The sequence below is a fragment of the Massilia aquatica genome (assembly GCF_011682045.1).
Taxonomy (GTDB): domain Bacteria; phylum Pseudomonadota; class Gammaproteobacteria; order Burkholderiales; family Burkholderiaceae_D; genus Telluria_A; species Telluria_A aquatica.
Genome location: NZ_VVIW01000016.1, coordinates 112,974 through 167,505, shown reverse-complemented (window position 1 = coordinate 167,505; position 54,532 = coordinate 112,974). Strand labels below are relative to the sequence as shown.

The 54,532-nt window shown below is 63.1% G+C and carries 52 protein-coding genes and 2 tRNA genes (1 of these 54 running past the window's edge); 27 read left to right on the top strand and 27 right to left on the bottom strand.

Annotated features, from left to right (window positions below; all coding sequences use genetic code 11):
- Nucleotides 1–114: 114 nt before the first annotated feature.
- The 3 genes from F1609_RS23545 to F1609_RS23535 form a co-directional block, all read right to left on the bottom strand.
- The gene (locus tag F1609_RS23545; RefSeq protein WP_167079086.1) at nucleotides 115–1,485 is read right to left on the bottom strand and encodes a lipase family alpha/beta hydrolase; all 1,371 of its coding nucleotides are present in this window, start codon (nucleotides 1,483–1,485) and stop codon (nucleotides 115–117) included.
- On the bottom strand, nucleotides 1,486–4,233 hold the full coding sequence (locus F1609_RS23540; protein WP_167079085.1) for a type VI secretion system Vgr family protein: 2,748 nt from the start codon (nucleotides 4,231–4,233) through the stop codon (nucleotides 1,486–1,488).
- A gap of 315 nt (nucleotides 4,234–4,548) precedes the next feature.
- On the bottom strand, nucleotides 4,549–5,433 hold the full coding sequence (locus tag F1609_RS23535) for a LysR family transcriptional regulator (RefSeq protein ID WP_167079084.1): 885 nt from the start codon (nucleotides 5,431–5,433) through the stop codon (nucleotides 4,549–4,551).
- 104 nt (nucleotides 5,434–5,537) lie between these two features.
- Here F1609_RS23535 and F1609_RS23530 point away from each other — a divergent pair, with 104 nt between their 5' ends.
- Entirely contained in the window at nucleotides 5,538–6,137 is a 600-nt protein-coding gene (locus F1609_RS23530) for a short chain dehydrogenase (protein WP_167079083.1), read from the top strand.
- Nucleotides 6,138–6,209: 72 nt separating this feature from the next.
- On the top strand, nucleotides 6,210–6,815 hold the full coding sequence (locus tag F1609_RS23525; protein ID WP_167079082.1) for a hypothetical protein: 606 nt from the start codon (nucleotides 6,210–6,212) through the stop codon (nucleotides 6,813–6,815).
- Between the two features lie 67 nt (nucleotides 6,816–6,882).
- On the opposite strand, the gene F1609_RS23520 is transcribed toward F1609_RS23525, so the two are convergent.
- Nucleotides 6,883–7,638: a CPBP family intramembrane glutamic endopeptidase gene (locus F1609_RS23520; protein WP_167079081.1), complete on the bottom strand. Its 756-nt coding sequence runs from the start codon at nucleotides 7,636–7,638 to the stop codon at nucleotides 6,883–6,885.
- Between the two features lie 91 nt (nucleotides 7,639–7,729).
- On the bottom strand, nucleotides 7,730–8,350 hold the full coding sequence (locus F1609_RS23515) for an MSMEG_1061 family FMN-dependent PPOX-type flavoprotein (protein WP_370661662.1): 621 nt from the start codon (nucleotides 8,348–8,350) through the stop codon (nucleotides 7,730–7,732).
- A gap of 326 nt (nucleotides 8,351–8,676) precedes the next feature.
- Between F1609_RS23515 and F1609_RS23505 the strand changes: the two genes are divergently transcribed.
- Complete coding sequence (locus F1609_RS23505) at nucleotides 8,677–9,462, top strand: AraC family transcriptional regulator (protein ID WP_167079080.1); 786 nt, start codon at nucleotides 8,677–8,679, stop codon at nucleotides 9,460–9,462.
- Nucleotides 9,463–9,468: 6 nt separating this feature from the next.
- On the opposite strand, the gene F1609_RS23500 is transcribed toward F1609_RS23505, so the two are convergent.
- From F1609_RS23500 to F1609_RS23460, 9 genes are all read right to left on the bottom strand, one after another.
- A complete protein-coding gene (locus tag F1609_RS23500) occupies nucleotides 9,469–9,891 on the bottom strand; it encodes a helix-turn-helix domain-containing protein (RefSeq protein ID WP_167079079.1) in 423 nt (140 codons plus the stop codon).
- Nucleotides 9,892–10,054: 163 nt separating this feature from the next.
- Entirely contained in the window at nucleotides 10,055–10,687 is a 633-nt protein-coding gene (locus F1609_RS23495; RefSeq protein ID WP_167079078.1) for a response regulator, read from the bottom strand.
- Nucleotides 10,684–13,734, bottom strand: a complete 3,051-nt coding sequence (locus F1609_RS23490; RefSeq protein ID WP_167079077.1) for a sensor histidine kinase — start codon at nucleotides 13,732–13,734, stop codon at nucleotides 10,684–10,686. The genes F1609_RS23495 and F1609_RS23490 overlap by 4 nt, the downstream gene beginning before the upstream one ends.
- A gap of 82 nt (nucleotides 13,735–13,816) precedes the next feature.
- Entirely contained in the window at nucleotides 13,817–14,374 is a 558-nt protein-coding gene (locus F1609_RS23485; RefSeq protein WP_167079076.1) for a TMEM175 family protein, read from the bottom strand.
- The gene (locus F1609_RS23480) at nucleotides 14,371–15,063 is read right to left on the bottom strand and encodes a YoaK family protein (RefSeq protein WP_167079075.1); all 693 of its coding nucleotides are present in this window, start codon (nucleotides 15,061–15,063) and stop codon (nucleotides 14,371–14,373) included. The genes F1609_RS23485 and F1609_RS23480 overlap by 4 nt, the downstream gene beginning before the upstream one ends.
- Nucleotides 15,060–16,022, bottom strand: coding sequence for an alpha/beta fold hydrolase (locus F1609_RS23475; protein WP_167079074.1), 963 nt, complete (start codon nucleotides 16,020–16,022; stop codon nucleotides 15,060–15,062). Before F1609_RS23475 ends, F1609_RS23480 begins: the two co-directional genes overlap by 4 nt.
- A 65-nt stretch (nucleotides 16,023–16,087) precedes the next feature.
- A complete protein-coding gene (locus F1609_RS23470) occupies nucleotides 16,088–16,771 on the bottom strand; it encodes a hydrolase (RefSeq protein WP_167079073.1) in 684 nt (227 codons plus the stop codon).
- A gap of 34 nt (nucleotides 16,772–16,805) precedes the next feature.
- Entirely contained in the window at nucleotides 16,806–18,653 is a 1,848-nt protein-coding gene (locus F1609_RS23465; protein WP_167079072.1) for an amidohydrolase, read from the bottom strand.
- A complete protein-coding gene (locus F1609_RS23460; protein ID WP_167079071.1) occupies nucleotides 18,650–18,898 on the bottom strand; it encodes a DUF1427 family protein in 249 nt (82 codons plus the stop codon). The genes F1609_RS23465 and F1609_RS23460 overlap by 4 nt, the downstream gene beginning before the upstream one ends.
- Nucleotides 18,899–19,091: 193 nt before the next feature.
- On the opposite strand from F1609_RS23460, the gene F1609_RS23455 reads away from it, so the two are divergent.
- From F1609_RS23455 to F1609_RS23415, 9 genes are all read left to right on the top strand, one after another.
- Nucleotides 19,092–20,795 (top strand): DUF8614 domain-containing protein, encoded by a 1,704-nt coding sequence (locus tag F1609_RS23455; RefSeq protein ID WP_167079070.1) that lies wholly within the window; start codon nucleotides 19,092–19,094, stop codon nucleotides 20,793–20,795.
- Nucleotides 20,796–20,819: 24 nt separating this feature from the next.
- Nucleotides 20,820–21,464 (top strand): hypothetical protein, encoded by a 645-nt coding sequence (locus F1609_RS23450; protein WP_167079069.1) that lies wholly within the window; start codon nucleotides 20,820–20,822, stop codon nucleotides 21,462–21,464.
- A 219-nt stretch (nucleotides 21,465–21,683) separates the two neighbouring features.
- Nucleotides 21,684–23,402, top strand: coding sequence for a methyl-accepting chemotaxis protein (locus F1609_RS23445; RefSeq protein ID WP_167079068.1), 1,719 nt, complete (start codon nucleotides 21,684–21,686; stop codon nucleotides 23,400–23,402).
- A 132-nt stretch (nucleotides 23,403–23,534) separates the two neighbouring features.
- Nucleotides 23,535–24,236 carry a hypothetical protein gene (locus F1609_RS23440; protein WP_229422014.1) on the top strand — a complete coding sequence of 234 codons (702 nt, stop codon included), beginning with the start codon at nucleotides 23,535–23,537 and terminating at the stop codon, nucleotides 24,234–24,236.
- The gene (locus F1609_RS23435) at nucleotides 24,229–24,876 is read left to right on the top strand and encodes a hypothetical protein (RefSeq protein WP_167079067.1); all 648 of its coding nucleotides are present in this window, start codon (nucleotides 24,229–24,231) and stop codon (nucleotides 24,874–24,876) included. The genes F1609_RS23440 and F1609_RS23435 overlap by 8 nt, the downstream gene beginning before the upstream one ends.
- A gap of 257 nt (nucleotides 24,877–25,133) precedes the next feature.
- Entirely contained in the window at nucleotides 25,134–26,135 is a 1,002-nt protein-coding gene (locus tag F1609_RS34755; protein WP_167079066.1) for a BON domain-containing protein, read from the top strand.
- 163 nt (nucleotides 26,136–26,298) lie between these two features.
- A complete protein-coding gene (locus tag F1609_RS23425) occupies nucleotides 26,299–27,138 on the top strand; it encodes an HDOD domain-containing protein (protein WP_167079065.1) in 840 nt (279 codons plus the stop codon).
- Nucleotides 27,139–27,230: 92 nt separating this feature from the next.
- Complete coding sequence (locus F1609_RS23420) at nucleotides 27,231–28,655, top strand: NfeD family protein (protein WP_167079064.1); 1,425 nt, start codon at nucleotides 27,231–27,233, stop codon at nucleotides 28,653–28,655.
- 2 nt (nucleotides 28,656–28,657) lie between these two features.
- Nucleotides 28,658–29,446: a slipin family protein gene (locus tag F1609_RS23415; RefSeq protein ID WP_167079063.1), complete on the top strand. Its 789-nt coding sequence runs from the start codon at nucleotides 28,658–28,660 to the stop codon at nucleotides 29,444–29,446.
- 44 nt (nucleotides 29,447–29,490) lie between these two features.
- On the opposite strand, the gene F1609_RS23410 is transcribed toward F1609_RS23415, so the two are convergent.
- Together F1609_RS23410 and F1609_RS23405 are read right to left on the bottom strand one after the other, a co-directional pair.
- Complete coding sequence (locus F1609_RS23410; RefSeq protein WP_167079062.1) at nucleotides 29,491–30,240, bottom strand: YdcF family protein; 750 nt, start codon at nucleotides 30,238–30,240, stop codon at nucleotides 29,491–29,493.
- A gap of 13 nt (nucleotides 30,241–30,253) precedes the next feature.
- Complete coding sequence (locus tag F1609_RS23405) at nucleotides 30,254–30,685, bottom strand: hypothetical protein (protein ID WP_167079061.1); 432 nt, start codon at nucleotides 30,683–30,685, stop codon at nucleotides 30,254–30,256.
- Between the two features lie 120 nt (nucleotides 30,686–30,805).
- On the opposite strand from F1609_RS23405, the gene ypfJ reads away from it, so the two are divergent.
- On the top strand, nucleotides 30,806–31,693 hold the full coding sequence (gene ypfJ, locus F1609_RS23400) for a KPN_02809 family neutral zinc metallopeptidase (protein ID WP_167079060.1): 888 nt from the start codon (nucleotides 30,806–30,808) through the stop codon (nucleotides 31,691–31,693).
- A 6-nt stretch (nucleotides 31,694–31,699) separates the two neighbouring features.
- On the opposite strand, the gene F1609_RS23395 is transcribed toward ypfJ, so the two are convergent.
- Nucleotides 31,700–33,991, bottom strand: coding sequence for a DUF1631 family protein (locus F1609_RS23395; protein WP_167079059.1), 2,292 nt, complete (start codon nucleotides 33,989–33,991; stop codon nucleotides 31,700–31,702).
- A gap of 221 nt (nucleotides 33,992–34,212) precedes the next feature.
- Here F1609_RS23395 and F1609_RS23390 point away from each other — a divergent pair, with 221 nt between their 5' ends.
- Nucleotides 34,213–34,527, top strand: coding sequence for a hypothetical protein (locus F1609_RS23390; RefSeq protein ID WP_167079058.1), 315 nt, complete (start codon nucleotides 34,213–34,215; stop codon nucleotides 34,525–34,527).
- 54 nt (nucleotides 34,528–34,581) lie between these two features.
- Here the strand turns inward: F1609_RS23390 and F1609_RS23385 are convergent, their stop codons facing one another.
- The gene (locus F1609_RS23385; RefSeq protein WP_167079057.1) at nucleotides 34,582–35,469 is read right to left on the bottom strand and encodes a LysR family transcriptional regulator; all 888 of its coding nucleotides are present in this window, start codon (nucleotides 35,467–35,469) and stop codon (nucleotides 34,582–34,584) included.
- A 103-nt stretch (nucleotides 35,470–35,572) separates the two neighbouring features.
- Between F1609_RS23385 and F1609_RS23380 the strand changes: the two genes are divergently transcribed.
- Complete coding sequence (locus F1609_RS23380) at nucleotides 35,573–36,436, top strand: MBL fold metallo-hydrolase (RefSeq protein WP_167079056.1); 864 nt, start codon at nucleotides 35,573–35,575, stop codon at nucleotides 36,434–36,436.
- Nucleotides 36,437–36,676: 240 nt separating this feature from the next.
- Nucleotides 36,677–38,170, top strand: a complete 1,494-nt coding sequence (locus F1609_RS23375) for an alanine/glycine:cation symporter family protein (RefSeq protein WP_167079055.1) — start codon at nucleotides 36,677–36,679, stop codon at nucleotides 38,168–38,170.
- 85 nt (nucleotides 38,171–38,255) lie between these two features.
- On the opposite strand, the gene F1609_RS23370 is transcribed toward F1609_RS23375, so the two are convergent.
- The 6 genes from F1609_RS23370 to F1609_RS23345 form a co-directional block, all read right to left on the bottom strand.
- A complete protein-coding gene (locus F1609_RS23370; protein WP_167079054.1) occupies nucleotides 38,256–38,459 on the bottom strand; it encodes a hypothetical protein in 204 nt (67 codons plus the stop codon).
- A 33-nt stretch (nucleotides 38,460–38,492) separates the two neighbouring features.
- Nucleotides 38,493–38,568, bottom strand: a tRNA-Lys gene (locus tag F1609_RS23365).
- Between the two features lie 82 nt (nucleotides 38,569–38,650).
- Nucleotides 38,651–38,726: transfer RNA gene (locus F1609_RS23360), tRNA-Lys, on the bottom strand.
- Nucleotides 38,727–38,814: 88 nt separating this feature from the next.
- Entirely contained in the window at nucleotides 38,815–40,581 is a 1,767-nt protein-coding gene (gene tfpB / locus F1609_RS23355) for a type IV pilus assembly ATPase TfpB (protein ID WP_167079095.1), read from the bottom strand.
- Between the two features lie 72 nt (nucleotides 40,582–40,653).
- A complete protein-coding gene (locus F1609_RS23350; protein ID WP_167079053.1) occupies nucleotides 40,654–41,436 on the bottom strand; it encodes a spermine/spermidine synthase domain-containing protein in 783 nt (260 codons plus the stop codon).
- 201 nt (nucleotides 41,437–41,637) lie between these two features.
- Entirely contained in the window at nucleotides 41,638–42,171 is a 534-nt protein-coding gene (locus F1609_RS23345; protein WP_167079052.1) for a YMGG-like glycine zipper-containing protein, read from the bottom strand.
- A gap of 411 nt (nucleotides 42,172–42,582) precedes the next feature.
- On the opposite strand from F1609_RS23345, the gene F1609_RS23340 reads away from it, so the two are divergent.
- The 6 genes from F1609_RS23340 (at nucleotide 42,583) to F1609_RS23315 (ending at nucleotide 48,536) form a co-directional block, all read left to right on the top strand.
- The gene (locus F1609_RS23340) at nucleotides 42,583–42,981 is read left to right on the top strand and encodes a barstar family protein (protein ID WP_167079051.1); all 399 of its coding nucleotides are present in this window, start codon (nucleotides 42,583–42,585) and stop codon (nucleotides 42,979–42,981) included.
- Between the two features lie 113 nt (nucleotides 42,982–43,094).
- On the top strand, nucleotides 43,095–43,712 hold the full coding sequence (gene purN, locus F1609_RS23335; protein ID WP_167079050.1) for a phosphoribosylglycinamide formyltransferase: 618 nt from the start codon (nucleotides 43,095–43,097) through the stop codon (nucleotides 43,710–43,712).
- 12 nt (nucleotides 43,713–43,724) lie between these two features.
- A complete protein-coding gene (locus F1609_RS23330; protein ID WP_167079049.1) occupies nucleotides 43,725–45,041 on the top strand; it encodes an RsmB/NOP family class I SAM-dependent RNA methyltransferase in 1,317 nt (438 codons plus the stop codon).
- Nucleotides 45,042–45,059: 18 nt separating this feature from the next.
- A complete protein-coding gene (locus F1609_RS23325; protein ID WP_167079048.1) occupies nucleotides 45,060–46,415 on the top strand; it encodes a mechanosensitive ion channel family protein in 1,356 nt (451 codons plus the stop codon).
- Nucleotides 46,416–46,616: 201 nt separating this feature from the next.
- Complete coding sequence (locus tag F1609_RS23320) at nucleotides 46,617–47,828, top strand: DesA family fatty acid desaturase (RefSeq protein WP_167079047.1); 1,212 nt, start codon at nucleotides 46,617–46,619, stop codon at nucleotides 47,826–47,828.
- A 195-nt stretch (nucleotides 47,829–48,023) separates the two neighbouring features.
- Nucleotides 48,024–48,536: a low molecular weight protein-tyrosine-phosphatase gene (locus F1609_RS23315; protein WP_167079046.1), complete on the top strand. Its 513-nt coding sequence runs from the start codon at nucleotides 48,024–48,026 to the stop codon at nucleotides 48,534–48,536.
- 60 nt (nucleotides 48,537–48,596) lie between these two features.
- Here F1609_RS23315 and rpmG read toward each other — a convergent pair whose 3' ends face one another.
- The 3 genes from rpmG to radC all read right to left on the bottom strand — a co-directional run bounded on the left by rpmG (nucleotide 48,597) and on the right by radC (nucleotide 49,847).
- Nucleotides 48,597–48,767: a 50S ribosomal protein L33 gene (gene rpmG / locus F1609_RS23310; RefSeq protein WP_197422130.1), complete on the bottom strand. Its 171-nt coding sequence runs from the start codon at nucleotides 48,765–48,767 to the stop codon at nucleotides 48,597–48,599.
- A gap of 10 nt (nucleotides 48,768–48,777) precedes the next feature.
- Complete coding sequence (gene rpmB / locus F1609_RS23305) at nucleotides 48,778–49,014, bottom strand: 50S ribosomal protein L28 (protein ID WP_054264245.1); 237 nt, start codon at nucleotides 49,012–49,014, stop codon at nucleotides 48,778–48,780.
- A gap of 158 nt (nucleotides 49,015–49,172) precedes the next feature.
- Nucleotides 49,173–49,847, bottom strand: coding sequence for a RadC family protein (gene radC, locus F1609_RS23300; protein ID WP_167079045.1), 675 nt, complete (start codon nucleotides 49,845–49,847; stop codon nucleotides 49,173–49,175).
- Between the two features lie 187 nt (nucleotides 49,848–50,034).
- On the opposite strand from radC, the gene F1609_RS23295 reads away from it, so the two are divergent.
- The 5 genes from F1609_RS23295 to F1609_RS23275 form a co-directional block, all read left to right on the top strand.
- Nucleotides 50,035–51,426 carry an SH3 domain-containing protein gene (locus F1609_RS23295; RefSeq protein WP_167079044.1) on the top strand — a complete coding sequence of 464 codons (1,392 nt, stop codon included), beginning with the start codon at nucleotides 50,035–50,037 and terminating at the stop codon, nucleotides 51,424–51,426.
- A gap of 103 nt (nucleotides 51,427–51,529) precedes the next feature.
- Nucleotides 51,530–51,985 (top strand): FKBP-type peptidyl-prolyl cis-trans isomerase, encoded by a 456-nt coding sequence (locus tag F1609_RS23290; RefSeq protein WP_167079043.1) that lies wholly within the window; start codon nucleotides 51,530–51,532, stop codon nucleotides 51,983–51,985.
- A 61-nt stretch (nucleotides 51,986–52,046) separates the two neighbouring features.
- Nucleotides 52,047–52,994: a 4-hydroxy-3-methylbut-2-enyl diphosphate reductase gene (ispH, locus tag F1609_RS23285; RefSeq protein WP_187363111.1), complete on the top strand. Its 948-nt coding sequence runs from the start codon at nucleotides 52,047–52,049 to the stop codon at nucleotides 52,992–52,994.
- A 278-nt stretch (nucleotides 52,995–53,272) separates the two neighbouring features.
- Complete coding sequence (locus tag F1609_RS23280; RefSeq protein WP_167079042.1) at nucleotides 53,273–54,202, top strand: branched-chain amino acid ABC transporter permease; 930 nt, start codon at nucleotides 53,273–53,275, stop codon at nucleotides 54,200–54,202.
- Between the two features lie 18 nt (nucleotides 54,203–54,220).
- Nucleotides 54,221–54,532, top strand: the beginning of a protein-coding gene (locus tag F1609_RS23275) for an ABC transporter permease subunit (protein WP_166879820.1). Its footprint extends 897 nt past the window's final position; only the first 312 of its 1,209 coding nucleotides appear in the window; the start codon lies at nucleotides 54,221–54,223; its stop codon lies off the right edge, out of view.

Sequence of the window (54,532 nt, the reverse complement as noted above, 5' to 3'; positions counted from 1 at the left end):
TGCGTCAGGACCAGTTTCACTGCCTCTTCCCGAAGCTCCGGGGTGTATGTTTTTGAGCGTGTCATAAAATTTCTCCAGTTGGTGAAGTTTACCAAACCAGAGTGTCCGAAAAAGTCAGGTTACCTCAGACATCTGCTTCGCATCCGCGCCATAAAACGCATACGAATTCGGATGATAGTAAGTGTCCAGTAATTTTGTGTGAAACTTTTCTGCCTGTGCGATCGCTCGTATAATTGCACCCCTAGCTCCGCCATCCTGATCATCAGCATATTTTCTCGCTGGATCCGCCAAAGCGGGGTCAATCATCCTGAACCAGGAACTAAAATCCCGATAAGTGTCGTAAATATTGGGGCGTTGTAAGTTTGCTATATTCTCAATCGCTCCGTTAGGACTTTTTACTGCTGCGACAAGCCATGGGCTGGGGTAAAGATGATTGGGAAGAAGTTCAAGTGCACCAGCTGCCGTAGCCATCGTAGCCGTGGTTCGCGCTGGGGTATCGCCCGCAATATCAGCGAATTTTCCCATCGCGTAATTGTCCCCAAAGCCTTTCCCAGGAGCTGATCTTTCTGTCCCACACGCAATGCGGCGATATGCGAGGGGCGCTCCCAAAGCCGGCATGACGCCGTGAATGATGCCGACTATCTTTTCCGGTATTTGCTTCGCACATGCACGTGCCACTAATCCGCCCATCGAATGCGTGACCAGAATGACTTGTTTGCAATAGAATTTTCGTTCGGTCCAGAAAGCGATAACTTCAATAATTCTTTTTTTCAAGCGCTCTGCGGATAGTTCGTTGGATTGAATCCAGTTGTAGCCGCAAGCGTATACCGGATATTGGTATTGAGCGTACTTTTCCAGTTCTGGCTCAGTCAATGCTGGCATGTCGCCGGCATCCCAGCGCGTTCGATCGTACTCCATTACTGATTCCCAAAAATCGTTTGGTATGCGTTTTTTTGTGAAAAACGCCTGGGTAAACGTCTTGTTCAAGTTCTCATGGAGTTGGCATAGCAGGTCGCCATAGCTGGACCAATGCACTTCTCCCCACCATCTCTTACGCATCTGATCGGCCTGTGCCCCCTTTTTATCATCAGGCATTTTAATCATCCCCCTATCGTCAACCTCCAGCGTGTCACCATCGAGAATCTGCTGGCGCACGACTGGATCACGTTTTTCCCAGATACCAGCCTCTTCCAATCCATCCGACATGCCATTCGGCGGGCGCCATGCCGGCTGCCCCGGTTCGAGATGCTCATTTTTCCGACGGCTCGGGTCGGTGGTAGCGCGGAGATTACTCCCCATAATGCCGGGGACCAGAATCACCGGAATCACCTTGGTCGGAGGAACCGGGATGGCGCCACGCGTTTTCATCTCTTGCGGCGTCAACACGCTTTTCCCGACCAGCTTACCGTCGGCACGTACTTCGGGATCAGGCAAGCGTCTCGTGGCCTCGGTCATGGAATCACCCTTCAAAGTGTTGTTGATCATTCAAACAAGGTCGTCGTGAGCATCGATCGTGATTTCAACCTCACTTATTCCGACCGATCTCATCAATACTGTCCGCCCTTCGGCATCAGTTTTCCCTTCGATAACCTGGCCGTCTGCCAGGACGGCGCGATAACCCCGGTTCGTCACGGGACGTCCGCTCTGCGGGTCGAATAAGACGATGCGCTCGTCAGTCTTCATTTCACTCACCGGGAACTTCAGATCGGGAACGCTGCCTCCGCCTCCAACGACGTGCGCGAATGTCGCCGACTTGATCGTGAAATCACCTCTGCACTGTTCCACGATCTGGTCATCGCCGATATCAACCTGGGCTCCTGCGGCCATGAAACGTATTTTTGGCGCCTGCAGGATAATTTCGTCGGCAGCACTAAGCACAATGCGCTTGGCTGAGGTTATTTCCATATCGTCCCGATGCGTTTGCAACTCCATCTTTCCGGATGCGGCGACCAATTTCATACCCAGGCTGTGGGCAAAAATACTTACCTTTTCCGCAGCCCTTGCCAGGAAACTCTTACCAGTTGTTTGCTGGATGTTGCCTCCACTGACGAGGTCGATCTCAGTTTGCGCGCCCAGCAGTACGTTCTCGGCACTTGCGACGGCCACGCCTGCTGGCGCGCTGATTGCCACGATGGGGCACTGCCCACCGCTACCGTCCGGGTCTACGTTGCTTGCAGCATCCCACGCCTTGAGGCGTTTGATCATGAGATCGAGCTTGGCTGGCGGCGTTGCGCCCGCGAGATGGGTCTCGGACAATTCCGATAACTGGAGCTGTACACTTTTCAATACTTCGGCCAGGCCGAGTAGAGAGTCGCGCTGGAGCAGCTTACCTTCCGCGCCACGCTGCGAGTCGGCACTGATAAACACCCCACTGGCGCCGCGAATCGCCACCGCCTGGTCTGAGCGCAGTTCAGCACCTTCACCACGCACTTTGCCTTGCCCATTACGGCGTGGATGGGTTAGCCATCCCAGGTTGAGCTGGCTGTGAGCATGTTCGCATGCCAGCTGACTACTGATCTGCCCCGTCGTGTCGTCCAGACGCAACTGGTTATAACGCATGCCTTTGACTTCTTTGCTTTTTATCCCGGCAATAAATCTGTTTCCTGGCAGGTAGCCCATGTGGCTGAATTCTGGTGGAATTGCTTTCCCGTAAACGCGGCCGACGATCACCGGTTTGTCGGGATCGCCGCCCAGGAAGTCGATCAGCACTTCGTCGCCCACACGAGGCAGATGAATGCTACCCCAACGATCACTGGCCCAGGAGCTGGCAACGCGAACCCAAGCCGAATCGGAGTCGCTGTTTGATGCACCGGGCCCGGTGCGATGATCTCGTTCGCGGGTACCAGGAAAACGCAGTTTTACTCGCCCCATGGCGTCGCAATAAACCTCCTCTCCCGCAGGGCCGACGACAATTGCGCTCTGCAAAGCAACGCGCGGCAAATGGGCGCGCGGATCATAGTGCGGAACAATTGGCGTGCCGCGCCGCACGCACGAAAAACGATTGGTGTATCGCATGTCGCGTCCGGCGCTTAGTGCTTGCAGATCGTTTGCGATCACAGCGGGAAGCCAACCATTGGCGGCGAATAGTCTGCGCACCTCGTCATCCACGGTTTTGGGCAAATTGTTTTCGGCATCGACCGTCAGCTCTGTTATGACGAACTCGCGTTCGCTTTCGGCGTGCGAGTCGATTTCCGGATGGCCGTCCAGTCTGATCCACTGTCCTACACACAAGTCGCGCACGCCACCTTCGCCGTGAAAGCACTTGGCCTCGTACTCGTGGCGCTGCATGCGCAGCTCACCGAGCCGGCGATAGTCAGCCAGGTCATCGCCAGCATGCGGCGGATCGATGATGTAGTCCTCCAGGCTGAACGCAAACTGACTGCCGGTGTCGCCCTGTTGCATATTGGTTGGCGTATCCGTGAACGTCATGCTGTCATGTCGGTAGTTCCAGCTTTGGCGCGTGACACTGCCCGATTTAAGCGTCCGCACGGCGCTCCAGTTGAAAATGGTGTCAGCTGTTTGCGTAGCGAGGTCGCGAAGATAGTGAACGACACCGGCAGCGTTCTGCTCAAGGTGTTTTGATGTGTCGAACAGGACTAGGGCATGCGCGGGAGTAACGTTGCTCCCATGTTCGCTTGATTTTCCGGGACGGATAAACCATGAGATGCCACGCCGGCGCCATAGCCGGCATAGGAAAGCGGCGTCCGATTCGTTATGCTGCATGGTAAATTCGCGTGCGGGATAATTGTTCGCAATACCTGAGGTATCGATATCGAACGATTTTGCGAGAATCGGATTGATCGTCCGCCACTCGTTAAGCAATTCAACGGATATATCGAGTTCGCTTTTATTGCGAAATACACGCGTATTGATCCGATGATTCATCAGCGCCAATGCGTCACGCGCCACCAAATGATAGGTCGCCAGTCCGCCGTCGCTGCGCCCGGCCGCTGCCTGGGAAACGATGCCGCATACCGACCGCATTTGCCCCCGGTCCGTGACGAACTGGAGCTCGATAGGCAGCGCAATGAATTCCTTGAGCGGCAATGCGGGGCTAGTCGACACGCAAAAGATGCGGTACTCGATGCCGCCGCATAAGCTTTCCTGACCAGTTACGTGTTTGACAAGCAAGACGTCATCAAAGACGCCTTGGTTGGATGAAAGCCGGAGGCGAATAGGACGATTTTCTTCACTCAGACCCGATAACGTGGATGCTAACTGATCAAATATCATTGGTTTCACTTTCTGAAATGAAAGTTCTGCAAGGCAATAAATGCAATATTGAAATTATAATATTATTGCGCAGTTGATATTTAATCATACATTAAAATTGCCCGAATACTGCCTTACATTTCACTCCGCAGCGATCAGCGTCGATAGTCGAGCGAGCCCGCACGCAGTGGGAGTTCGGCAGGTATCTTGGGCCGTTCGCTTTGTCAGGTTAATTGATGGCAGTTTGCGACGTTCATTCAAGACGCCTCGGGTGGCCGCGCAAATCCGCGCCGAGCGCCCAGGCCTCCCGTTAAGATTTACCCGCAGTACTGCGCACTACTGCGGGCCGAAGTGCTCCAGCAAAAAATCGATGAACGTCGTCAGTTTTGGCGTGGCCTGGCGGTCGCGCGGATACAGCACGTGCATGGTGCGGGCCGGTGGAATGTGCGTCTCGAGCAGCGACACCAGCCGGCCCGCCGCCACTTCCTGCGCCAGCATCACCTGCGCCTGCATCACGATCCCGAAGCCCGCCAATGCCGCCTGTTTGAGCGCCTGCCCATTGTTCGAGCGGAAGCGGCTGGCCCGCGCCGGCGCGCCGCCGTCGTCGTGGTCCAGGCGCCAGCGCACCATTTTTTTCCAGTGCATGAAGTCCAGGCATTCGTGCCGCGCCAGGTCGGCCGGCACGCGCGGCGTGCCATGCCGCGCCAGGTAGTCGGGCGAAGCGCAGATCAGCATGCGGTAGGGGCGTAGCCGGCGCGCGATCATGCCCGAATCATCGAGTTCGCCGATGCGGATCACGGCGTCGTAGCCATCGTCCACCACGTCGACCAGGCGGTCGTTCAGTTCCAGGTCGAGGCTCACGTCGGGATACCGCGCCAGGTAGCCTGGCAGCAGCGGCGAGAGCGACTCGCTCCCAAACGTCACCGGGGCGCTGATGCGCAGCCGTCCGCGCGGGGCCAGGCGCATCGCTTCGGCGCCCGATTCGGCCTCGCGCACCTGCGCCAGGATGCTGCGGCACTGCTCCACATACTGTTCGCCGATCTCGGTCAGGCTCTGGCGCCGCGTGGTCCGGGCGATCAGGCGCGCGCCCAAGCGCTCTTCCAGGAAGCGAATGTGCTTGCCGACCATGACCGCCGACATGTCGAAACGCGCGGCCGCCGCCGTGAAGCTGCCATCGTCCACCACCGCTGTAAATATCTCCATGCTGCGCAGCTTGTCCATTGATTGCGAATTATCAGTGAGTAATATCCGTCATCTTAGTCCATTTATCTTCATTGCTAACAGCGCGATACTGTTATCTCCCAATCCTTTTACATGGAGTCACGATGAAAATCGTCGTCATCGGTGCCAGCGGCACCATCGGCAAAGCAGTTGCTTCCCATTTGGCCGCGCGCCACGAGATCGTGAGCGTGGGCGCCAACAGCGGCGACGTACGCGCCGACATCCGCGACATCGCGCAGGTGCGGCGCCTGTTCGGGCAAGTCGGCAAGGTCGATGCGGTCGTGGTGGCGGCCGGCGCGGTGCATTTCGGCGCGCTCGCTGAGTTGGGGCCGGAGCAGTTCCAGGTTGGTATCGCCAGCAAGTTGATGGGGCAGGTGAATGTGGCGCAGGTGGCGGTGGAGTGGTTGAACGACGGCGGATCGATCACCCTGATCAGCGGCATCGTGGCCGAGCAGCCGATCCGCTTTGGCGCCTCGGCCAGCATGGTCAACAGCGCAGTGGAAGGATTCGTGCGCGGCGCGGCCATCGAGCTGCCGCGCGGATTGCGCATCAACGCCATCAGCCCGACGGTGCTGGAAGAATCGCTCGATGCGTACGGGCCGTATTTTTATGGCTTCGAGGCGGCGCCGGCCAGCCGCGTGGCGCTGGCCTACAGTCGCAGCGTGGAAGGTGCGCAGACGGGGCAGGTATATCGGGTGTGGTAGCGCCGCCAGGCTTGCTGGCGGTGCTCGCAAGGCCGATAATGAGGCGTCATCCTGTCCGCCGAAAGACACCGCATGCTCCCTGATTTCTATGCTTGCAGCAGCTGTGATCAACGCTTCAGTTTTACATTCAGGGAGGCGTACTATTACATGGGCGCGACGCGGCTTGGCAAGCAGGTCGCCGATGCCGATCTCCTGTGGATCAACGTGCGCCCTGCCTGGTGCAAGGATTGCGACTGCCTTTGCCTGGTGGAGGACATTGCCCCTCTAAAAATATTTGAAACAGCGTATGGCCTTGCGAGAACTGGCCGCCCGGTCGAGTATCCGGGCATTGCGGAGCACATGGATACGCCGGAGGCGCTACGCGAAGTGGGGGAGCAGTTGCGCTGGCGCATGGCCCGCCGCCTCCCCGCCAGGGCGCTCTGCTGCGGGGGATCGCGTTATCAGTGGATGAATGTGGCGCAGCCTGTTTTCAAACACGCCGAGTGCGATTTTGGATTCATCGAGGAGCGCATTCACATTGGCGGTCACAATGGGTGTGGCCCGGGTATCGTCGCGCGGGCGAATATTCCGCTGTACGATACAGAAGGCGAATTGCTCGGACAGCTGACGTGGAGAAAGCGGGATGAGGGCATGTGGGACATCGAGCCTTTGCAGTACCCACAAGCTGCTGACGATTGATGCTGGAAGAAGACCGGCTCGCGCCGTACCGGGATCCTATTCGCACCGGCGCGTCATCATACCGGTATCAAGCTGGCGCAGCGTGCCCGCGGAGGGCGCGCATCAGGTACAGGCCATACAGGCACATGGGCAGCACCGCGAACAGCGCGGCGTAAGGCAGCACCGAGTTCTGCTTGTCCGGGCTGGCCGAGAGCATCGACGACATCAGCGAAAAGTCCCACAGACCGTGCACCAGCACCATCGGCCAGATGGAGCGCGTGCGCAGGCGGATCGCGGCGTAGGCCAGGCCCTGTAAAAAGGCCGACGCCGACTGTACCAGCGCCGCGCCGGCGTCGCCGCTGGCGATGCCGTTGGCCGCGTGCACCGCGCCAAACACGGCCGACGACATGAATACCGCCGGCCAGATGGCGAAGCGGTCGAGAAAACCCTGCAACAGGACCGCACGGAACATCAGTTCTTCCGACAGCGCCACCAGCGCCGTGTTACAAGCGACGACAACCAGCACGCCGCGCGCCGGCCAGCCGTCGGCCCAGGCCACCAGCAGCATCAGGACTGCGTACAACAGAGGCAACCAGACCAGCCGGGCCGACTTCATCGGCGCCGGCGCCAACAGGCCGACGGCGCGGCGATTGTGCGAGGCCAGGGCGACAACGGCGGCAAATGCCGCAGCGAGCAGCCAGCCCACGCCGATGCCGCCCCCGGCCGCATCGGCCAGCGAATGCTGGCGAATGCCCGACTGCAGCCACTGGCCGCCAAAGGTCAGGACCAGCCACACGGCCAGCGCCGCCAATGCCAGCGGCGCGCTAAGATGCAATCGTTTCATACGGATTCTGCCTGCCAGTTATTTCTGATCGACGCGTGCTGTCACGCTGGGCCGCATTATCTCAGATGGCATTCGCAGCCGACACAGGCGCTTAATACAGATCGTTGCGCACCGCATGCTCGTAGTGGGCATTGGCCTGGGCGATATCGGCCTGGCCGATCATCGCCATCGACGCCATCATCTGGCCCACCGACGGCAGCGCGTCGGGCGCCAGGCGCGACTCGTCACGCCACAGGCGCGCGCGGTTGATCGCTTTACCGCAGTGCATCAGCACTTCGTCAATCGCCACCACGATGGCCGCCTTCGGCGCCTTGCCGCCCTCGGCCAGCCGTGCCAGCAGCGCGGCCTCGGTGCTCACGCGCGCGCGTCCGTTGATGCGCATGAATACTTCCAGCCCCGGGAACAGGAACAGCATCGCGGCGCGTTCGTCGTCGGCCAGATTGCGCATCGATTCGATGCGGTTGTTGCCCGGCCAGTCGGCAAAGGCCACGGTGCGCGCATCGAGCACCTGCACGAAGCCGGGTGGCCCGCCGCGTGGCGAGACGTCGAGTCCTTGCGCGCGCCCGCTCGCAAACGAGAAGAAGGTCGCCGCCTTCAGATAGTCTTCGTGCATCGGCACCAGGTGCTCGAGAACTGCCTTCTGGATGCGCTCCGCCGGCGCCGCATACAGCGCGTCCAGGTCCGGCTGCGTGGCCGCCGGCTGTCCGCGCACCAGGGTGCGCAGGGGCGCGTGCCTGATTTCGAGAACCTCGAACAGGCCGAGCGCGCGCAGCGCCGGCAGGTCCGCTTCGATATCGGCCAGCACGGCGGCGCGCGCATCGTCCGCCAGCGCCGGATCGGCAAAGGCGCGCGCATTGGCGAGGAAGGCCGCCACCGTGCCCTTGCGGATCGCCAGGCCGGCAAAGCTGGCTTCATTTGTATCGTCGGGAAGAATATCGTGTGCGCGCATGTGCGTCTCCGGAAGGGTAAAAACGCAGGATAAGCAAAGCGGCCTGTCCGCTGTACACTGTATCGGCCAACATTTTGCTCGAATCCGCCATGTCCGACCTGACCCTCGATCCCGCCCGCATCAATACCTCGGAAGGACCGGTCGTGATCGTCGCCGCGGGCAGCGAGGAGCGCGAGCGCTCTTCTACCGGCCACCGGCACGCGCGCGGCCAGCTGATGGGATCGATGCGCGGTTTGTTGTCGGTGGGCGTGGAAGACGGCCAGTGGATCGTGCCGGCGATTCATGCGGTCTGGCTGCCGCCGCACCATTTTCATGCGGTGCGCTCGCACGGGCCGTTTTCGGGCTGGAGCGTGTATGTGGCCGAACCGGCATGCGCCGACCTGCCGCAGCGACCCTGCACGCTGCGTACCTCAGGCCTGCTGCGCGAAGCGGTGCTGCGCGCGGCCACCTGGGGGCTCGATCCGCTCGACGCGCAGCGCGAGCGTGTGGCGCAACTGATCCTCGACGAGATCCGGTACGCGCCGCCGGCGCCGTTCGGACTGCCGCTGCCGCGCGATCCGCGTTTGCAACGCGTGGCGCGTGCCTTGATCGACGATCCGGCCGACCAGCGCGACCTGGAAAGCTGGGCGCGTGCGGCCGCCATGAGTTCGCGCACGCTCACGCGCCGCTTCAGCGCCGAAACCGGGTTTGGCTTCGTCGCCTGGCGCCAGCGCGCACGCCTGATGCGGGCGCTCGAAATGCTCGCCGCCGACAAGCCGGTGACCATGGTGGCGATGGACCTGGGCTATGCCAGCGCGAGCGCCTTCATCAAGCTGTTCGCGCGCGAGTTCGGCGCCACGCCGGCGGCCTACCGGCGCGCGCTGCCGGCGAGTTAAGGTGGTTCAGCGCTGGCTGCGGCGCCAGGCCTGCGGCCCCATCCCGATCAGCATCTGGAAGGCGCGCGAAAAATGCGACTGGTCGCAAAAGCCATGCGCGTGCGCGATGTGCGTGAGCGGCTCGTCGCCGGCCAGCATGGCCTCGCAGGCCGCCGCCACGCGCCGGCGCAGCACGTACACGCGGGCCGGCACGCCGACCGCGTTCTTGAAGGCGCGCGAAAAATGGCTGACGCTCAGTCCCACCGTGGCCGCCAGATGGGTGGTGCGCAGGGTGGCGCACAGGTTGGCGTCGATATGCGCGGTCAGCTGGCGCACCTGCCAGGCGGCGAGGGCGCCCTTGCCGTCATCCGTGGACGGCAGCGGCGGCGCCTGGCGGCAGTAGCGCGCCGGCGCGGCCTTCGGCAGAGGGGAAATCAGGGTCGCTTGCATGGTTCGCTCCAGGGTGGCTGACGATCTTGCGTCAGCGACGATGATGCGTGAAGCCAGCTTGCGCGAACAGGGCCGCCCGGGTGACTGCCTACCCCCCCAAAAGTGTTGGTGCTAGCCCGAAGCAAATGTCTTTCGTCCAGGCCAGCGAACGCCCGTTGGCCTCCTACAAGCCGATAAACCCGCGTTCGATCGCAATCGTCACCGCGTGCGTGCGGTTGTTCGCCCCCAGCTTGTCCATGATATTGCGCAGGTGCCCCTTGACCGTATCTTCCGACAGCGTCAGCTCGCCCGCCACCTGCTTGTTGCTGTGTCCCCGCGCGATCAGTTGCAGCACCTGCACCTCGCGCGGGGTCAGGCGTTCCTGGCCCAGATGGTTGGCCAGTTCGGCCGCGATCTCCGCCGGAAAATAGCGCTTGCCGGCCGCCAGCGCGCGGATCGCCTCGGTCAGTTCCTTGCGCAGGGCGCTCTTGAGCAGGTAGGCCTGCGCGCCCGAGCGGATCGCTTGCAGCGCGCGCGCGTCGCCCCGGTAGGTGGTCAGCACCGCGATGCGCGCCTGCGCGAATTCGGCGCGGATCGCCTGGATCGCTTCGATCCCGTTCATGTCCGGCATCTGGATGTCGATCAAGGCCACATCGGGTTGGAGCGCGCGGTACTGCGCCACCGCCTCGCGCCCGTCGCCCGCTTCGCCGGCCAGGCACATGTCGGGCTGGCTGGCGATGACGGCGGCGATCCCTTCGCGCATCATCGGATGGTCGTCGCACACCAGCACCCGGATGGGTGGCGTTTCAGGATTCATTGTTCTCCCCTTTTATCGTTTTTGGTGCGCAGCCATGCGAACAGGCGGCGCGGCGCGCGCCGGTAGGCCAGCTGCGCCCTGATGCCGAGCCGGATTTCGCTGCCGCGCGCCGGGTCGCTGTCGATCACCAGTTGCGCGCCGATGCGCGCCACCCGTTCGTGCATGCCGCGCAAGCCCCAGTGGTCCGGGCGTCCCTGCGGCGTCCTGTAGCTGGCGTCGATGCCCAGTCCATCGTCGCCGACCGTCATGCGGAACAGGCGCGCGCCGTAATCGATATCGACCGCTACGTGCAGCGCATGCGCGTGGCGGAAGGCGTTGACGATCGCCTCGTGCCCGACCTGGTACACCTCGTCGCGCACCAGCGGGCGTAATTGCGCCGGCGTGCCGCGCACGGTCAGCGCAAAGCGCGCGCCGCCTTTTTGTTCGAGTTCGGTCCCCAGCTTGTGCAAGGCGTCGTGCAGTTCGCTCAGGTCGACCGCGCCGATGCGCAGGTCGCGCACCCGGTCGCGCCCTTCGATCAGCACCTGGTCGGCGCGGTCGAGCGCTTCTTCCAGGCTGTGGCGCGCCGGGCTGCCGGCCGGGATGGTGTAGACGATCGCCTGGAAGCGTAAAATCAATCCATGCACGCCTTGCAGCAAGGTGTCGTGCAGGTCGCGCGCGATGCGTTCGCGTTCGCTGTGGCGCTCCTCGATGCGTTCGCACAGGCGCGCGCTAGCGCGCCGCATATTGAACCGGTACAGCATCCACAAGGCGCCGAAGCCGAGCGCGCCTGCCAGCAGCAAGAACAGCGGCTGGCGGTACAGCGCCGGCGCAATGCGGAATTCGAACACGGCTTCGCGCGTGCTGGGCAGCCCATCCTGGTTGTGCGCCACCACGCGGAAGCGGTATGTGCCCGCACCGAGGCCGGTGTAGACGGCCTGGCGCTGGCGTCCCGCATCCTGCCAGCCCGCGTCGTAACCATCGAGCCGGTAGCGGAAGTTCAGGCGCTCGGGCGCGGACAGGCTCAGGGCCGTGTAGTCGATCGCGATGCGCTGGGTGCCGGCGGCCAGGGTGGTGGGCGCGCCGCTGGCCGCATGCACGCCGTCCACATGGACCGACTCGATCAGCACCCTGGGCCCGGCCTGTACAGGGTGGGGCCGGTCCGGATCGATCCAGGCCACGCCGCTGCTGGTCGAGAACCACAGCCGCCCGTCGCGGCTGCGTACCGCCGTCGGCAGCGGCAGTACCTGGTACGGGTCGTTGGCCAGCCCGCCCATCAAGTCGTACGAGCGGTAGCCGATGCGGTAGCTCGCATCGGCATACGCGCGCGCCATTTCGGCGGCGGTCAGCTGGAAGATGCCCGAGCGCGAATGCACCCACAGGTCGTCGCCGCGCCCATCCCTGGCCGGCACCACGATGATGGCGTAGATGTTGGCGAACAGGCCATTGTCGGGCAAGCGCAATGCCTGGTAGCGCTGGCCGTCGATGTAGCCGATGCCGCGCTGGCCGCCGACCCAGGTGCGCTGGCCGTGATGGGTGATGGCGGTGACGTGGCCGAGGGTCATGCCGTCCGCCTCGCCCCAGCGCTTTTCACTGGCTTTTTCACCATCGCCGTCGCGGGTGACCAGCAGGTTGTCGCGGTAGCCGAACCACAGGCGCCCGCTGGCGTCGGCCGAGGCGGACACCGGCATGCGCTGGTTGGCCGAGGGCGAGGGCGGCGGCGTGGCGATCCACACGCCGTCGTGCAGGCGGAACAGGCCAAGCCGGTTGAACGAGACCCACAGGTCGCCACCGGCGTCGCGCGCCATCGCCCGTACCGACGATTCGGCCAGCGCGGCCGGCGGCAGGCCGGCAAATTTTTCAAGGCGCGCACCGCGCGAGCGCCAGATGCCGGACGGGCCGCCCATCCAGATGGCGCCATCAAGATCGCGCATGGCGCACGACACCGGCGCCGGCATGTCCAGCACGTCCATGGCGCCATCCATCAGGCGCATGGCGGGCCGGTTGCTGGGACCGGCCCACAGGCTGCCGTCGTTGCCGGCGGCCAGCGCGAAGTTGAGCGAGCCGGCCGGAAAACCGGCGGGCATGAGTGCGCGCTCGCGGAAGCGGTCCAGGCCCCCGTTGCTGCCGACCCAGAGGTTGCCTTCGGCGTCTTCGAGCATCTTCCAGATGAAGTCCGAACTCAAGCCATCGCGCGCCGAAAAGGTGGTGCGCGTGTTGACGGCGTTAATGCTGGCCGGGTTGGCGACGTACTGCACGCCGCTGCCGGTGGTGCTGATCCACAGGCTGCCGCTGCGGTCGAACAGCAGGCCGATGGCCGGCGTCTCGATGGTAAGTGATCCGGTGCTCAGGTGGCCATCGAGCAGCAGCACGCGATGGATCTTGCCGCTGTAGCGCTCCGCGAGCCAGATGGCGCCGTCGCGCGCCTGCGCGATCTGGCCGGCCCAGTCCACCGCCAGGCCGCTGTCGACGAAACGGCGTTCGCCCCTGGGCAGATACAGGAGGCGGTTTTCGTTGGCGGCCCACAGCGTGCCGCCGCCGTCGACGAACACCGCGCGGGCTTTTTTACCGGGGAAGCCCCAGCCGGAGCCGATCCGTTCCCAGTGTGTGCCGTCGTACCGCGCCAAGCCGTCGTCGGCGGCGACCCAGATCGCCCTGGCGCTGTCGCGCGCGAGGCTGTAGATGGCGCCTTCGGGCAGGTTGGGACCGGGCAGGTGTTCGCGCATGCCGCCCGGGCCGATCACGCGCACGCCGCCGAAGCGCAGGCCGACCCACAGTTCGTCGTCCACCGCCAGCAGCGAGGCGACGATATTGAGTGTGTTCAGGCCGGGCGCTTCGTAGCGCACGAAACGCACGCCGTCGAAGCGGAACAGCGATTCATTGGTGCCGAGCCACAGGTAGCCGTCGCGCGTCTGGGCCATGGCGCCGACCTGGCTCGGGCCGCCGTCGGCCGCAACCCAGCGCCGGTGCTCCAGATGGTCGAGCGAGCGCACCTGCGCCTGCGCGGCGGCGCCCAGGGCGCTCGCCAGCACCAGGGCGGCCAGGCGGAACATGGGGTGCGATGTCATACGGTGTTGGTCCTGTGCGCCGGGCGGGCAGCTCGGCGAGTCGCTGTTCATGGCGCGCGATGATACCACCGGCGCCATCGGCTCAAGCTGGCGCGCGCGGGCGCAGCCAGAGCAGGGCGACGATCACGTGTACGGCGGAGCCGGCCGGCGCGTACCACAGCGCGAGCGGGATCGCCAGCGCGTACAGCAGCATCGACGCCAGGTTCTTGCGCTCCATCCAGCTCGGGCGCGCCGGGCCGCTGTGCATGGCGCCGCGCCGGCGCAGCACTTCGTCGAGCACCACGAAGCCGATGGAGCACATCAGCAGCACCACGCCGTACATGGCTACCGGGACCGAATCGAACGGGTGCTCGCCGGCCCACGCGGTCACGAACGGGATCAGCGAAATCCAGAACAGCAGGTGCAGGTTGGCCCACATGGCCACGCCGTCGACCTTGTGCACCTTGTCGAACAGGTAGTGGTGGTTAATCCAGTAGATGCCCACGTAGATAAAACTGAGCAGGTAGCGCAGCATCACCGGCAGCACCGGCGCCAGGTCGTGCGGCGCCGGTCCGTGCGGGGTTTTCAGCTCCAGCACCATGATGGTGATGATGATGGCGATGACGCCATCGCTGAACGCTTCCAGGCGCACCTTGTTCATGCGCCTCCCTCGCCTGGCTGCGGCTCGGGCAGCGCCATTTCGGCGCACAAAATGGCGATCGGGACGATCAGGGCGATGAAGCCGAAGGCCATGAAGGCAAAGGCGGCGGCGATGGCGCCGATGGCAAAAGCGAGCAGGGGCCAGAAGAATTTGCCGCAGCGCGCGCTGGTGGCGGCGTCGCCGGCGCCGCGCAGCACGTCGATGCTGTCGATGACAACCTGGGTCACGTTCCCGGTCATCATCGAGGTGGGCGCCAGTTGGGCCAGCAGCAGGCGGCTGCTGGCGCTGTGCGCGCCCATGGCGGCGGTGCCCAGGAGGCCCGCCGCCATGGCCAGGGCAGAGGCGGTGTCGCCGATGGGCGCGGCGGCCATCCCGGCCAGCATGAAGCCGGCCAGCAGGACCACTTGCAGCAGCAGGGCCAGTTTCAGGGCCGGCCACTGGCGCTTGTCGCAGGCCAGAATCAGCAGGCGCGCCATGGCGATGCCCGCGATGAAGGCGGGGAAGGCCAGGAACTTGAGCAGGATCGAGGCCTTGGAGGCATCGGCCAGCGCAACCCCGATCAGCACGAAGTTACCGGTGACATGGGCGGTGAACAATCCGAACAGGGCGACGAAGCCCAGGGTGTCCACATAGCCCGCCAGGAAGCCCATGTCGATGCTGCGGAGGCGGTTGCGCTGGTCGGGGGTCACGATTTGGCGAAGGCGAGAATGTCGGCGTTGACCTGGTCCTTGTGGGTGTCGGTCAGTCCGTGCGGGGCGCCAGGGTAGATAATCAACTTGGCGTGCTTGACGATGGCGGCCGAGGCCTTGCCGGCGGCGTCGATTGGCACGATCTGGTCGTCGGCGCCGTGGATGACCAGGGTCGGCTTGTCGAATTTTTTCAGGTCGGCGCGGAAGTCGGTTTCGGAGAACGCCTTGATTGAGTCGTAGGTGTTCTTGTGGCCGGCCATCATGCCCTGCATCCACCAGGCGTTGATCAGGCCTTGCGAGGCTTTGGCGCCCGGGCGGTTGAAGCCGTAGAACGGACCGGAGGCCAGGTCGAGGTAGAACTGCGAGCGGTCCTTGACCGAGGCTGCGCGGATGCCGTCGAAGACCTCGATCGGCAGGCCGCCCGGGTTGTCGGCGGTTTTGAGCATCAGCGGCGGCACGGCGGAGATGAGGCCGAGTTTGGCGACGCGCCTGGTGCCGTGGCGGCCGACGTAGCGGGCCACTTCGCCGCCACCGGTCGAAAAGCCGATCAGGATGGCGTTCTTCAGGTCCAGCGCCTCGATGACCTGGGCCAGGTCGTCGGCGTAGTGGTCCATGTCGTTGCCGGTCCAGGGCTGGCTGGAACGGCCGTGGCCGCGGCGGTCGTGGGCGATGACGCGGAAACCGTTGTTCGCAAGGTGGAACATCTGCGATTCCCAGCTGTCGCTGTTCAAGGGCCAGCCGTGGCAGAACACGACCGGCTGGCCGCTGCCCCAGTCCTTGTAATACAGTTCGACGCCGTCTTTGGTGGTGATGGTGCTGGCGCTGCGCTTGATGGCGGCGGCGGGCGCGGCCTGGGCGCCGGTGGTGATGGCGGCCAGCGGAATGGCGGCGGCCAGCGAAGCGCCGGCGGTGATGGCTGCGCGGCGCGACAGGGTTTTCGGGTTCTCGTTGGTGGACATGATGGCTTTCTTGTTGTCGTTAGCGCCGCCGCTTTGCGCGCGCGGGAGCGGCGGCGATGATGGAATTACCTGGCAGGCACCGGCGCCAGCACTTCGTGCTCGCCGGTGGCGCGTTCAGCGGCCTTGTGCACCATGGTGTAGGCGTAGTCGACGCCCATGCCGTACGCGCCCGAGTGCTCCTTCACGATCGCCATCACGGCGTCGTAGGTTTCGCGGTGCGCCCAGTCGCGCTGCCACTCCAGCATGACCTGCTGCCAGGTCACCGGCACCACGCCGGCCTGGATCATGCGCTGCATGGCGTAGTCGTGCGCTTCCTTCGAGGTGCCGCCGGATGCATCGGCCACCATGTAGATTTCGTAGTCGCCTTCTGCCATGGCGCACAGCGCGAAGCTGTTGTTGCACACTTCCGTCCACAGGCCGGCCACGATGACCTTTTTACGGCCGTTGGCTTTCAATGCATCGCGTACCTTCTGGTCGTCCCACGAATTCATCGAGCTGCGCTCGAGGATTTTCTGGCCGGGGAACACGTCCAGCAGTTCCGGGTAGGTGTGGCCCGAAAACGCCTGGGTTTCGACGGTGGTGATCACGGTCGGGATGTTGAAGGCCCTGGCGGCCTTGGCCAGCGCCACCGTGTTGTTCTTGAGGACCTGGCGGTCGATCGACTGCACGCCGAAGGCCATCTGCGGCTGGTGGTCGATGAAGATCAGTTGCGAGTTTTGCGGGGTCAGGACGTCGAGTTTCGGATTCATGTAATGCACTCCTTGGGTTGAAAAATGGGGCCGGTCAGAACGCGAAGCAGCTGCAGCCGAGCGCGCCCCAGAAGCCGGTGTGGCTGGTGACGGGAATAGCCGACTTGCGGGCGATGCCATGCGAATGGCCATGCACGCCGCACGATCCGGCACACAAATGCGGCAGCGCGCTGCGGGTGTTGGCGGCGGGCCGGTAATGGCCGCCGTAGGCGTTCACGGGCGACCAGTCGGGCAGCACCGGAATGGCGGGCGGCGCCAGCGGGGCAAAGTCGCCCGCGCCGTACACCACGTTGCCGCCGACGACCGTGAGCACCGATTCGAGCGTCTTGATGTCATCTTCCGCCACGCTGAAAAAGTCGCCCGACAGGACCGCCAGGTCGGCCAGCTGGCCGGCCTTGATGCGGCCCTTCTGGTGCTGCTCGCTCGAGAACCAGGCGCTGCCCGAGGTCCACAGTTCGAGCGCGGTGGCGCGCGGCATCTGCTGGTCGGCCCCGTACAGGCGCAAGCCGCCGACGGTGCGCCCGGACACCAGCCAGTACAGCGCGGTCCACGGGTTGTAGCTGGCCACGCGGGTGGCGTCGGTGCCGGCGCCGACCGGCACGCCGGCTTCCAGCATGCGGGCGATCGGCGGGGTGTGGCGGGCCGCTTCGGCGCCATAGCGCTCGACGAAATATTCGCCCTGGAAGGCCATGCGGTGCTGGATGGCGATACCGCCGCCGAGCGCGCGCACGCGGTCGATATTGCGCGGGGTGATGGTTTCTGCGTGGTCGAACATCCAGCGCAGGCCGTCGAAGGGAATGTCGCGGTTGACTTTTTCGAACACGTCGAGCATGCGCGAGATCGATTCGTCGTAGGTGGCGTGCAGGCGGAACGGCCAGCGCTGTTCGACCAGGTGGCGCACGACTTTTTCGAGTTCGTCTTCCATGCCGGCCGCCAGTTCCGGACGCGGTTCGAGGAAGTCTTCGAAGTCGGCAGCCGAGAACACCAGCATTTCGCCGGCGCCGTTGTGGCGGTAGTAGTCGCTGCCGTCGCCCGGCTTGATCAATCTGGTCCAGGCCTGGAAGTCCTGCAGTTCGGCGCCCTTGTTCTGGGTGAACAGGTTGTAGGCGATGCGCACGGTGAGCTGCTTGTCGCGCGCGAGCTGGTCGACGATGGCGTAATCGTCGGGGAAATTCTGGAAGCCGCCGCCGGCGTCGATCACGCTGGTCACGCCCAGGCGATTGAGTTCGCGCATGAACTGGCGGGTGGAGTTGACCTGGTGTTCGAGCGGCAGCGCAGGCCCTTTGGCCAGGGTGGCGTACAGGATCATCGCGTTGGGACGGGCGATCAGCATGCCGGTCGGGTTGCCGGCGGCGTCGCGCACGATCTCGCCGCCGGGCGGGTTGGGCGTGTCGCGGGTGTAGCCGACCGCCCGCAGCGCGGCGCCGTTGAGCAGGGCGCGGTCGTACAGGTGCAGCACGAAGACCGGCGTGTCGGGGGCGGCGGCGTTAAGTTCTTCGATGGTCGGCATGCGCTTTTCGGCGAACTGGAATTCGGACCAGCCGCCCACCACGCGCACCCATTGCGGCGACGGCGTGCGTTCGGCCTGTTCGCGCAGCATGCGCATGGCGTCGGCCAGCGAGGGTACGCCTTCCCAGCGCAGCTCCAGGTTGTAGTTCAAGCCACCGCGGATGAGGTGCATGTGCGAGTCGTTCAGGCCCGGAATGACCGTGCGCCCGGCCAGGTCGATGACCTGGGTAGAGGGGCCGCGGTGGCGCATGACGTCTTCGACGTCGCCCACTTCGAGAAAGCGCTCGTCGGCGATGGCGACCGCGTCGGCGATCGGGTTGGCACGGTCGGTGGTATGGAAACGGCCGTTGATGAGGATCAGGGAGGCGCTCATGCATTTTCCTTGTCGTTGGCCGGGGCTTGCAGGCCGGTGATTTTTGGGGCGCATTCGGTTTTGAACCAGGTGATGCTTAAAGGTTCGCCGGCGATGACGCGCTTGGCGATGGGGACCATCTGTTCACCGATCAGCATTCCAAGCAGGCCCAACAGTGCGATGGCTGGCGGCGCGGGCGAGCGCACGTTGATCAGCGCGTAGATGATCCCTACCAGCACGCCGGCTCCGATCGACATCAGATACATTGCTTACTCCTTCATATTCGCAGGGCCGGATGGTGGGCCTGTCATATCGAGTATGGAATGCGGGACGCGGGCGGGATAGAATCAGGATGCTGTTTTTGCCACGCCGTTCGAACCGCCACTACACGTCGTTCCCGCCTGCGCGGGAACGACGGGGTGGGGGCGGGGGGCGGCTACCTATCTTCTCCAAGGTCCCATGAAAAAACTTATCCTTCCCGTCTTCCTGCTGCTGGCCGGCGCCGCTCACGCCGCCGGGCAACCCGCCAATGTGGCGCAACTGAAGCAGATGGCCAAGCGCTATGCGCCGGTTGACCTGCGCGCCGACACGGCGGCCCTGTCCAAGGGCGACAAAGCCGCCATCGTCAAACTGATCGAGGCGGCCAAGATCATCGACACCCTGCAGCTGCGCCAGCGCTGGGCGCACAACGAAGCCCTGTGGAGCGCGCTCAAAAAGGATAAAAGCGCCCTCGGCAAGGCGCGGCTGGATTATTTTTGGCTGAACAAGGGTCCATGGTCGATTCTCGACGGTAATAATTCGTTCATGCCTGCCACGTACGCGGGCATGACGATCCCGTCCAAGAAACCGGAAGGCGCCAATTTTTATCCCGAAGGCGCGAGCAAAGCCTCGCTGGAAGCGTGGATGAACGCGCTCGCACCAAAAGACAAGGAACAGGCGCAGTGGTTCTTCACCACCATTCGCCATGGCGCCGAGGGCAAGTTCAAGACGGTGACCTATGCCGAGGAATACAAGGCCGAGCTGGAACAACTGGCCAAACTGCTGCGCGAAGCGGCGGCGTCCACCGACAACGCCTCGCTGAAGAAATTCCTGACCCTGCGCGCCGATGCGTTCTTGTCGAACGATTACCTGGCGTCCGACTTTGCGTGGATGGACCTCGATTCGCCGGTCGACATCACCATCGGCCCGTACGAAACGTATAACGATGAATTGTTCGGCTACAAGGCGGCCTTCGAAGCGTATGTAAATATCCGTGACGAGAAAGAAACCCGCAAGCTCGATTTCTTCAGTAAACACATGCAGGAACTGGAAGACAATCTCCCGCTCGACAAGCAGTACCGCAATCCCAAAGTCGGTGCGCTCGCGCCCATGGTGGTGGTGAACCAGGTGTATGGCGCGGGCGACGGCAATATGGGCGTGCAGACTGCCGCCTACAACCTGCCGAACGACGAGCGCATCATCAGTCAACGCGGTTCCAAGCGCGTGATGCTGAAAAATATCCAGGAAGCGAAGTTCAAGTCGACGCTCACGCCGATCACCAGGCTGGTACTGCGTCCGGACGCGCAAAAAGACCTCGATTTCGATTCCTTCTTCACGCATATCCTGGCGCACGAGATCACGCACGGGCTGGGACCGCACGCGACCGTGCAGGACGGCAAGCCATCGACCCCGCGCCAGGATTTGAAAGACGCGTATTCGACCATCGAGGAAGCCAAGGCCGACATGGCCGGCCTGTGGGCGCTGGCGTACATGATGGACAAGGGGCAGTTGAAAGACACGCTGGGACAAGGCGAGCTGGCCGAGCGCAAGCTGTATAACACCTTCCTGGCGTCGGCATTTCGCACCTTGCATTTCGGGCTGACCGATTCGCACGCGCGCGGCATGGCGATTCAGCTCAATTACCTGCTCGACAAGGGCGGCTTCGTGTCGCACGGCGATGGCACGTTTTCGGTGGATTTTAAGAAGATCAAGCAGGCGGTGATCGACTTGAATCGCGAGTTTCTGACCATTGAGGCGACCGGCGATTATGCGCGCGCCAAGGACATGATGGCCAAGTACGTGGTGATCCGGCCGGACGTGCAGAAAGCGCTCGACAAGATGAAAGCGGTGCCGAACGATATTCGTCCGGCGTTTACCACGGCGGCGAGCCTGCTTGCGCGATAAATGATGAACAGATCAGTTTATCCAATGGCTAATTGGACTTACGAGTTGGTGCCGTTTGAATCGCCCTGGAGCGGCGACCAGGCAGCCGATTTCATGCAATTGCTGGGTAAACTCGATCCGTGCATTGCCTTATTGAGCGAGAGAGAATTGTTCATCCCGTCGCAAATCCGCTGTCTGAACTGGCACGCTAGAGAGACGGGGAGCCGGCATCATGAGGAATATGTCGATGTCGCGTACAAGCCGGGAGCACGCTTCGATCAGTTGGTCATGGAGGAAGTCAGGCGCCAGCAGCATCTGCGGAACGATATATTTCCTTCGATCATCAATATCAACGGGTTGACACGATTGATCGGCGACAAGGGAAAATTATCTACCCACGAACGATTGCTCAGTATCGACGTCCATTTCCGTTTCAGGAAATTTGAGATATTTCCGCATAGCGACGCATGGCTGCCCTTTTCTTTTGACGCGAGAACGCCGACCGAGGCGTACGAGATCAACATCGCCAGGCTGGAAACAGCGATCAGGGACCTTGAACGGTTTTGCAAGCGCGAATACACTGACTATCACTGCCGCTACTGTTTGATGGAGGGAGGCCGGCTCGACAATTACAGGGTCGAGGGCCTGCCGGTCGGCGTCGATCCGGAACTCTGGTGGGACGGCCGTTAGCATCGGGATTGTTCAATTCACCCGTGCATGAATGAAACGCCAATCATGGCGTTGTGTCCAGACAGGAAAACCACGCATTCGCGGGGTTTTCCTTGTTTTAGCGCTGATTAAAGCGAACATCCGCTCGGATTTGAAGAAGCGCGAGTGTGCGCACCCGCGCCCGTGCTAGAGTTTATAAGTGTTGCCACATGGCACTTATATAACTTTCGCGAGCGAGACATGAATACTTCTGGAATGAGCATCGGACGCCGCCTGGCGGTGGGCTTTGGCGGCGTGTTTTTGCTGATCGTGCTGCTGTCGGCGATGGCGATTACGCGCGTGGGCAGCATTGAAGCGAGCCTGAATCAGATCAACAAGGTCAATAACGTCAAGCAGCGCTACGCGATCAATTTCCGTGGCAGCGTGCACGACCGCGCCATCGCGCTGCGCGATGTGGTGCTGGCGGCCGACGCCGCGGCCGCCCGGCCGCACCTGGACCTGATCAAGCAACTGGCCGACAACTATGCGCGCTCGGCCGCGCCGCTCGACGCGCTGGTCGAGAACCCGAATGCGACCGCCGAGGAAAAATCCGCGCTGGCCGGCATCAAGGACAGCGAAAACAAAACCATGCCGCTGATCGCCAACGTGATCGCGCTGCGCCTGGCCGACAAGCTGCCCGAGGCCAACGAGTTGCTGGCCAAGCAGGCGGCTCCGGCTTTTGTGGGCTGGCTGGCCAGCATCAACCGCCTGATCGACCTGGAAGAAAAGATGACCGGCGTGCAGGCCGACAACGCCTCGCACCTGGCCAGTTCCTTCCTGCTGTGGATGACGCTGCTGTGCGCGATTGCGGTGGCGGTCGGTTCGGTGGCGGCCTGGTATATCAGCCGCGGCCTGCTGCGCCAGCTTGGCGGCCAGCCCGATTACGCGGCCAATGTGGTGAGCAGCATTGCCGCCGGCAACCTGGCGGTCCAGATCGACACTGTGCACGGCGACAACAGCAGCCTGCTGTTCGCCATGAAAGGCATGCGCGACAGCCTGGTGGCCATCGTGGCCCAGGTACGGGCCGGCACGGCCACGATCACCACCGCTTCGTCCGAAATTGCGGCCGGCAACCTGGATTTGTCGGCCCGTACCGAAAGCCAGGCCGGCACCCTGGAAGAAACCGCGTCCGCGATGGAAGAGCTGACCAGCACTGTGCGCCAGAATGCCGACAATGCGCGCCAGGCCAATGTGCTGGCGCTGTCGGCCTCCGAGGTGGCGGTCAAGGGCGGCGCGGTGGTCTCGCAGGTGGTCGATACGATGGCCTCGATCAACGAGTCGTCGAAAAAGATCGTCGACATCATCGGCGTGATCGACAGCATTGCTTTCCAGACGAATATTTTGGCCCTGAACGCGGCGGTGGAAGCGGCCCGGGCGGGCGAGCAGGGCCGTGGTTTCGCGGTGGTGGCGTCGGAAGTGCGCAACCTGGCCCAGCGTTCGGCGGCGGCGGCGCAAGAGATCAAGACCCTGATCGGCAATTCGGTCGAGCGGGTCGACGCCGGTGCGCGTCTGGTGGACCAGGCCGGCAGCACGATGCAGGAGATCGTTTCCAGCGTGAAACGGGTCACCGATATCATGGCCGAAATCAGCCTGGCCAGCCAGGAACAGACGACCGGTATCGAACAGGTGAACCAGGCGATCGGCCAGATGGACCAGGCAACCCAGCAGAACGCCGCGCTGGTCGAGCAGGCGGCAGCGGCGGCTTCCTCGCTCAATGACGAGGCGGCCTCGCTGACCGAAGTGGTGGGCGTGTTCGTGCTGGCCGAAGGCAGCGTGCGCGCCACGCCGCCGGCACGGGTGAAAACCCCGGTGACGGCCAAACCGGCAGCCAAGGGCAGGGCGCTGGCGCGCACCCCGGCAGCGCCGCAACGCAAGATTGCCACGGAGAAAACTGTTGCTGACGAGTGGGAAACGTTCTGATTGTTTGCGCTAGCGCTAGCTTGACATAGCGCCATGTTGAGAATTTTCCACAAGGAAAGATATTTTCCCCAAAGCGTTCCAGAGGTCTATATTATTGCTCTTAGGCACTTATAGACCTCTTGAGGAAACGCCATGTTCAAGCAACTTTTGACCGTCCTGCTCGCTGGTATCACCCTGATTCCCGCTGCCGCCACCGCTGGCGCAGCCCTGACCGAGCTGGAAACGCGCTGGCTCAACGCCGCCGCTCCCGTGTTGGCGTATTCGCAACGTATTAACTTGCCAATTGATATCACCGTGCAACCAAAAGCCCGTCCCGGCGATGTGCCGCTGGCGATGGGCTTTGTCGACGGCCGCTGCAAGCTGGTGCTGTCGATGCGCGGCAACCCCGATGCCGAAAACATTCTTAAGACCGTGCCGGAAGCCGAGCGCGCGCTGCTGATCGAAACCATGGCGGCGCACGAGATCGGTCATTGCTGGCGTTATGTGCAGGGCGTGTGGCATGCCCTGCCGGCCGGCTTCGTCGAAACCGGCGACGAGCAGGCCCAGGACGGCACCTTGCTGGCCGAATCGAAAGCCATGCGCGAGATGCGGCGCGAAGAAGGCTTTGCCGACCTGGTCGCGCTGTCGTGGGTGCAGCGCCAGCATCCGGCCGAGTACGGCCGCGTGTACGCCTGGCTGTCGACCCTGCGCGACGCGGTGCCGGTCGAGCGCAGCGGCCACGATACCCGCACCTGGGTAAGGCTGGCGAAAAACGCCGACGGCTTCGGCCGTGGCGCCACCCCGTTCGATGACGCCGTGACCCTGTGGCAAGCCGGGTTGCTCAACGATGAATAAGCTGGCGCTTGCCGTGCTGATGGCGCTGGCCGCTTCCACGGCCGCGGCCGCTCCCGCCACCGAAGCCCAGTGGATCGCCGCCGCCACCGAAGCGGTCGCCTACGGCCGGGCGCAGGGCATGCCGATCGACCTGGACATCGTCGACGGCAACGGTTTGCCGGGCCACACGCCGGTCGGGCTGGCCAGCGAGAATGGCCGCTGCACCCTGATCGTTTCGGCCAGCAATAATCCAACCGCCGACAAGCTCAGTTCGATGATCGCGCCCGAGCTGCTCGACACGTTTCTGGCCGGCGCGGCGATGCATGAAGTCGGCCACTGCCACCGCCGCCTGAACGGCTTTCCCCACAACGAAAAACTGTTGCCTGTGGTGGCCTGGATCGGGCCCGTGCGCGACTGGTTCGCGCGCCGCGTCCGCACCGAGGAAGCCTACGCCGACATGACCGCCGTGGCCTGGATCGCGCGCTACCACCCTGAACGCTACACGGCGCTGGTCAACGAAATGCTGCGCGTGCGCACCCGTTTTCGCGAGCCCAAGCACGACACCGTCGCCCTGCTCGAGCGCGCCATTGCCGAAGGGCCACAAGATGCCAACGAGAATCTGTTTGCCCAGGCCGATGAGCGATTGAACAGATATCGATAGTCCTTTTAGGTCCGTATGTACGTTGTCGCACAGATGTTGCTGGTGCCAAGCCGATGAGGGATTAAACAGATATCGATAGTCCTTTTATGCCCGTATGTACGTTGTCGCACAGATGTTGCTGGTGCCCAAGCCGATGAGGGATTAAACAGATATCGATAGTCCTTTTATGCCCGTATGTACGTTGTCGCACAGATGTTGTGCATGGTTAGGATGTTAAATCCGTCTACCAACAACCATACATTTAAAGGGACCTCATCATGAAACCTATCGTCGCCACATTGCTTGCCACCGCCCTCAGCGCCGCTTTCGCCAGCGCCTATGCCGCCGAGGCCAAGCCCGATACCGCGACTTACCGCACGATGACGCAAAAGGCCGACGCCGACTACAAGCTCGCCGCTGCGCAGTGCAAGGACATGAGCGGTAACGCCCGCAAAGTGTGCACCGAAGAAGCCAAAGTCGTGCGCGCGCGCGCCGACCTGGCCGCCCTGACCGATTACAACAACACCGTCAAAGGTCGCACCAAGGCCCGCACCGACCTGGCCAATGCCGATTACTCGCTGGCCAAGGTCAAATGCGCCGACGCGGCCGGCGCCGAAAAAGACAGCTGCATGAGCAATGCGCGCGCGGTCCATACCGCTGCGCTGGCCGACGTCAAGGCGGACCGCAATATCCAGGTCGCCAGCGCCGGCACCACCGATACCATGAGCCCGGTCACCCGCACCACCACCAGCGACGCCACCAAAGCGGCCGCCGTGGACAAATGCGCCCAGGTAGCGGGCAGCCCGAACACCGGCTGCCTGGTCGATAACAACAACCGCACCGCCACCACCGCCGGCGCCGTTGCCAACCGTACCGACATGGCTGCCGACACGGCCGGCCAGCGCACCGCCAACGCGGTCGAGAACGCCGCCGACAAAACCCGCGCCGCCGGCGCTGCCATCGCTGCCAAGACCGAACGCGCGATCGATACCATGGCCGACAAGACCGAGCGCGCCGCCGATACCATGGCGCCTAAGATGGACCGCGCCGCCGATAAAACCGGTGCTGTCGTGGCCGATTCCGTCATCACCACCAAGGTCAAGGCCGACATCTTCAAGGAGCCGGAACTGAAATCGATGGCGATCCACGTCGAAACCGAAAAAGGGGTGGTCATGCTGAGCGGCTTCGTCGATTCCAAGGCCGATGCCGAGAAAGCCGTGCGCCTGGCCAAGAGCGTCGATGGCGTGACCTCGGTCAAGAGCGCGATCAAGGTCAAGTAAACCGAGCTTGACACCGGGGCCGGACCCGCGCACAGCGGGCCCGGCCGGCGGAAACAGCGGCCCCGTGCGGTGCGACAATGCGATTGTGTTGCATTGCTGCACTGCGCGGGGCTTTGTTTCTGCAATCCATCGTGTCTGCCCCGCCCCACTGTATAATTTTCCTGTGAACAGACTAGAAGCCTTTGGATATATTGCCGCGCAAGCCGCACGCGGGGAGATTACCCTCCCCACCAGCGTGAACGCCGCCTTGCGCCTGCAACTCGCACTCGACAATCCCGACTGCCATATTGAAGACGCCATCAAGCTGGTGCTGGGCGAGCCGCAACTGGCCGCGCGCACCGTCGCGCTGGCCAACTCGGCCGCTTTCAACCGCAATGGCGACACCCCGATCACGAATGTGCGCGCCGCCGTCATGCGGGTGGGCTACCGCAGCTTGCAGACCCTGGTCGCCAGCCTGGTAGTGCGCCAGTTCGGCAGCCGCATCGTCGATCCGGTGCTGCGCGCCAAGGCCCAGCAGCTGTGGGAACATACCGCCCACGTGGCGGCGCTGGCCCAGGTGCTGGCGCGGCGGGTGACGTTTGTCAATCCCGACACCGCCATGTTCGCCGCCATCGTGCACGAGGTGGGCGGCTTTTACCTGCTCTCGCGCGCCGATGAATTTCCGGGCCTGCTCGATGACGATCCCGAAAAATGGGCGGAGTTGTGCGAGGAAGTCGTCAGCCGCGAAGTGCTGAAAAAGCTGGCGATTCCCGACACCGTCACCCAGGCCATCCTGGCCCTGCGCGATGGCTGGCTCACCATGCCGCCGAGCACCCTGCTCGACACCCTGTTGCTGGCCAATCAGTTCGCGCCCGTGCGTTCGCCGCTGGGCGTGGCCGACGAGCCGTTGCCGGAGCACGCCGATTCGGTGCTCGACTTCGTCATCGACAACGATACCCTGCAATCGATCCTGGACGAGTCGGCCGACGAAGTCAAATCGATGAGCGCGGCACTGCTCGTTTAAACCGCTTCTTCTTCAAATCCACGGAACCAAAGCGCGCGCGCAGCTTCTAACCCCAGGCAAGGCGGGACACCCGTCCCTTGCCGGGGGGAGCGATGAAGCGCATTGCGCATGCTTGGTTGGCTGTTGCCGGTCCTGGACCGCTGGCCCTGCTGCGCGCGCTGATCGCGTGCGCCATCTTTCTCTTTCTCTTGCTGTGGACGCCGTCCACCGCCGCCCTGGCGCCGGTGACCGTGCTCACGGTCGATGGCGCCATCGGCCCGGCCAGCGCCGATTATCTCGCGCGCGGCATTGCCCGCGCCGCGCAAGACGGGCATCAGCTGGTCATCATCGAACTCGACACGCCAGGCGGGCTGGACACGTCGACGCGCGTGGTCGTCAAGGCCATCCTCGCGTCGCCGGTGCCGGTGGCGGTGTACGTGGCGCCATCGGGCGCGCGCGCGGCCAGCGCCGGCACCTTCATCCTGATGGCCGGCCACATCGCCGCCATGGCGCCCGGCACCAACGTGGGCGCGGCCACGCCGGTGCCACTGGGCCGGCCCGCTGACGGCGGCGCGCGCCCGCAAGATGCGCAGTCCGCCACGCCGATGGTCCGCAAGCAGGTCAACGACGCCGCCGCGTCCATCCGCGCGCTGGCCGAACTGCGCGGACGCAATGCCGACTGGGCCGAGCGCTCGGTGCGCGACGCGCTCAGCGTGCCGGCCGCCGCCGCGCTCGGGAGCCGCGTGATCGAGCATGTCGCCAGCGATGTGCCGGCGCTGCTCGGCCTGGTCGATGGCCGCCACATCAAACTGGACCGGCCGGACGCGGGAACGCGCACCCTGCACACGCGCGGGGCGCCGCTGCACGCCGCCCATCCCGACTGGCGCAACCGGCTGCTGGGCGTGATTTCCGAACCCTCGGTCGCGCTGATCCTGATGAGCATCGGCATCTACGGCCTGCTGTTCGAATTCATGAGTCCCGGTGCGGTCGCGCCCGGCGTGGTGGGCGCCCTCTGCCTGCTGCTGGGGCTGTACGGCCTGCACCTGCTGCCACTCAACTACGCCGGGCTTGGGCTGATCCTGCTGGGTCTGGCATTCATGGCGGGAGAAGCCTTCCTGCCCAGCTTCGGCGTGCTCGGGCTGGGCGGTATTGCCGCTTTCGTGGCCGGCGCCCTGATCCTGGTCGACACCGACCTGGCCGGCTACGGCGTGCCGGTCGCGCTGGTGGTGCCGCTGGCGATTGCCAGCGCGCTGCTGGTGGCGGGCATGGGCGCGGTGGCGCTCGGCACGCGGCGGCGCGCGCTGGCGGGCGGGCCGAACGCGCTGGTCGGCAGCCTTGCCGAAGTCATTGGCGCCAGCGGGGGCGACACCTGGGCCAACGTCAACGGCGAAACCTGGCGCGTGGACAGCGGCGTTGCCCTGCGCCCCGGGCAGACGGTGCGCGTGCTGGGGCGCAAGGGGGCGCGGCTGGAGGTCGTCCCTGCCGACCATGGTCCTGTCGCCCATGCCAATCCCAACCATATCAACAAAGGAGAATAACGATGGACGATGGTCTCGGGTTAGGTATCCGCACGCTGGTGTTTTTCCTGCTGTTCCTGTTGCTGATGCTGCTGGCATTGTCGGTGCGCATCTTGCGCGAGTACGAGCGCGGCGTGGTGTTCCAGCTGGGGCGTTTCTGGGCGGTCAAGGGACCGGGGCTGATCCTGCTCATTCCCGTGCTGCAGCAAATGGTGCGGGTCGACCTGCGCACCATCGTGCTCGACGTGCCCAAGCAGGATGTGATCTCGCGCGACAATGTCTCGGTCAAGGTCAATGCCGTGCTGTACTTCCGCGTGATCGACCCGGAGCGCGCCATCATCCAGGTTGCCAACTTCATGGAAGCGACCAGCCAGCTGGCGCAGACCACCCTGCGCTCGGTGCTCGGCAAGCATGAGCTCGACGACATGCTGGCCGAGCGCGAGCGGCTCAACATCGATATCCAGCAGGTGCTCGACGCCCAGACCGACGCCTGGGGCATCAAGGTGGCCAATGTCGAAATCAAGCATGTCGACCTGGATGAATCGATGGTGCGCGCCATCGCCCGCCAGGCGGAAGCCGAACGCGAGCGGCGCGCCAAGGTCATCCATGCGGAAGGCGAATTGCAGGCGTCCGAAAAGCTGATGCAGGCGGCCAACGTGCTGGCGCGGCAGCAGGGCGCAATGCAGCTGCGCTACCTGCAAACCCTGGGCACCCTGGCCAGCGACAAGAGCACGACGATCGTGTTTCCACTGCCGCTGGAGATGCTGGGCGGGCTGCTCGAGCGGGCGCGCGACAGTCCGTCCGCCGGCTGAGACGCTGGCGCGCCAGGCGGCCAGTCAAGGCGTGCGCGGGCCGCTCAGTGCAGGCGCTGCCACGCCAGGCCGATCCACTCGTGGGTGGCGTAGTACGAGCGGAACATGCCGCTCCAGCCGGGCACGAACATCAGCGGCGACAGCGTGCTGCGCGAATAGAACATGGTCGGCGCCGGCACCACGTCCAGGCCGGCGGCGCGGAAGGCGCGCTCGGCGCGCGCCATGTGCATGGCGTGCGTGACCAGCAGCACGCGCCGTACCCCGGCGGCCTTGAGCATGGCGGCGCTGTACATGGCATTCTGGGTGGTGTCGGCCGAGCGCTCTTCGGTCCAGGCCACCGGCGTGCGGAAGTCCTCGCGCAGGGCGCGCGCCATGGTGACGGCCTTGGGCGGAATGCCTTTGTCCGGTTCGCCATTGCCGCCGCTCACCAGCAGCGGCAAATTGGTGGCGTGTTGCAGGTGCGCCGCGTAGCGCAGGCGCAGCAGGGCGATGTCGTCCGGAATGTCGGCGCCGCCGTACTCGGGCGCGGCATGCACGTTGCCGGCCGCCAGCACCACGATCGCCTGGGCGCCGCTGGCACGGGCGTCGGCCAGCGGCGCGGTCAGTTGTTCGAGCGGCCGCACCAGCAGCAGCGAGCCGGCGCTGGTCGAGAGCACCAGCAGGGCGGCCAGTCCCAGCCGGCTGACGGCGCGCCCGCTGCGCGGCCAGCGCCGCCGCAGGGCGTAGCCGGCCAGGATCAGCATGATCAGGCTCATCGGTGGCATGAGCAGCACGCGCACCACAATGTCGATCATCGCCGCCGCTTCCTCACAGCGAGGCCCAGGCCTGGCGCACGCCGAGCACATGCACGATGCCGATGCCCATGCAGATGGCCGAGCTCCAGCCCCAGAACACCAGGCTGCGGCCGGGCATCAGCAACATCATCGGTACAAAGGCCAGTCCGCGCGCCACATACACGGCGGTGATGGCGCACAGGATGGCGCGCATCCATGGCAGGCGCGGCAGCACGCCGGCGCCCGCCAGCGCATACGCGGCCCAGATCATCAGCACGGTGCTGATGGCGGCGGTGACCATGGCGGGATACCAGGAGCCGGACGCGGCCATGCGCGCCATCGGCTCGCCCGCGCCAAGGGCGCGGTACCAGTCGGGTCCGCCGGCGATGCAGGCAAGGTGCAGGGCGGACGCGGCGGCGCTGAGGCCGGCGGCGGCAAGGAGAAAGCAGGCGGACGGTTCGGTCATGGGTGCGGGCGGGGCAGGTTGTCGCGCAAGGCGAACAGTTAACGTCGCTGTGTGCGCCAGGAAATTGGCTTTCAGCGTAAAGTCATTATAAGATTAACAAAATGCATTGTGGAGCAGAACATGAAATGGGAAGGTAATCGCGAAAGCGACAACGTGGAAGATGTGCGCGGTTCGGGCGGGGGCGGCGGCGGGGGCGGTTTTGGCTTCGGCGGACGCTCGGTCGGGATCGGCTCGATCGTCATCGCGCTGGTAGGCGGCTGGATTTTCGGGGTCAATCCGATGACGATCCTGAACATCATGAGCGGCGGCGGTGGCGGGCAGGCGGTGCAGCAACAGCAGAGCCAGGCGCCGGGCGTCCCGGCCAACGACCGCGGCTCGAAGTTCGTGCGCGTGGTGCTGGCCGATACCGAAGATGTGTGGACGAAGTTGTTCCGTGAACAGGGCGGCACGTACCAGAAGCCGGCGCTGCAACTGTATTCGGGCCGTACCCAGACCGCCTGCGGGGCGGGCAGCAGCGCGACCGGGCCGTTCTATTGCCCGGCCGACCGCAAGGTGTATCTGGACATGAGCTTTTTCCAGCTGATGGAAGAGCGCTTCAAGGTCGAAGGCGAGTTTGCCCAGGCCTACGTGATTGCCCACGAAATCGGCCATCACGTGCAGCATTCCATGGGCCTGACCGACAAGGTCGACGAGGCGCGTCAGCGCGGCACCGAAAAACAGGCGAACGCGATGTCGGTGCGTCTGGAATTGCAGGCCGACTGTTTCGCCGGGGTATGGGCGTTCCACGCCAACCAGTCGCGCGCGATCCTGGAGCAGGGCGATGTCGATGCCGCACTCAAGGCCGCAACGGCGATCGGCGACGATGCCTTGCAGCGCCAGTCGCAAGGCCATGTGGTGCCCGATTCGTTTACCCACGGCAGCTCGGAACAGCGCGCGCGCTGGTTCAAGCGCGGCCTCGACAACGGCCAGGTAGCGCAGTGCGATACCTTCGCCGCGCGCCAGCTGTAAAACAGCTCAGGCGTTGCTGAGCGCTTCGGCGCCAGCCATCAGCGACTCGACCGCGCGCTCGAACACGGGCGCGTGTTCCACCGTGCGCAAGGTTTCATCCTGCATTGCCGCCAGCAGGGCGTCGCGGGTGAAGGTGGCGGGCGCGGCCTGCCCCTTGACCGAAAACAGATACAGGCTGCCGCGCGGGCTCACCGCATTCAGGCGCGCCGGCACGTAACGCCCGTCGAGGGCGATTTCGAAGCCGGCGCCCGGCAGCGCCATGCCCAGCCATTCTTGTTCGTCGGCGGCGCGCGCCGCACTCTTGCCCGGATCGGTGTACAGGTCGGCGCGGATGCCGCGCTGCGCCAGCGCCGCTTCGAGCTGCTCGTGGCCGATGCTGACCGCGTCACGGCCCGCTTCCGGCACCCCGTCGAAGGCGGCGAAGTGGGCGCGCAGCTGGGCCAGGGTGGCGGGACGCGCCGATGGCGGCTGGCGCTGTCCCAGCACATCCATGTGCACCATCACCAGCTGGTCGAGCGCGGCCTTGGCCGCTTCCTGGCCCATGCCGGCCGCAGCCAGCCCTTCGCGCACCCGTTTGACCATGCCAGGCAGCATGCCGACCATCACGGCGCGGTCTTCCAGGGTGGTTTTTTCCTGCGAACTCCAGATCAGATCGGCCAGCATGGCCTGGCCGGCGCTCGCCTCGCTGGCGGGATGGGCCAGCACCCGGCTCCAGATACCGGTAATGAAGTTGCCGATGCGCGGGTCGAGGTCGAGCGGGTCGAGCAGGGGCGCCAGCGCGGTCGTGGCATCGCTGTGGCGCGCACTGGCCGCTTCCAGCGTGCCGAGGGTGTCGATGCAGCGCGCCAGGCCCAGGTCGCTGCGCGGCAGCAATGCCGACACGAACTGGTCGAGCTGGCGCTGGGCGTCGGCAAATGCCGTCACGTCGGTGTCGAAGCGCTCCAGCACCTCGTCGAGCACCGTGTCGATCTGCTGTTCCAGCGCGGGATAGCACGCCATCTCGGGCGTGATGCCGGTCGCCACGGTGCCGATCCGGTCGAGCAGGCGGCGCGCCGGATGCTGGGCGTCGTGCAGCATCGATGGTTCCTGCATGGCGGCGCGCAGGAAGGGCACGTGCAGGCGGCCGAGCTGTCCGCGCACGCTCTCCGGCAATTGTTCGTCGTGCACGATGGATTCGAACAGCAGGCTGACCAGGTCGATCGTGACCCGCTCCGGCTCGCTGCTGGCGGCATCGGCCAGCCTGGCGCGCAGGTCGAGCGGGGCGGGCGCCTCGCGGCCGGCCCGCGCGCCGGCCTGGGCCGGACGTGCCTGCTGCAATTGTTTCAGTTGCGCTTCCAGGGCGCTGGGCCTGCCGCCGGCATCGCCCGCCATGGCCGGCGCGTGGGCGTGGCGCGGCGGGCGAGCCGCTTTCGGCTGGTTGAAAACGTTCCACACCATGTCCTGCAAGTCCGGCAGCGGCTGCTGGGACAGGGAACTGCCGTGCAGCGCCGGCGCCTGCCGTTGCTGCTGCATCAGGCGTTGCAATTGAGGAATCATGCGCGCTTGTTTTTGCTGGGCTGGCGGGGCGGACGGGTGTGCTGCCGGCGCAACAGCGCGCCCGTTGGCGGGACCGTGGGCGATCAGCTGTTCCGCCGCCTTTTGCCAGGCCAGCCGGTCGCGCTGGGCGCGCGTGAGCGCCGTTGGGCGGGCGGTCAATTTTGTGGAAATTCCACGCGATTCGAACACTTCTTCTATTGCAACGTAGTATCCTTGCAGGCAATGTACCATCGCCAGCGACAGGGTGTCGAACAGCACTTTCGACTGCACCTCGTCCGCGACGCACTGGCGCAGCGCTTCGTGCAGCGAGCGCGCCAGCAGGTAGGGACGGAAAGGGTTTTCGCGCTCGCGCACGTCGCCGTCGCCATGCAACTGCGCAATCATCAGGTTCAGGCGCCCGAGGCTGGGCTGGTCGGCGTCGCGCAGGCGCATCACCAGGCGATCGATTTCGATTTGCCGGGTGACCACATCGTCCTCGATCAGGGTCAGGTTCTCGGCGCTGATCTCGTCGATGCTGGCGCGGGTGTCCATGTACATGGTGTCCATGGCGCGCTCGAGGTAGCTGGCGAAGTGATGCTCCATGCGCTCTTGTAGCCGCGCGGCGTTCTGGCGCAGGACGTAGCGGGCGTTGGTCATCAGGTGCAGGTCGGCCGTGCCCTTGCCTTGCAGGGCTTTGTCGAGGGTGGCGCCGGCCCTGGCGATGGTGTCGGCCGCGAGGACGCTAAAACCCGACAGTGCGGGCTGTTTTGCAAGTTGGAACACTCTTTTTGGTATTTGCATGGCGTTTTTTGTGCTCAAATGGATGAGCGGATCCGGATGTCTGAAAGCCATGATAGCGCATAAAAGCAACAAAGTTGGCTTGAGTGCACTGTTCAGTTGCATTTATTTAATTAAGATGCTTAAGTTACAATGCTTGTTCGCGACCTCTGTCTATGCGTGTTGGCGAACCGACCACATGTAAGATCAACCTTAGTATCCCCAGAATGAAAATTTTCGCTGAACTCGATGATGCGGCCCTGAACAGAACTGTTCCGGCCAGTAACGATCCAATTGCCGTCGCTACCGCCCTGGCGGCCCCGGCACGCCCCTTGCGCGTGATCGGGCGCGGCGATACGCTGACCGCGCAAAAAGTCGAGGTCGGGATCATTTTGCAAGCCATGCTGGGGACGTGCGGCGCTGCGGAGTATCTGGCAGATAACTCGGTCCATATCAGCGTGTCCTTGCGCGTGCTCACCAAACCGGCCTTGCGGCGCGGCAATCACGACGAATTCGGAATTCCCACCGATCTCGAAGGATAAGAAGGCGTTGTTTTCCCGCCATCGGCGGTGCTTGGTCAGCGTCAAGCGCCAGCCTCACCACGGCAGGATGGCAAAGTGCTCGACAAGAAAATCCAGTAGCGCGCGCACCGACGGCGACAATTGCCGGCGCGACGGATAAATCGCATAAATCGTCAGGGCCGGCATGCGCCATTCAGGCAACACTTGCTGCAAGGCGCCGCTGGCTACCATCGGATTGACCAGGTAGGTCGGCAGCATGGCAATGCCGCCGCCGCCCAGCGCCGAGGCCAGCAGGGCGGTGGCGTCATTCGCGCTGAAAAAACTACGTACGTCGACCTGGGTCGATTCCCCATCGCGCGCGAAGCTCCAGACATTGCGCCCCACATTCGCATGGCTCAGGCAGCGGTGGCTTTCCAGTTCCCGCGGCGCGGCCGGCGTGCCGTGCGCGGCCAGATAGGCGGGCGACGCCACCAGCAGCGAGTCGCATTGCGCCAGCGGGCGCGCAATGAGCAGGGGCGACGGTTCGCTGCTGATGCGGATCGCCAGGTCGATGCGCGCTTCGACCAGGTTGAGCGCGCCTTCGTTCAGATGAAGGTCGATATGCAGGCGCGGATGGCGCTCCAGGAAGCGGGTGAGCGCCTGCGCCAGCTGCGCGTGTCCGAACGACATGCTGCACGTAACGCGCAACTGTCCGCGCAACTCGCCGCCGCTGGCGGTTTCTTCTTCCATATGCTCGCTTAGCGACAACATCTGCTGGCTGCGCCGCAAACAATTCTCGCCCGCATCGGTGAGCGTGACGCGCCGCGTCGTGCGTTGCAACAGGCGCGTGCCCAGCCATTTTTCCATTTCCGAGACGTAGCGCGTGACCATCGCCCGCGACATGTCGAGCTTGTCCGCGCTGGCGCTGAAGCTGCCGCTGGTCGCCACCTCGACGAAAACGCGCATTGCTGTGATTCGATCCATTTGTCCGATCCATGAAACAGTCATGTGCAGTTTAACCCGTTTATCGGCGTGGGCGACGTCATTACACTGGCCGCTTCCGTACTACAACTTTATTGGAGTCACTATGTTCCGCACTACCGCCATCGCTGCCGCCCTGACCCTGGTCTTTACCAATGCGCTGGCCGCGCCCGCCCTGCAAACCAAGGTCTACAACGCCGACGGCCCCAGCTTCAACGTCAATTCGACGCTGATCTATGGCGAGACCGAAGCCATGGTGATCGACGCCGGCTTTACCCGCGCCGACGCGCTGCGCATCGCCGCCAACGTGCTCGACAGTGGCAAGCAGCTCAAGACCATCTTGGTCAGCCAGGCCGATCCGGACTACTACTTCGGCGTGGACACGCTCAAGCAGATTTTCCCCAAGGCGCAGGTGGTCGCCACGCCGCAAGTGATCGAGAAAATCAAGGAGAAAATGGCGGCCAAGGTGGCCTTCTGGACCCCCAAGATGGGCGTGAACGCGCCGGCGGCGACCAGCTTGCCGACGGCCTTGCAGAACATGACGCTCACGATCGACGGCCAGGCGGTCGAAGTGCGCGGCACCCAAGGCGCGCTGGCCCATCGTCCGTATGTGTGGATTCCGTCGATCAAGACCATCACCGGCACCATCGGCGTGTTCGGCAACCTGCACCTGTGGATGGCGGACGCGCCGACGGCGGCGCAGCGCAGCGCCTGGAGCGCCCAGCTCGCCGAAATGGCCGCCTTAAAACCGGCCGTGGTCATTCCGGGGCACATGAAGGCGGGCACGCAACTGGACGCGGGCAGCATCGCCTACACCCAGGGCTACCTGCAACGTTACGAGAAAACCCTGGCCGCCACGGCCAACAGCGCCGAGCTGATCGCGCGCATGAAAAGCGCCTATCCCGACGCGCCGCCGGGCCTGGCGCTCGATATCGGCGCCAAGGTCAGCAAGGGCGAGATGACGTGGTAAACATCGCGTCCGTCGTGTGAACCAGCAGGATCGTGTCCTTGAGTGAATGATCGGGTGAGATTGTCCAAAGCGTGTCTTTCTGAGAATTAATCCCTTAGAATGCAAATCCGCAAGTGCGGATGCCGTCTGCTTCGACCATCGTTCGAGGCGGGCGTGGCACTGCTTTTCCATCCCGGTTGTCATTGACTCCCGTGCCAACAGCGCGCGGGCCACGATTCACACAGACGAGAAGAGGTTCAGGTGGAAGTTTTTATTAACGAACTCAATGGCATCATCTGGAGCAAGGGATTGATTTACCTTTGCCTGGGCGCAGGTTTGTTTTACTCGATCCAGACGCGCTTTGTGCAGGTGCGCCAGGTCAAGGAGATGTTGCGCCTGCTGTTCAAACGCAAGGATACCGCGTCGGGCATTTCCTCCTTCCAAGCCCTCGCGGTATCGCTCTCCGGCCGGGTCGGCGTGGGCAATATCGCCGGCGTCGCGGCGGCCATCGGTTTCGGCGGCCCCGGTGCGGTGTTCTGGATGTGGGTCGTCGCTTTCCTCGGCGCCAGCACGGCGTATGCCGAATCCACCCTGGGCCAACTCTATAAAGTGGAAGAGGACGGCCAGTATCGCGGCGGCTCGGCCTATTTCTTCGAACGTTGCCTGGGCTGGCGCTGGCTTGGCATCGCCTTTGCCATCTCGTCCGTGATCGCCTGCGGCATCTTCCTGCCGGGCGTGCAAGCGAATGCCGTCGGCAATGCGGTGACCCAGGTTTTCGGCAACGGCGCCATGGTCGACACCGTGCTCGGTCCGGTCGGCACGCATAAACTGATCGGCCTGGGCGCGATCCTGGCGCTGCTGGCGGTGATCATTTTCGGCGGTATCAAGCGCATTGCGCAATTTACCGAATACGTCGTCCCTTTCATGGCGCTCGGCTACATCCTGCTGGCGCTGGCCGTTGTCGGAATGAACATCGAGAAGCTGCCGGGCGTGTTCAGCCTGATTTTCTCGGATGCGTTTACGGCACAAGCCGGTTTTGGCGCAGCCATCGGCTGGGGCGTGAAACGCGGGGTCTATTCCAACGAAGCCGGGCAGGGGACCGGCACCCATGCGGCAGCCGCGGCGGAAACCGAACACCCGGCCCAGCAGGGACTGGTGCAGGCGTTTTCGATTTACGTCGACACTTTGCTGGTCTGCACGGCCACCGCCTTGATGATCCTGATCACCGGTCAGTACAACGTGCAGGGGACGCTGCCCGACGGCCAGTTTATCGTGCAAAACCTGCCGGCTAATACCGAAATAGGATCGGCCGCGTTTACCCAAATGGCGCTGCAGTCGGCTTTCGGCGGCTTTGGTCCCATCTTTGTCGGTGTGGCGCTGTTCTTCTTCGCCTTCACGACGATTATTGCTTACTACTATATTGCGGAAACCAATATCGCCTACCTGAACCGCTTGTTCAAGCGCGGCGTGCCCCTGGTTATGGTGAAACTGGTGATCATGGCGATGGTCGCTTACGGCACGATCAATAGCGCGGGGTATATCTGGAATCTCGGCGATATTGGGGTTGGCATCATGGCCTGGATTAACATCATCGGCATCCTGATCATTTTCTTCATGGCCAAGCCGACCATGCTGTGCCTGCGCGATTACGAAGCCCAGTTAAAGGCCGGCGGGCCGATCACCTTCGATCCGGTCAAGCTCGGCATCAAGAATGCCAGCTTCTGGGAAAAGCGCGCAGCGGCGGTGAACAAATAGAAGCATGGGGCGGCCTCGGCGGCCGCCCTTCATATTGCCGCTGGGCCTGGGCAAGTCTTATTCGGTTATTCCTGGCCCATGCTGGTCAGGCAGACCCGCATGCGCGCGGCGGCGTCCCCGGCAGAAAACTGAAATACTCCGCCGCATGGTAGATCAGTTCCATGGTGTCGTCAGTTGACTGGTTCCCGGCGATATAGGGCCAATCCGTGACGATGAGGAAAATAGCTCCAAGGCCCATCGGTTTTCCTTCGAAAAGTGCATGACGGCGGCACATGACAAAAAAGCCCACGAACCGGAATTCGTGGGCTTTCTTGAACTATCTTGGTAGGCCGTGCGGGATTCGAACCTGCGACCAACGGATTAAAAGTCCGCTGCTCTACCAGCTGAGCTAACGACCCAAGGTAAAACGTACAACGTAAAACGGTCAAAAAAAGCAGTGGCGATCGCTCGCAACGGCTCTCAATGCTTACTGCGAATTCGTGGTAGGCCGTGCGGGATTCGAACCTGCGACCAACGGATTAAAAGTCCGCTGCTCTACCAGCTGAGCTAACGACCCCGAAAGAGGCAAGATTATAGCTGGCGATTTCGATTTCCGCTAGGAAGTTTTGCAACAGATGTTGTTGGACTCCGAGCTCGCCCCTGGTTCAGGTCAGCTTGGCGGTGACCTTGAGCACTTCCTCGGCCGTCGTCACACCCTCGATGATCTTGTGCGCGCCGGCGATGCGCAGCGGTTTCATGCCATCGTCCACGCTCTGCTTGCGCAAGGCCGCCAGGTCGGTCTGCTTGCCGATCATGTTGGTAAAGCCTTCCGTCACCGTCAGCAGCTCGTACAGCCCGGTGCGGCCGCGGAAGCCCGTCTGGCGGCATTCCGGGCAGCCAATCGGCCGGTACACCAGCGGCGGCTTGGGAATGTTCCAGGAGCCGCCGATGCTGTCCCACACGTCGTCGTTGAGCTCGCCTCCGGGCGCCTTGCACAGCGGGCACAGGGTGCGCACCAGGCGCTGCGCCATGATGCCGATCAAGGTCGCTTCCAGCAGGTAATGCGGCACGCCCAGTTCGAGCAGGCGCATCACGGCCGAGGGCGCATCGTTGGTGTGCAGGGTCGACAGCACCAGGTGGCCGGTCAGGGCCGCCTGGATCGCCATTTCGGCCGTGGCCAGGTCGCGGATCTCGCCCACCATGATGATGTCGGGATCTTGCCGCATCAGCGCCCGCACCCCATCGGAAAAGCCGAGGTCGACGCTGGGCTGCACCTGCATCTGGTTGAACGAGGGCTCGACCATCTCGATCGGGTCTTCCACCGTGCACACATTCACTTCCGTGGTGGCCAGCGCCTTGAGCGTGGTGTACAGGGTGGTGGTCTTGCCCGAGCCGGTCGGGCCGGTCACCAGGATGATGCCGTGCGGGCGCGTGGTCAGATTGTCCCAGCGCGCCGCGTCGTCCGCCGGAAAGCCGAGCTCGGGCAGGGTCTTGACCACCACTTCCGGATCGAAAATCCGCATCACCAGTTTTTCGCCAAAGGCGGTCGGCATGGTCGACAGGCGCAGCTCGACTTCCTGGCCGCCACTGGTGCGGGTCTTGATGCGGCCGTCCTGCGGGCGGCGCTTTTCGATCACATCCATGCGCCCGAGCAGCTTGATGCGCGCCGTCATGGCGATCATCACCACCGCCGGCACCTGGTAGACCTGATGCAGCACGCCATCGATGCGGAAACGCACCGAGGCGATCTCGCGCTTCGGTTCAAGGTGGATATCGGATGCGCGCTGTTCAAAAGCGTATTGCCACAGCCAGTCGACGATGTTGACCACGTGCTGGTCGTTGGCGTCGAGCTTGTTCGACTTGCCCAGTTCGACCAGCTGTTCGAAGTTGTTGCGCAGCGCCAGGTCCTGGCCCTTGGACTTGTTGGCGTCCTTGATCGACTTGGCCAGGCTGAAGAACTGCGAAATATATTGCGAGATTTCGAGCGGATTGGCGATCACCAGCTCAATCTTGCGCCGCGATACCTTGGTGATCTCGGCTTCCCACTCGACCGAGAACGGCTCGGCGGTGGCCACCACCAGGGTGGTGGCGGTCAGTTCCACCGGCAAAATGTTAAAGCGCGCCGCATAGCTCGCGGTCATCACATCGGCCACTTTGGTGAAGTCGATCTTGAGCGGGTCGATGCGGATGAAAGGCAGCCTGACCTTGCCCGCCGCCCATTCGGTGAGCACGTCGAGCGTGAGGAGGCGCTGCGGGGCGACGGCGGAAATGAGCTTGCACTGCGCCACGGCCGAGAGCGGATGCATGGAGCCGACCGCCGTCTTGAGGATGCCCTGGGCCTGCGCGTAATTGGCCTTGACGTTGACCTTTTCCACGATGCCATCGGCCAGCAGCCACGAAAAGATCGCCTGCAGGTCGAGCGACTTGGGCATGGTGCGCTTGGGCGGCGCGCCGGCTTCTTTATGTTCTGCTTTCAATCCGTGTTCTCCGATGGCAACAGGCACTTACTTGGGCGCCAACAAGCCCTTGACCCAGGATTTGGCCGGCAGTTTGGTGGCCGCCACGATCTGCGCGGCGCGCGCGGCGAGTGCCTCGGGGTCGATCGCCGGGCGTTGCTTGAAGCACAGGGCGACCACGTTACCGTCGTGCACTTCCGGCAGGCAGATCACATGGGCGAAGGCGAATTTCATCGCCTTGATATTGCGCGCGAAGCTGGGGTGGTCGCCGAACAGGTTGACGGTCATCATGCCGCCGTCGCGCAGGCAGGCGTTGCAGGCCTGGTAGAACTCGGGCGTGTCGAGCACGGGGCCGCGCGCGGTGGCGTCGTACAGGTCGCATTGCAGCACGTCGAAAGCGTCGGCGTTGGCCGGATCGTTGACGAAGTCGAGCGCATCCATTTCCAGCACGCGCAGGCGCGCGTCCTCGGGCGGCATCTTGAACATCGAGGCGCAGATGGCGATGACGGACGGGTTCAGTTCGACCGCCGTGACCGATGCTTCGGGAAAGGTCTTGTAGCAGTATTTGGTCAGGGTGGCCGTGCCCAGGCCCAGCTGGGCGATGGCGCGCGGAGCCTCGATGAACAGCATCCAGGCCATCATTTGCTGGGCATATTCGAGTTCGGGCCAGTCGGGCTTGCGGATGCGCATGGCGCCCTGCACCCACTCGGTGCCGAAATGCAAATAACGCACGCCGTCCTGTTCGGAAAGGGTGACTGGCGCAAACTTGGGCTTACGGGCGGGGCGGCGCGAGGATTCGGCCTGTTCGATGGATTTTCGTTTGATGAGCATAGGACGCCTGATTCGATCGCCCATTATCGGTGGATGGCTTACTGGAGTGCAAGCTAAATGCGGGAGGGGATAAGATTGGTTGTAGGAGTAAGTCGTTTGGGAGAACCCTGAACCCAAAAACCGTCATTCCCGCCTGCGCGGGAAAGACGGTTTTGGGGCTAGCGGCGCTAAAAATTGCACAAGTCGTTGAAAAGTCCCGACTTACTGCCCGCGCTCCGGCTCCACCGACACGCGCAAGCGAATCCGCTGGCCGGGGTCGCGGTCCATCAGGCTGGTGTACGTTTGCCCGCGGTAGTCGTAGGTGACGTCGTAGCCGGTGGTGCGCGATTCGTACGCATCGACCATGCGGCACTGGCGCACCGCCTGTTCCTGCATGTACTGCTGCTGGGCCTGCACCGGGCGGCCGTTGTTGTCGACCCGGTCGCCGACCACCGCGCCGGCGATGGCGCCGGCCGCCGTGGCCGCCGCGCGGCCGCTGCCGCCGCCGACCTGGTTGCCCAGCAAGGCGCCGGCGATGCCGCCGATGATGGCGCCGCCCGCGCTACGCTGCTGCGGCTGCTGTTGTACCGGTACCTGTACGTACTCGGTCTTGCATTCTTCGCGTGGCTGGCGGATCTGCTCGACGCGCGGCTGGACGCGGACCACGCGCCCGTAGTCGGCGAATTCGGTCGCCTGGGCAAACGGCAGGGCGCAGATGCCCAGAGCCGTCACGATCAGTTTGGTGTGCATGTTCATGGGATACCTCGTTGTAGGGTAAGACAATGTAAGAGGGCTCTGAGTTCCAAGCCTGAGAACCACCAATACATGGTAGTCCTCCCGGCGCCGGTTTTGAAATCCGCATGGCAACAATTTGTAACAGCGGAGAATACCTCCGGTAGCAGGTCGCAGAATGGGGCGCGCTTGCTTCCGTAATCGGCCAAATTAGAGTCTTTCTACAGAAATTGCTCTGATTTATTACAAATATTGTGGTTCAAATCACATTCGGGTTGATTCAGTAACCACAAAACGTTACCCTTATACGATTAGGGGGTATATTGGCGGGTGGCAACGGTAGCAGGAAATCGGCGTTTTCCCCGGTAAGCGCGACGCATCGGCAACAATAGAACTGAAACGCACCCGACCACACCAGGACGACTTGAGGGAAAAATGAGTTTGTTGATTACAGTGCCGCCCAATCTTGTGCAGTCCATCCGTGCTTTCCGTGTCGTGGAACTGCAAGAAGAAGCAGTCCGGCTGGGACAGCATTTCCTGTACGCGCATTGCGCCGATACGCTGACCAAACAGCAAGTGTGCGGACGCATCGCCGAAAATTTTTATTTTCCCAAGCCTTGCGGCAAGAATTTCGACGCCCTGCGCGAATGCCTGACCGATACCATCCATAAAGCCGGCACCCAGCCAGGCTTTATCGTGGTGCTCGAACAATTGCCCAATACGCAGAAATTCGACAAGGAAGCGCGCGAAACCCTGCTCGACGTGTTCCGCGACGCCGCCGATTACTGGGCCGAGAAAAAAGTACCGTTCCGGGTATTCTACTCCTTCGAATAAGGCGCCGGCGGGGCCCGCCGTGCGCCGGATGCCAGCACTTGATCCGTGCTGCGCTGCAACAATTGTATCCCGGTTTATTGGTTCGGCCAGCCGCTCAGGGTACAATGCGCGCTATGAAAAACATTGTGATCCTCATTTCCGGGCGCGGCAGCAACATGGAAGCCGTCGTCCATGCTGCTCGGGAAGAGCAGTGGCCGGCGCGTATCGCGGCCGTCATCAGCAACAAGGCGGACGCCAAAGGCCTCGAATTTGCCCAGGAACACGGCATTCCGACCGCCGTGGTCGCCAACAAGGAATTCGCCACGCGCGAAGCCTTCGATGCCGCCCTGCAAACAACCATCGACGGCTTCGCGCCCGACCTGGTGGTGCTGGCCGGCTTCATGCGCATCCTCACGCCAGGCTTCGTGGCCCATTACGACGGGCGCATGCTCAATATTCATCCTTCGCTGCTGCCGCTGTTTCCAGGCCTGCATACGCACCAGCAGGCGCTCGACGCCGGCGTGGCCAGGCACGGCGCCACGGTCCATTTCGTCACCGCCGAACTCGATCACGGCCCGGCCGTGCTCAAGGCGGAAGTCGACGTCTTGCCGGGCGATACCCCGGACACACTGGCCGCGCGCGTGCTGGTGCAGGAACACACGCTGTACCCGCGCGCGATCCGCCTGTTCGTCGAGGACCGGCTCAGCATCGATAACGGCGACGTTCGCATCGCCGATAAAACACATAATTAACCAAGGAATACCATGAGATTGCCACCAGCGATTCTCGCCAATACAGAAGAAGTATTGCGCGAGATCTTGCGTTTTTCGGCGCCTGCCGACACCACCCTGTCGCGCTACTTCAAAGACCACCCACGCCTGGGCTCGCGCGAGCGCGGCGCCGTGGCGGAAGGCATTTACGCCATCCTGCGCAACAAGTCGTTCTTCACCGACTTCGCCGAAGCGACCTCCAGCCCGACCATGCGCCGCCTGACCATTCTCGGCCTGGCCGAAGCGGTGGGCGTCGATTCGCTGGGCGGCCTGAGCGAAGAAGAAACCGAATTCCTCAACCGTATCGCCCAGATCGACCGTAACCTGATGCCGCCGCAAATGCGCTCGAACCTGCCGAAGTGGCTATTCGACAAGTTCGTGGCCCAGTACGGCGAAGCCGACACGCTGGCCCTGGCGCACGCCCTGAACCAGCCGGCGCCGCTCGACCTGCGCGTCAATTCGATCAAGGCCACGCGCGATGAAGTCGTCGCCGGCCTGGCCGAAGCGCCGATCGAAGCGATGCCGATGCCGTACGCGCCGCTCGGCCTGCGCGTGCTGAAAAAGCCAACCCTGCAAAACCTGCCGCTGTTCAAGAGCGGCGCGATCGAAGTGCAGGACGAGGGCAGCCAGGTATTGAGCCAGATCGTCGGCGCCAAGCGCGGCGAGATGGTGGTCGATTTCTGCGCCGGCGCCGGCGGCAAGACGCTGGCACTGGGCGCGCTGATGCGCAACACGGGCCGCCTGTACGCCTTCGATATTTCCGAAAAACGCCTCGCCAAGCTCAAGCCGCGCCTGGCGCGCAGCGGCCTGTCGAACGTGCATCCGGTCCAGATCGCGCACGAACGCGATGCCAAGATCAAGCGCCTGGCCGGCAAGATCGACCGCGTGCTGGTCGATGCGCCCTGCTCGGGCTTGGGTACCCTGCGCCGCAATCCGGATGTGAAATGGCGCCAGAAAGTCGAAGCCGTCGCCGAAATGCAGGCAAAGCAAGCCTCGATCCTGGACGGCGCGGCGCGCCTGCTCAAGGGCGGCGGACGCCTGGTGTACGCCACCTGCAGCCTGCTGGACGAAGAAAACGACTTTATCGTCGAGCAATTCCTGGCCGCACATCCGGAATTCGATCTGGTGCCGATGAGCAAAGTGCTCGCTGAGCAAAAGATTGACCTGGAAATGGGCGACTACCTCAAGCTGTTGCCGCACAAGCACCACACCGACGGCTTCTTCGCCGCCGTACTGGAACGCAAGCCAATGGCGCCGAAGCCACCGAAAGACAAGCCGGCTGACGACGCCGACGCCGCCGACGACGAATAACCCGCCACCAGCTAGCCCATGCCCTTATCGAACGTACTGTCCGACCTGATCGAGGATTTCGACAAACCCATCTTCCTGTACCAGGCTGGGGCGATCGCTGTGTGTGTGGTGCTGGGATGGGGGCTCGGCTACGCCATCCGGCGTGCCTGGCTGCGCGGACGCTCCGGCAGCGGGGTGGTGCAGATCGGCGTGGAAAGTTTCTCCTACGTGCTCAGTCCGTTGGCGGTGGTCGGATTTCTTGCCATCGCCAAACTCCTGTTCGTGGCGGAACGCTACAACGTGCACCTGCTGCGCCTGGCGCTGCCGCTGTTCGCCTCGCTGGCGGTGATCCGCCTGGCGTTCTATCTGATGCGGCGCGTGTTTGCGCGCCACGGTCCGGTCGGCGCCGCCATTCTCACCTTCGAAAAAATCTTCGCCATGCTGGTCTGGCTGGCCGTGGCCCTGTACATCGCCGGGCTGTGGCCGGATGTGTTCGACTTCCTCGACGAAACCAAGCTGCCGATCGGCAAACGCGGGGGATTGTCGCTGGCCTCGATTTTCCAGGCCGTGGTGTCGGTCGTGATCCTGCTGATGCTGGCGCTGTGGGCCGGCGCCGCGCTGGAAGAGCGCCTGATGAATGTGCAGGGCATCCACACTTCCTCGCGCGCCGTGATCGGGCGCATGAGCCGCGCGGTGCTGATCATTATTGCCGTCCTCGGCAGCCTGACCCTGGTCGGCATCGACCTGACCGTGCTGTCGGTGTTCGGCGGTGCGCTCGGCGTCGGCCTCGGCCTGGGTATGCAGAAAATCGCCAGCAACTATGTGTCGGGCTTCGTCATCTTGCTCGAACGCAGCCTGGCCATCGGCGACATGATTTCGGTCGATAAATTCACCGGCAAGGTGACCCATATCAATACCCGCTATACGGTCCTGCAAGGGCTCGATGGGGTGGAAACGGTGTTGCCGAACGAAATGCTCATTTCCGGCCCGGTACAGAATCAATCGCTGTCGAACCGCTCGATCCGGGTAGCGACCACCATCACTGTGGCCTACGACAGCGACCTGGCAGTCATCATGCCCCTGCTCGAACAACAGCCGCAGGGCGTGGAACGGGTGCTGGAAGATCCGGCGCCTGGCGTCTCGCTGACCAAATTCGGCGCCGATGGCTACGACCTGGAAGTCGGTTTCTGGATCCGCGACCCGGAAAATGGCCGGGGCGGCGTGATTTCGGAAGTGAACAAGAAGATTTATGCCCTGATTCAGGCCGGCCAGATCAGGCTGGCGTATCCTGCGCGCGACACGCGCTTGCTCGATGCCCAGATGATGACGGTGCTGGCTGGCATGGCGCGTCCCGAAGCGCAGAGTGCGGAAACCCCGCCCCCCAGCCCGCAATGAGCCTGAGCTGATTGCCGCAAGGTGGTCCGGGTGGGCGCGTTGCAGACGCGGGTGGGCCGCTTGCGCTGCGTATTCGAGGATTCCTACTGAAATGATTGGTGAGAATCGTACCGTGCGGTACGGTATCGTCGTAAAATGACTCACTCGATCGTTGCCATGTGGCATTGTCGAGATAACAACGACCACCAATTTGGAGCGGTAATGGATTTGTTTAGCACCACCTTGAATGCTGTGCTCGATTTTATGTCGACGGGTTTGATTGGCCTGTCCGGCTGGGAAGTCGTGATTTACACGCTGATCGTAACGCATATTACGATTGCCAGCGTCACCATCTATTTACACCGCCACCAGGCGCACCGCGCGCTGGACCTGCATGCGATTCCAAGTCACTTTTTCCGTTTCTGGCTGTGGCTGACCACCGGCCAGGTGACCAAGGAATGGGCCGCGATCCACCGCAAGCACCACGCCAAATGCGATACCGCCGAAGACCCGCACAGCCCGGTCACACGCGGCATCCGCAAAGTCTTGTTCGAAGGCGCCGAGCTGTATCGCGCCGAGTCGAAAAACCTGGAAACGATGGAAAAGTACGGTCACGGCACGCCCACCGACTGGATCGAGCGTCATCTGTATACCCGTTACAGCTGGCAGGGCGTCGCAGCGCTGCTGGTCATCAATTTTGCCCTGTTCGGCGTGATCGGCGTGACCATCTGGGCGATCCAGATGGCATGGATTCCGATTACCGCGGCCGGTATCATCAACGGCATCGGCCATTATTGGGGCTACCGCAATTACGATTGCTCCGATGCGGCCACCAATATCATCCCGTTCGGCATTCTGATCGGCGGCGAAGAGCTGCATAATAATCACCACACCTTTGCCACCTCGGCCAAGCTGTCGTCGAAATGGTACGAATTCGATATTGGCTGGTTTTATATCCGCGTGCTGGAAACGCTGGGCCTGGCCAAGGTCAAGAAAGTGGCGCCAAAGCCGGTGTTCGAACCGGGCAAAACGGTGGCCGACCTTGAAACCTTGCAGTCGGTGATCGCCAACCGCTATGACGTGATGGCGAAATACGCCAAATCGGTCAAGCAAGCCTGGCACGACGAATTCGAGCACCTCAAGCACAAGGCCGAGCTGGAAAAACGCTTCCTGAAATCGTCGCGCAAGCTGTTGCAGCGCGAGCCGGGCAAGCTGGAAGATCCGCAGAAGCAGCAATTGATCGAGTTGTTCCAGCACAGCAAGGCACTGGAAACGATGCACCAGATGCGCGTGGAGCTGGGCGCGATCTGGGAACGCTCGCACTTCACGCGCGACCAGTTGCTGCAGCAGTTGCAGGACTGGTGCACCCGCGCCGAAGCGTCCGGCATCAAGTCGCTGCAGGAATTCTCGCTGCGCCTGCGCAGTTACGCATAAGAAGCTGGTAGCCGCGACGCCGTCACTGGCATCGCCGCACTTCAAACCGTCATTCCCGCGCAGGCGGGAATCCAAGGCCTCTCCGATACGCGAAGGAGCTTGGATTCCCGCCGACGCGGGAATGACGGTTTCGACGTTTACGGCTGGCGGTAAAAAGCGCTGCCTATTTACAATCCATCATTGTCTGAAAATGCCATGACTAAAAAAATCGCCATCCTGTTCGTCTGCATGGCCAACTACTGCCGCTCGCCCACCGCCGAGGGCGTGTTCCGCAGCCGCGCCAGCGCCGCCGGCCTCGATCCGTTCCTGCTGATCGATTCGGCCGCGACCTCGAATTATCGCATCGGCCACGCGCCCGACCCGCGTTCGAGCGATCATGCCGCCCGCCGCGGCATCGACCTGACCGCCCAGCGCGCGCGCCAGATCACCCTGGCCGATTTCGAGAACTTCGATCATATTTATGGCATGGACCGGCAGAACATCTCCATGCTCAAAAGTGCCTGCCCACCGCAGTACCACCATAAAATCGGCCTGCTGATGCAGTTCGCCACCCGCTCGGATTCGGACGTGGTGCCCGATCCATACGGTGGCGATGTCGATGGTTTCGAACTTGTCCTCGACTATATTGAAGACGCCGCCGACGGCCTGGTGGCCAGCCTGCGCGCGCAGATTGCAGCGCAAAGCGACGCGGCAGGCGAGGCTATATAAAGCAAAAGAGCCGCGCACTTGCGTGGGCGGCTCTTCTGGTACTGAAATCGGGATCGCGGATTACTTGATCTTGGTTTCTTTGTACATCACGTGCTTGCGTGCTTTAGGATCGAACTTCATGATCTCCATTTTAGCAGGCATCGTGCGTTTGTTTTTATCGGTGGTGTAGAAGTGACCCGTACCTGCGGTCGATTCCAGCTTGATTTTGTCGCGGCCAGTTTTTGCCATGATAGCTCCCTAATTAAACTTTTTCGCCACGGGCACGCATGTCGACCAGCACGGCATCGATGCCGACTTTGTCGATTACGCGCAGACCGGCGTTGGACAGGCGCAGGGAGACCCAGCGGTTTTCCGATTCCACAAAAATACGACGATTTTGCAGGTTAGGCAAAAAACGACGCTTCGTTTTGTTGTTAGCGTGGGAGACGTTGTTACCAACCATCGGGCCCTTGCCAGTTACTTGGCAAACACGTGCCATAGCGCACTCCTTGAATATATCCAAAATTGGAAAAACAAGAGTATAGCGTGAAAAGCGAAGTTAAATCAACGACTTGTGAAAAACAATTGTGTCTTATGATCGCAAAAATTTAACATTTGGGGTGCTCGCCAGACTGCGTAAGCCCGACGCTGCCGTGGCTACATCTGGCCGTGCTCGGCGAACGAGTGTACGTGGGGTCCGGCGACAACAAAATGGTCCAGCACGCGCACATCGATCAGCGCCAGGGCTTGCACCAGCGAACGGGTCAGCAACAGGTCGGCTTCGCTCGGATCGGGCGTGCCGGACGGGTGGTTGTGTGCCAGCAAGATACTTGCCGCGTTGCGCGCCAGCGCCGCCTTGACCACCTCACGCGGATGCACGCTGGTGTGGGTCAGGGTGCCGCGAAACATTTCTTCGCAGGCGATCAGGCGGTTTTTCACGTCCAGGAACAGCACCAGGAAGGATTCGTGCGGCTGGCGGCCCAGTAGCATGCGCAGGTATTGGCGCACCGCTTCCGGCGAGTTCAACAGCTCGCCGCTTTCGAGCCGCTCGCCGATGGCGCGCTGGGCCAGTTCCATTACGGCCTGCAATTGCGCAAACTTGGCCGGTCCCAGGCCGTGCACCGTGGAAAGCTGGATCAGGCTGGCGCCGAACAGACCGTTGATCGACCCGAAGCGCAGCAGCAGGTCGTGTCCGAGCTCGACCGCGCTTTTGCCGCGCACGCCCACGCGCAGGAATACGGCCAGCAATTCCGGATCGGACAGGGCAGACGCCCCTTCGCTGATGAGCCGCTCGCGCGGACGCTGCTGTTCTGGCCAGTCCTTGATTCCCATCGCGCCTCCAATTCAAGGTTAAACTTGCAACATGGTGAACGTCATGCGAACGGCTATCAAGGCGAGCATTGGCTGGTCGGATCGCAGCACGACATCCCATTATCGGCGTGCCGGGGCGCGCCTTACTGATCCCGCCATGAGAATCGGCGGGAACCTGGAGCGCTTTTTGACATCGACGGATGCTTGCATGCGAATAATTGCCCTGGCAGGAATGGCCCTGCTGATCCCTCTGGCCCAGGCGGCGCCCGCCGCACAGGCGCAGCGCTGGGTCGACGGCCACGACGTCATCCTGCGCGCCGGGCCGCAGTCCGACGCGCCCGCCGTGGCGCGCCTGCCGCATAACAGCGTGGTCACCCTGGTGCGCGAGGAAAGCGCGGTCGGCTACTGCGCAATCCGCACCGCAGACGGTACGGCCGGCTACACCGCCTGCCGTTATCTGATGCGCGCACCGGTGATTGCCGTTGATGCGCAGGGAAAACCACGTCCGGCAGAGCCTGACCCGGAGCGCGCGTTCTGGCAGCAGCCGGACTGGAGCAACCTGGAGCGCTATGCGCAATCGCTCAGGGATCGCAACCTGCGCATCAAGCAGCAGGGACCATTCCCGCGCAGCGAGGCGCTGGAAAAAATGAAGGCGCACCTGGCGCTGGGTATGCACGCCGCCAAACCCGCGCCGTTCGCCGACTGGGCCGAACTCAAGCGCAATGGGCTGCGCCTGCGCGCGCAGGACAAGGCCGGTGCCGAGCAAGCATCGGAGACTGCCGCCGGCCTGCGCGAGCAGGTCGGACTGTCGCCCAGCGAGCTGTTCAACAGTGACGAAGCCGCCGGCCGGCGCCGTCTCTCCGGCCTGATCGGCGCGCTCGAGTTCAGCGCGGTGACACCCTCGCTGTTCCGCAGCGAAGCCGAGGTGGCGCCGCCGGACAGCTCTGCCGAACAGGCGGGCGGGCGCTTCGGCATCAAGTTCCGGCAGCAGGTTATGCCGCGTCCCAAGCCAGTCCAGGTGAGCGAAGACGACGAGTCTCCTGGTTTGTACGACATGCTCAGCCGCACCGACACCCTGGTGCGTCCCGTCAACCGGGTCCGGCTCGACCGCGACGGCGCCCTGCGCGTCCAGCCCAGCCTGATCAGCAAGACCGAGACCCTGTGGCGCCATCTTGACGCCCCCGCATGCCAGGGCTGGGTGCCCGGCTTTGCCTACGGCGCGGCCGACGCCGGCCCGTGGCGTTTCTTCGGCAAACTGGCCGCCGCCAACAAGAAAGAGAACACCCAGCCGCCCGGCAGCCTGTTCGCTTTCTACACCACGCTCGACCTGCCGTCCGGCCCGGCGAAGGTCAGCCAGACGCGCGTGACGCTCGCGCGCGCCAGCACAGGTTTTGTCAAAGGCACCCATCTCTACTACGACCTGAACGCCGACGGCATTGCCGACCTGGCCGTGTGGGAAGGGGAGGGCAAGGGGCCGGGCGATATCGTGCGCCGAACCACCATCACCGACGACCGCTGGTACCGGCTGGTGCTGGTCAACATCAACGGTGCCTGGAAAGTGCTCGGCAGCGACTATTTCAGCTACGGCTGCGGTTGCTGATCGGGTGCGCGCCGCCGTTCCGGCCGTCATCAAAATGCGGACAGGCGAGGCTATCCGGCCCCCGGTGGCTTACAATGGTGCTTTGCACGCCTCGATACCGACCATGTCCACTACTACCCCCGCCGTCGTCACCGAATCGGCCTACCTGACCCTGCATTACCGGCTGGCCACGCAAGACGGCACCGATCTGATCACGACTTTCGCCGGCAACCCGGCCACCCTGATGATGGGCAGCGGCCAGCTCGCGCCTTTCCTCGAAACCTGCCTGCTGGGCTTGCCAGAAGGCACGCACCAGACCTTCCAGCTGGCCCCGGCGCAAGCCTTTGGCGAGCGCAACCCGGAGCTGGTGCGCGATGTCTCGCGCGCCACCCTGGATGACAACTCAGCCCCCGGCGCCGACTATAAAGTGGGCGACCTGGTCGACTTCGCCGCGCCGGGCGGCGGCCGCTTCGCCGGCGTGCTGCGCCAGTTCGGCGAGGATGCGGTCACCTTCGACTTCAACCACCCGCTGGCCGGCCAGTCGCTGCAATTCGAAGTACGCCTGATCTCGGTACTTTAATTTAGGTACTTTAATTAGCGTTGCATAAACAACTGTTGTATAGATAATACAGAGGCTCATCATGGACAGCGAAATTCTCCTGGCCCAGCCGCGCGGTTTTTGCGCCGGCGTCGACCGCGCAATCGAAATCGTCGAGCGCGCCCTGCAACAATTCGGCGCGCCGATCTATGTGCGCCACGAAATCGTGCACAACGCCTACGTGGTGGAAGACTTGCGCAACAAGGGCGCGATCTTCATCGAGGAACTCGACGATGTCCCGGCCGGCAACACCCTGGTGTTTTCCGCCCACGGCGTCTCGAAAGCGGTGCGCGCCGAAGCCGAAGCGCGCGGGCTGACCATTTTCGACGCCACCTGTCCGCTGGTGACCAAGGTGCACGTCGAGGTTGCCAAGATGCGGCGCCAGGGCTGCGAGATCGTCATGATCGGCCACGACGGCCATCCGGAAGTCGAAGGCACCATGGGCCAGACCGAGGAGGGCATGCATCTGGTCGAAACCGTGGCCGACGTAGCCACCTTGCAGGTCAAAACCCCCGACCAGCTGGCTTACGTGTCGCAAACCACCTTGTCGGTGGATGACACGGCCGACATCATCGCCGCGCTCAAGGAAAAGTTCCCGAACATCATCGAGCCGAAGAAGGGCGATATCTGCTACGCCACCACCAACCGCCAGGAAGCGGTCAAGTTCATGGCGCCCCAGGTGGAAGTGGTGATCGTCGTCGGCAGCCCCAACAGTTCGAACTCGAACCGCCTGCGCGAAGTGGCGGAAAAGAAAGGCACGCCGGCCTACATGGTCGACAACGCCTCGCAGATCGATCCGCAATGGCTGGTCGGCAAGCTGCGCATCGGCGTCACGGCCGGAGCCTCGGCGCCGGAAGTGCTGGTCCAGGCCGTGATCGACCGCCTCAAGGAACTCGGTGCACGCAGCGTGCGCGCGCTCGACGGCGTGGAAGAGCACGTAACCTTCCCCCTGCCCAAGGGACTCGACGGGATCAAGGCCGGGGTTGCATAACCCAAAAGATGGATGTTTGTCAAAATTAAATTCGGAACACGTGTGATTTTCCGATATTAGTTTTTTCCAAACCTCGTTATGATGTTGACGCTCGGATGTTTTGTCATCAGGACGTCATGTTCGTTCTGATGACGCACGGTTGCAGCAAAGACATGAAAAACCGCCGGTCCCGTGGCCAGGGACGGCGGCGAGTGTACTAGCAGCGTCAGGCCAGGAGCGGCACTACGGGGATTTCTCCGGGTGCCGTTTTTGTTAGATCGAATTGAAACGGGGTCATCATGGATACCTTCATCCAACAAATTATCAACGGCCTTGTGCTTGGCAGCATGTATGCCCTGGTCGCGCTGGGTTACACCATGGTGTACGGGGTGCTCAACCTGATTAACTTCGCCCACGGCGACGTGCTGATGATCGGCGCCATGGTGGGCCTGTCCATCCTCAAGGGGCTCGAGATCGTCGCGCCCGGCCTGCCCGGGTATGTCAACCTGGCGATTGCCATCATTGGCGCCATTCCGGTGTGCATGATCGTCAATGTCCTCATCGAACGGGTCGCCTACCGGCGCCTGCGCAATGCTCCCCGTCTTGCTCCCCTGATCACCGCGATCGGCATTTCGACCCTGCTCACCACGTTCTCGATGATGATCTGGGGCCGCAGCCCGTTGTCCTTCCCGCAACTGCTCTCAAGCGAGCCGATCCATATCGGCGGCGCCGTGATTTCCCAGACCCAGGTGCTGCTGCTGGCGCTGGCGGGCATGTCGATGGGCGCGCTGGTGCTGCTGGTCGAAAAAACCAAGATGGGTCGCGCCATGCGCGCCACCGCCGAAAATCCACGCGTGGCCGGCCTGATGGGGGTCGACTCCAACAAGGTCATCGTGGCCACGTTTGCCATCGGCGCGGCATTGGCCGCCGTGGCCGGGGTGATGTGGGGCGCCAACTATTCCTCGATTCAGTTCGCGATGGGTTTCCTGCCCGGCTTGAAAGCCTTCTCGGCCGCAGTGCTGGGCGGCATTGGCAATATTTACGGCGCCATGATCGGCGGCATTCTGCTCGGCCTGATCGAAGCGCTCGGCGCCGGCTACATCGGCGCGGCCACCGGCGGCTTTTTGGGCAGCCACTACCAGGATATTTTCGCCTTTGTCGTGCTGATCATCGTGCTCACGATCCGGCCATCGGGCATCATGGGCGAGCGCGTCGCCGACCGTGCCTGAGCACAGAAAAGGAACATCATGGCTCTGCTCTCATTCAACTTTGAAACCCACCCGCGCCAGGCCCGCATCAGCACGGTGGCGCTGCTGCTGACCCTGCTGATCTTCCCCTTCGTTGCCCAGCAGTTCGGCAACTCGTGGGTGCGCATCATCGACATGGCCCTGCTGTACATCATGCTGGCGCTGGGGCTGAACATCGTGGTCGGCTTCGCCGGCCTGCTCGACCTCGGTTACATCGCCTTCTTTGCCGTGGGCGCCTACATGACCGGCTTGCTCGCTTCGCCGCAGTTTGCCGCGTTGCTCGAATCGGTCGTCAACCAGTATCCGGTATTC

Bases quoted from the DNA above. Each gene is read 5' to 3' on its own strand.
- F1609_RS23545 (WP_167079086.1), bottom strand. From the start codon at position 1,485: ATGATCAACAACACTTTGAAGGGTGATTCCATGACCGAGGCCACGAGA.
- F1609_RS23540 (WP_167079085.1), bottom strand. From the start codon at position 4,233: ATGATATTTGATCAGTTAGCATCCACGTTATCGGGTCTGAGTGAAGAA.
- F1609_RS23535 (WP_167079084.1), bottom strand. From the start codon at position 5,433: ATGGACAAGCTGCGCAGCATGGAGATATTTACAGCGGTGGTGGACGAT.
- F1609_RS23530 (WP_167079083.1), top strand. From the start codon at position 5,538: ATGAAAATCGTCGTCATCGGTGCCAGCGGCACCATCGGCAAAGCAGTT.
- F1609_RS23525 (WP_167079082.1), top strand. From the start codon at position 6,210: ATGCTCCCTGATTTCTATGCTTGCAGCAGCTGTGATCAACGCTTCAGT.
- F1609_RS23520 (WP_167079081.1), bottom strand. From the start codon at position 7,638: ATGAAACGATTGCATCTTAGCGCGCCGCTGGCATTGGCGGCGCTGGCC.
- F1609_RS23505 (WP_167079080.1), top strand. From the start codon at position 8,677: ATGTCCGACCTGACCCTCGATCCCGCCCGCATCAATACCTCGGAAGGA.
- F1609_RS23500 (WP_167079079.1), bottom strand. From the start codon at position 9,891: ATGCAAGCGACCCTGATTTCCCCTCTGCCGAAGGCCGCGCCGGCGCGC.
- F1609_RS23495 (WP_167079078.1), bottom strand. From the start codon at position 10,687: ATGAATCCTGAAACGCCACCCATCCGGGTGCTGGTGTGCGACGACCAT.
- F1609_RS23490 (WP_167079077.1), bottom strand. From the start codon at position 13,734: ATGACATCGCACCCCATGTTCCGCCTGGCCGCCCTGGTGCTGGCGAGC.
- F1609_RS23485 (WP_167079076.1), bottom strand. From the start codon at position 14,374: ATGAACAAGGTGCGCCTGGAAGCGTTCAGCGATGGCGTCATCGCCATC.
- F1609_RS23475 (WP_167079074.1), bottom strand. From the start codon at position 16,022: ATGTCCACCAACGAGAACCCGAAAACCCTGTCGCGCCGCGCAGCCATC.
- F1609_RS23470 (WP_167079073.1), bottom strand. From the start codon at position 16,771: ATGAATCCGAAACTCGACGTCCTGACCCCGCAAAACTCGCAACTGATC.
- F1609_RS23465 (WP_167079072.1), bottom strand. From the start codon at position 18,653: ATGAGCGCCTCCCTGATCCTCATCAACGGCCGTTTCCATACCACCGAC.
- F1609_RS23460 (WP_167079071.1), bottom strand. From the start codon at position 18,898: ATGTATCTGATGTCGATCGGAGCCGGCGTGCTGGTAGGGATCATCTAC.
- F1609_RS23455 (WP_167079070.1), top strand. From the start codon at position 19,092: ATGAAAAAACTTATCCTTCCCGTCTTCCTGCTGCTGGCCGGCGCCGCT.
- F1609_RS23450 (WP_167079069.1), top strand. From the start codon at position 20,820: ATGGCTAATTGGACTTACGAGTTGGTGCCGTTTGAATCGCCCTGGAGC.
- F1609_RS23445 (WP_167079068.1), top strand. From the start codon at position 21,684: ATGAATACTTCTGGAATGAGCATCGGACGCCGCCTGGCGGTGGGCTTT.
- F1609_RS23440 (WP_229422014.1), top strand. From the start codon at position 23,535: ATGTTCAAGCAACTTTTGACCGTCCTGCTCGCTGGTATCACCCTGATT.
- F1609_RS23435 (WP_167079067.1), top strand. From the start codon at position 24,229: ATGAATAAGCTGGCGCTTGCCGTGCTGATGGCGCTGGCCGCTTCCACG.
- F1609_RS34755 (WP_167079066.1), top strand. From the start codon at position 25,134: ATGAAACCTATCGTCGCCACATTGCTTGCCACCGCCCTCAGCGCCGCT.
- F1609_RS23420 (WP_167079064.1), top strand. From the start codon at position 27,231: ATGAAGCGCATTGCGCATGCTTGGTTGGCTGTTGCCGGTCCTGGACCG.
- F1609_RS23415 (WP_167079063.1), top strand. From the start codon at position 28,658: ATGGACGATGGTCTCGGGTTAGGTATCCGCACGCTGGTGTTTTTCCTG.
- F1609_RS23410 (WP_167079062.1), bottom strand. From the start codon at position 30,240: ATGATCGACATTGTGGTGCGCGTGCTGCTCATGCCACCGATGAGCCTG.
- F1609_RS23405 (WP_167079061.1), bottom strand. From the start codon at position 30,685: ATGACCGAACCGTCCGCCTGCTTTCTCCTTGCCGCCGCCGGCCTCAGC.
- ypfJ (WP_167079060.1), top strand. From the start codon at position 30,806: ATGAAATGGGAAGGTAATCGCGAAAGCGACAACGTGGAAGATGTGCGC.
- F1609_RS23390 (WP_167079058.1), top strand. From the start codon at position 34,213: ATGAAAATTTTCGCTGAACTCGATGATGCGGCCCTGAACAGAACTGTT.
- F1609_RS23385 (WP_167079057.1), bottom strand. From the start codon at position 35,469: ATGGATCGAATCACAGCAATGCGCGTTTTCGTCGAGGTGGCGACCAGC.
- F1609_RS23380 (WP_167079056.1), top strand. From the start codon at position 35,573: ATGTTCCGCACTACCGCCATCGCTGCCGCCCTGACCCTGGTCTTTACC.
- tfpB (WP_167079095.1), bottom strand. From the start codon at position 40,581: ATGCCCAAGTCGCTCGACCTGCAGGCGATCTTTTCGTGGCTGCTGGCC.
- F1609_RS23350 (WP_167079053.1), bottom strand. From the start codon at position 41,436: ATGCTCATCAAACGAAAATCCATCGAACAGGCCGAATCCTCGCGCCGC.
- F1609_RS23345 (WP_167079052.1), bottom strand. From the start codon at position 42,171: ATGAACATGCACACCAAACTGATCGTGACGGCTCTGGGCATCTGCGCC.
- F1609_RS23340 (WP_167079051.1), top strand. From the start codon at position 42,583: ATGAGTTTGTTGATTACAGTGCCGCCCAATCTTGTGCAGTCCATCCGT.
- purN (WP_167079050.1), top strand. From the start codon at position 43,095: ATGAAAAACATTGTGATCCTCATTTCCGGGCGCGGCAGCAACATGGAA.
- F1609_RS23330 (WP_167079049.1), top strand. From the start codon at position 43,725: ATGAGATTGCCACCAGCGATTCTCGCCAATACAGAAGAAGTATTGCGC.
- F1609_RS23325 (WP_167079048.1), top strand. From the start codon at position 45,060: ATGCCCTTATCGAACGTACTGTCCGACCTGATCGAGGATTTCGACAAA.
- F1609_RS23320 (WP_167079047.1), top strand. From the start codon at position 46,617: ATGGATTTGTTTAGCACCACCTTGAATGCTGTGCTCGATTTTATGTCG.
- F1609_RS23315 (WP_167079046.1), top strand. From the start codon at position 48,024: ATGACTAAAAAAATCGCCATCCTGTTCGTCTGCATGGCCAACTACTGC.
- rpmB (WP_054264245.1), bottom strand. From the start codon at position 49,014: ATGGCACGTGTTTGCCAAGTAACTGGCAAGGGCCCGATGGTTGGTAAC.
- radC (WP_167079045.1), bottom strand. From the start codon at position 49,847: ATGGGAATCAAGGACTGGCCAGAACAGCAGCGTCCGCGCGAGCGGCTC.
- F1609_RS23295 (WP_167079044.1), top strand. From the start codon at position 50,035: ATGCGAATAATTGCCCTGGCAGGAATGGCCCTGCTGATCCCTCTGGCC.
- F1609_RS23290 (WP_167079043.1), top strand. From the start codon at position 51,530: ATGTCCACTACTACCCCCGCCGTCGTCACCGAATCGGCCTACCTGACC.
- ispH (WP_187363111.1), top strand. From the start codon at position 52,047: ATGGACAGCGAAATTCTCCTGGCCCAGCCGCGCGGTTTTTGCGCCGGC.
- F1609_RS23280 (WP_167079042.1), top strand. From the start codon at position 53,273: ATGGATACCTTCATCCAACAAATTATCAACGGCCTTGTGCTTGGCAGC.